Origin of the sequence: Pseudomonas sp. KU26590, assembly GCF_026153515.1 — a bacterium.
Taxonomy (GTDB): domain Bacteria; phylum Pseudomonadota; class Gammaproteobacteria; order Pseudomonadales; family Pseudomonadaceae; genus Aquipseudomonas.
This window is the reverse complement of the sequence record NZ_CP110644.1, coordinates 6,101,688-6,159,358: the sequence shown is the minus strand read 5'-3', so window position 1 is coordinate 6,159,358 and position 57,671 is coordinate 6,101,688. Positions and strand designations below refer to the sequence as shown.

Here is a 57,671-nt window from a genome sequence, read left to right as displayed (position 1 = left end):
AGGACGCCGTGGTGCAGCAGGTGTCCCGCTCGCTGCAGTTCTTCTTCGCAGCCGGTCAGTACAACCGCGTCGACTACATCATGCTGGCCGGGGGCACGGCCTCCATTTCGGGTCTTGATCGCTTGATTCAGGAACGCCTTGGCACGCCGACGCTGGTGGCGAACCCTTTCGCTGACATGGCCCTGAGCGCCAAGGTCAACGCCGGCGCTCTCGCCAGCGATGCTCCCGCACTGATGATCGCTTGCGGTCTGGCCCTGAGGAGCTTCGACTAATGGCACGGATCAACCTACTCCCCTGGCGTGAACAGCAGCGCGAGGAACGCAAGAAACGCTTCATCCTCGCGCTGGTCGGTGTGCTGGTGCTTGGCATCGGCGCCATTCTTTTGGCTGATCAGTATTTGAGCAGTGCCATCGCCCACCAGAATGCTCGCAGTCAGTTCATCAAGACAGAAATCGTGCAGCTCGACGCCCGCATCAAAGAGATCAGCGAGCTGAAGGCGCGGCGCAAACAATTGCTGGAACGGATGAAGATCATTCAGGACCTGCAGGGCAACCGGCCGATCATTGGCCGCATCTTCGACCAGTTGGCCCGCACTCTCCCGGATGGCGTCTATTTCAACGACGTAAAAATGACCGGGCAGATGATCAGCATTTCCGGCGCAGCCGAATCCAATAACCGGGTCTCGGATCTGCTGCGCAATCTGGATGCGTCCGACTGGCTGGAGTCGCCGAGTCTGACGGAGGTCAAGGCCAATACTGCGGGAGGCGTGGATCAGACCAACACCTTCCAGTTGACGGTACGCCAGACGCAGCCGGCCGTTGAGGGGGTCAAGCCATGAACATGAATGATTGGCTCGCTAGCCTGAAAAAGATCGACATCAACGACCTGGACATCAATAACCTGGGTTCATGGCCCGCCGCGGTCAAGACCATTGCCGGCGCGCTGTTGCTGGCGCTGGTGCTGGCCGGTGGGTACTTTTTCTATATCCAGGACATGCAGGCACAGCTCGATCAGGCCCGTGGTGAAGAGACTGCGCTGAAAGAGCAGTTCGCGAACAAGGCCTATCAGGCTGCCAACCTCGCGGCCTACAAAAGCCAGATGGTGGAGATGGAAAACACGTTCGGCGCCTTGCTGCGGCAGTTGCCGAGTGACACCGAAGTCCCCGGCCTGCTTGAAGACATCACCCGCACCGGTCTGGGCAGTGGCCTGGAGTTCGAGGAAATCAAGCTGCTCCCCGAAGAGGCCCAGCAGTTTTATATTGAATTGCCGATCCAGATCACCGTGACAGGTAGTTATCACGACCTCGCGACCTTCGCCAGCGGCGTCGCCAGCCTGCCGCGAATCGTGACCCTGCATGACTTCGAGATCAAACCGCTGGACGCCAAGTCCCCCGGAAAACTGCGCATGAGCATCCTTGCCAAGACCTATCGTTATAACGACAAAGGTCTTCAGAACGTCGACACGAAAGGGCCAGCGAAATGAGGGCGATGCGTTGGTTGTGCGTCGGCGTCACGCTGATGGGGCTCGCGGGTTGCGACAGCTCGAATGAATTTGACGATCTCAAGCAGTTCATGGCCGAGGTGCGTGCGCGGCCGGTTGGCACCATCGAGGCGATGCCCAAGTTCCGGCCGTATGAGGCTTTTACGTATGCGGCGGCCAGTTTGCGCAGTCCGTTTCAGCCGCCGATCAAGATCGATCTGGTCAACCGGCCGAAAGGTTCGCACCTGGTGCAGCCTGATCCGACGCGGGTGAAGCAGTTCCTCGAAGGCTTCAACATCGACTCCTTCGAAATGGTCGGCACGCTGAGCAATGAAACCGGCACCTTCGCACTGCTTCGCGGGGCGGGTGGCGTGCATCGGGTGAAAGTGGGCGATTATCTGGGGCGCAATGACGGCCGTATTACGGCGATCACCGACTCGGCGGTGCAAGTGATGGAAATCGTTCCGGATGGAGAGGGGGCGTGGCTTGAGCGTCCGCTCAGTATTTCCCTCAAGGAACGCTCATGAAGACGGCAAGCAAGCTAAGCACCTTCGGATCTGCACAGTGGTGGAATGTGAACATGAACAGGATTCTTTCGATTGTCGGCCTGTCGCTAGGGATGGCGATGCTTTCACCGGTTGTCCAGGCGGCTAACCTCAAGACGCTGGATGTTGCCGCATTACCGGGGGATCGAGTCGAATTGAAACTGTCCTTCGACGGTCCGGTGGCGGCGCCGCGCGGTTACACCACCGAGCAACCGGCGCGGATTGCGCTGGACCTGCCGGGTGTGACCAGCCAGTTGGCGATCAAGAGCCGTGACTTGGGGTCAGGCAACGCCCACAGCGTTGTGGTCGTTGAAGCCAAGGATCGTACGCGGGTGATCATCAACCTGACCACGCTCGCGCCGTACAGCTCGCGTGTCGACGGCAACAACCTGTTCGTGGTCGTGGGCCAGGGCGCTGCGGCGGCCCAGGGTTCACAGCCGAGCACCGCCATGGGCGCGGCGCGAGTGAGTGTGCCGGCCGCGCAATCGTCAAAACCTGTTGCGCGCTCCTATGCACCTGGCCCGCGGTCGGTAAAAAACGTCGACTTCCAGCGCGGCGAGTTGGGTGAAGGCAACGTCATCATCGAACTGAGCGACACCGGCATCGCGCCGGACATCCAGGAGCAGGGCGGCAAGATTCGTGTCGACTTCGCCAAAACCCAGTTGCCTGAACCCCTGCGCGTGCGTCTGGACGTCAAGGATTTCGCGACCCCGGTGCAGTTCGTCAATTCCAGCGCCACGGGTGACAAGGCCAGTATTTCCATCGAACCTTCCGGTGCGTTCGACTACTCGGCCTATCAAACTGATAACAAGCTGACCATCAGCGTGCGTCCCCTGACTAACGAAGATCAGGAGCGCCGTAACTCGGAAAAACTGGTCTACACCGGCGAGAAGCTTTCGCTGAATTTCCAGGACATCGACGTGCGTTCGGTGCTGCAACTGATCGCTGATTTCACCAACCTCAATCTGGTGGCGAGCGACACCGTTCAAGGCGGCATCACCTTGCGCCTGCAGAACGTGCCGTGGGATCAGGCGCTGGATCTGGTGCTCAAGACCAAGGGCCTGGACAAGCGCAAGATCGGTAACGTTTTGCTGGTCGGTCCGGCTGACGAGATCGCCGCGCGGGAGCGCCAGGAGCTGGAATCACTGAAGCAGATTGCCGAGCTGGCACCGTTGCGTCGTGAGTTGCTGCAAGTGAACTACGCCAAGGCCGCCGACATCGCCAAGCTGTTTCAGTCGGTGACCAGCGCTGAATCGAAAACCGACGAGCGCGGCTCGATCACCGTCGATGAGCGCACCAATAACATCATTGCCTACCAGACCCAGGATCGCCTGGACGAGCTGCGCCGCATCGTGTCGCAACTGGACATCCCGGTGCGCCAAGTGATGATCGAGGCGCGCATCGTCGAGGCCAACGTCGATTACGACAAGTCACTGGGCGTGCGCTGGGGCGGTTCGAGCAGCAAGGGCAATTTCACTACCGGCGGCAGTGGCACTGTGACAGGCGCCTCGGCGACCAACGGTCCCTACGTAGACATGGGCGTGACTGACGCCACCTCGTCCATCGGCCTGGGCTTCCTGACCAACAATACGATTCTCGATCTTGAGCTGACGGCCATGGAGAAGAGCGGCAACGGCGAAGTGGTCTCGCAGCCAAAGGTCGTCACGTCGGACAAGGAAACCGCGAAAATTCTGAAAGGTACGGAAGTGCCTTATCAGGAGGCGAGTTCCAGCGGCGCGACGTCGGTGTCGTTCAAAGAGGCGTCGCTGTCGCTGGAAGTCACCCCGCAGATCACGCCTGACAATCGCATCATCATGGAGGTCAAGGTCACGAAAGATGAGCCGGACTACGTGAACACCGTGCTGGGTGTACCGCCGATCAAGAAAAACGAAGTCAACGCCAAGGTGCTGGTGGCCGACGGCGAGACCATCGTAATCGGTGGCGTGTTCTCGAATACGCAGAGTAAAGTCGTCGACAAGGTGCCATTTTTGGGCGATGTGCCGTATGTTGGCCGCCTTTTCCGGCGCGATGTGGTTTCGGAGTCAAAATCCGAGCTGTTGGTGTTTCTCACTCCGCGTATCATGAATAACCAGGCGATTGCTGTGAGTCGTTGATTCTGTGCGAAATTTAATTCTTGTGGGGCCGATGGGGGCTGGTAAAAGCACCATCGGTCGCTTGCTGGCCAAAGAGCTTCGACTGCCGTTCAAGGATTCCGACAAGGAAATCGAGCTGCGAACGGGTGCCAATATTCCCTGGATCTTCGACAAGGAAGGAGAAGCGGGTTTTCGTGATCGTGAACAGGCGATGATCGCCGAACTCTCCGCACTGGATGGGGTGGTCGTGGCCACCGGCGGTGGCGCGGTCATGCGCGAAGAAAACCGTCGCGCCCTGCACGCAGGCGGTCGGGTGGTGTATCTGCATGCGTCGGTTGAGCAGCAAGTGGGTCGGACCTCGCGGGATCGTAATCGACCGTTGTTGCGCACCGCTGACCCGGCGCGCGTGCTGCGCGAACTGCTGGCGATCCGCGATCCGCTGTACCGCGAGATCGCCGATGTCATCATCGAAACCGATGAGCGGCCGCCACGAATGGTGGTTATCGACATCCTCGCCCTGCTGGCCGAGCTTCCTCCCCGTTAAAGCGCAGACGGAAATGCGCTATCCTCGGCGACCATAAAAAGTGGGGTCGCTACATGGCCTTGCGCCATAGCCGGTGTCGGCGTTTTTTCAGACGCACACAGGCAACTAATTGTTAACAGCGTGGGGACACATGCAGACACTTAAGGTCGAGCTTGGCGAACGCAGCTACCCGATCCATATCGGCGAAGGCTTGCTGGATCAGCCAGAGCTGCTCAAACCGTACATTGCGGGAAAACAGGTGGCGATCGTCTCCAACGCCACCGTTGCGCCGCTCTACATGGACCGCCTCACCCGATCCCTCGCCGGTTACAGCGTCTTGCCGATCGTGCTACCCGACGGTGAAGCCTTCAAGAACTGGGAAACCCTGCAAACCATCTTCGACGCGTTGCTCACCGCACGCCACGACCGCCGCACCACTGTGATTGCGCTGGGCGGCGGCGTTATCGGTGACATGGCTGGTTTTGCCGCTGCCTGTTACCAGCGCGGCGTCGAATTCATTCAAGTGCCGACCACACTGCTCTCCCAGGTCGATTCCTCGGTCGGTGGCAAAACCGGCATCAATCACCCGCTGGGCAAAAACATGGTGGGCGCTTTCTATCAGCCCAATGCAGTGCTGATCGACACGTTATCGCTCAACACCCTGCCTGAACGCGAACTGTCCGCCGGTCTTGCCGAGGTCATCAAATACGGCCTGATCTGTGACGAACCTTTCCTGACGTGGCTCGAAGAGAATGTGGACAAGCTCCGCGGGCTGGATCAGGTCGCGCTGACCACGGCAATCGAGCGCTCGTGCGCCGCCAAGGCGGCGGTCGTCGGTGCCGATGAGCGCGAGTCTGGTGTGCGTGCCACGCTGAACCTCGGCCACACCTTCGGCCACGCCATCGAAACCCACATGGGTTACGGCGTGTGGCTGCACGGCGAGGCGGTGTCGGCAGGCACGGTAATGGCGCTGGAAATGTCGGCGCGTCTGGGCTGGATCAGCGAGCAGGAACGTGACCGCGGCATTCGTATTTTCCAGCGCGCCGGCTTGCCGGTGGTTCCGCCGCAAGACATGACGCCCGAGCACTTCCTCGAGCACATGGCGGTGGACAAAAAGGTCATTGACGGTCGTTTGCGCCTGGTGCTGTTGCGTCGCATCGGTGAAGCAGTGGTAACTGACGAATATCCACAAGAAGTACTACAGGCCACACTGGTCGCGGACTACCGCGCCTTGGTGGATCAGCTTAGAGGTTAATGAGAAATCCATGACTAGTTTGCACGCCGATGAGGCCTTCCTCGGTCATTACCAGTTGAGTCATGACCCCTTTGCAACGCGGGTTCCCGGCTTCAAGTTTTTCCCGGCGCAGCGCAAGCCCGTGCTGGGTCAGCTGCATCATCTCGCGCGCTACAGCCAACTGCTGCTGGTCGTCACCGGGCCTCAGGGCAGCGGCAAGACGCTGCTGCGTCAGGCACTTGTGGCGAGCACCAACAAACAATCGGTGCAGAGCGTGGTGGTGTCGGCGCGCGGTGCAGGGGATGCCACGGGCGTATTGCGCCAGGTTGCCCAGGCGCTGAACGTCGCTCAGGCGGAAATGCGCCCGATCCTGGCGCAAGTCGTGCAGTTGGCGCTGACCGGTCAGGAAGTCTACATCCTGGTGGACGATGCCGAACAACTGGGCGAATCCGCACTCGAAGCGTTGTTGGGATTGGCAGCAGGCACCCCGGAAGGGCGTCCGCATGTCTTCCTGTTCGGCGAGGCTTCGATCATTGATCGCCTGGATCAGCTGTGCGCCGAGAGCGGTACCGAGGAAGAACGCTTCCACGTTATCGAGCTGGCGCCGTATACCGAAGAAGAAACCCGTGAGTATCTGGCTCAGCGTCTCGACGGCGCGGGGCAGGGTGTTGAGTTGTTCAGCGCCGCTCAGATCACTGATATCCACGAGCAGTCCGGTGGATGGCCAGGCGCGATCAATCAGGTCGCGCGCGATTCGATGATCGAAGCCATGATTGCCAGCCGCTCTGCGGTCAAGCGTCCAAGTATGGGGTTCAAGATGCCTAAGAAACACGTGTTGGCTTTGGGTGGGGTGGTTGTCGCAGCCGTTCTCGCGGCGTGGCTGATTCCAGGCCGCAGCAACGCTCCCGCCACTGCGCCAGCCAACTCTCAGGCTCAACTGCCTTTGGGTCAGGGCCAGGCGCCTGCGCAACAATCGAACAACGGTGGCCCGGCCATCGAGTTCGCCGGTAACTCGCAACCAATGCCGTTGCCGATGAACGGCTCACAACCCGCCACGCGCGCGCCACTGGCTGAAGCGGCGGGCTCGGGTGAAGGCGATGGCGAAGATGGCGGCCCTGCGGCCAATCAAGCACTGCAGCCACCGACCGTAACGACCACTGCGCCACCGGCGGGCGCGACGGCAAGTCCTGCTCCAACCATGGCTCAGCAGCCGGTTCCGGCACCGCGTCCGGCCCCGGCTGCCAAGCCAGCGCCTGCTCCGGCCCCTGCCGCAAAACCTGCGCCAGCGCCGACTCAGGTGGCCACCGCTAAACCTGCTCCGGCAGCGGCTGCCAAGCCGGCAGCCGCAGCGTCCGGGGCTGCGGGCAGTGGTTGGTACGCAGGCCAGGCACCGACGCACTACGTGGTGCAGATCCTCGGCACCAGCTCTGAAGCCACCGCTCAAAGCTACGTGAAAGAACAAGGCGGCGAATACCGTTACTTCAAGAAAACCCTGCAGGGCAAGCCTCTGTTCGTGGTGACGTACGGCAGCTTCGCTGACCGCACTGCGGCACTGACCGCTATCAAGGCCTTGCCAGAGAAGATTCAGGCTGGTAAACCTTGGCCTCGTACTGTCGGCAGTATCCAACAGGAACTCGCCGCCGCCCGCTAATGACGCAGGGACCTTATCCAGGTCCCTCGCTTGGCCTTCCCGATATCACGCTTGAGCGTGCTGCCAACGAGCAGCGCGCCTTGCGGTGTCTGCGTCTCAGGCACACATTGATCTTCGGGCTCTCATTGGTCAGACTCGCAAAAAGCTCTGACTAGCACGAGAATCGGTATAAAACCTTTCATTAATGCGACATAAATTTGCGACACTTCGTCGTCAAATTTGTGAGGACTTGTGTCGCTGTGTACAATGACCTCCCTTTTGCTCCCGCAAAGCCGGCATACGTTCGGCGTGGATGGTAACTGGTTGAATTGAAAAGAAATTTGTCTCGTTAAGAGGCAGCCTGGTGAGAATGTGTCTATGAAAGCAGGTCTGTACCATCCAGAAGAATTCAAGGATAACTGTGGTTTCGGCCTGATCGCCCACATGCAAGGCGAGCCTAGTCATCACTTGTTGCAGACGGCTATCGAAGCCCTGACCTGCATGACCCACCGTGGTGGGATCAACGCCGACGGCAAGACCGGTGACGGTTGCGGGCTGTTGATGCAAAAACCTGACACTTTCCTGCGTGCGGTGGCCACCGAGCATTTCGGCGTCGAGCTTCCGCGCCAGTACTGCGCAGGCATGGTCTTCCTCAATCAGGACGACACCAAGGCCGAAGCGGCCCGCGAAAACATGAACCGTGAAATCCTGGCGGCCGGCCTGACCCTGATCGGCTGGCGCCAGGTGCCGATCGACACCAGCGTGCTGGGCCGTCTGGCCCTAGAGCGTTTGCCCAAGATCGAACAGGTGTTCATCGGTGGCGAAGGCCTGAGCGATCAGGATTTCGCGATCAAGCTGTTCTGCGCACGTCGTCGCTCCTCGGTGGCCAACGCCGCCGACACCGACCACTACATCTGCAGCTTTTCGCACAAGACCATCATCTACAAAGGTCTGATGATGCCGCGTGACCTCACGGCATTCTTCCCGGACCTCAAAGACGAGCGCCTGCAAACCGCGATCTGCGTGTTCCACCAGCGTTTCTCTACCAACACCCTGCCGAAATGGCCGCTGGCTCAGCCGTTCCGCTTCCTCGCCCACAACGGCGAAATCAACACCATCACCGGTAACCGCAACTGGGCCCAGGCCCGTCGCACCAAGTTCACCAACGACCTGATGGACCTCGACGAGCTGGGCCCGCTGGTCAACCGCGTGGGCTCCGACTCTTCCAGCATGGACAACATGCTCGAGCTGATGGTGACCGGCGGCATCGACCTGTTCCGTGGCGTGCGCATGCTCGTGCCGCCGGCGTGGCAGAACGTCGAGACCATGGATCCGGACCTGCGCGCGTTCTACGAATTCAACTCCATGCACATGGAGCCGTGGGACGGCCCGGCCGGCATCGTCATGACCGAAGGTCGTCACGCCGTCTGTCTGCTCGACCGCAACGGCCTGCGCCCTGCGCGCTGGGTGACCACCAAGAACGGCTACATCACCCTCGCGTCGGAAATCGGCGTGTGGAACTACAAGCCGGAAGACGTCATCGCCAAGGGCCGTGTCGGTCCGGGCCAGATCTTCGCCGTGGACACCGAAACCGGGCAGATCCTCGACACCGACGCCATCGACAGCCGCTTGAAGTCGCGCCACCCATACAAGCAGTGGCTGCGCAAGAACGCCCTGCGTATTCAGGCGACGCTGGAGGACCACGACCACGGGTCTGCGTTCTACAACCCGGATCAGCTCAAGCAGTACATGAAGATGTTCCAGGTTACGTTCGAAGAGCGTGATCAGATCCTGCGCCCGCTGGGTGAGCAGGGCCAGGAAGCGGTTGGCTCCATGGGCGATGACACGCCGATGGCGGTGTTGTCGCGTCGCGTCCGCACGCCCTACGACTACTTCCGTCAGCAGTTCGCCCAGGTCACCAACCCGCCAATCGACCCGCTGCGCGAAGCCATCGTCATGTCGCTGGAAGTCTGCCTCGGTGCCGAGCGCAACATTTTCCAGGAGTCGCCAGAGCACGCTTCCCGCGTGATCCTCAGCTCGCCGGTCATTTCTCCGGCCAAGTGGCGCTCGCTGATGACCCTCGATCGCCCAGGCTTTGATCGTCAGATCATCGACCTGAACTATGACGAAGCCATGGGCCTTGAAGCGGCCGTGCGCAACATCGCCGATCAGGCTGAAGAAGCCGTGCGTTCGGGCAAGACCCAGATTGTCTTGAGCGACCGCCATATCGCCCCGGGCAAACTTCCGATTCACGCGTCGCTGGCCACCGGCGCGGTGCATCACCGCCTGACCGAAAAAGGCTTGCGCTGCGACAGCAACATCCTCGTCGAGACAGCGACGGCTCGCGACCCGCACCATTTTGCGGTGCTGATCGGGTTCGGCGCGTCGGCGGTCTATCCGTTCCTGGCGTACGAAGTGCTGGGCGATTTGATCCGTACCGGCGAAGTGCTGGGCGATCTGTATGAAGTTTTCAAGAACTACCGCAAGGGCATCACCAAAGGCCTGCTCAAGATCCTGTCGAAGATGGGCATTTCGACCGTTGCTTCGTACCGCGGCGCGCAGCTTTTCGAAGCCATTGGCCTGTCGGAAGAAGTCTGCGACCTGAGCTTCCGTGGTGTGCCAAGCCGCATCAAGGGCGCGCGTTTCGTCGACATCGAAGCCGAGCAGAAAGCCCTGGCCTTCGAAGCCTGGAGTCCGCGCAAACCGATCCAGCAGGGCGGGCTGCTGAAGTTCGTCTACGGCGGCGAATACCACGCGTACAACCCTGATGTGGTGGCGACGCTGCAAGCCGCCGTTCAGCAGGGTGATTACAGCAAATTCAAGGAATACACGGCGCTGGTGGACAACCGTCCGGTGTCGATGATCCGTGACCTGCTCAAGGTCAAGGAGCTCGACACTCCGCTGGGCATCGATGAAATCGAGCCGCTGGAAGGCATTCTCAAGCGCTTCGACTCGGCGGGTATCTCGCTGGGTGCGCTGTCGCCGGAAGCTCACGAAGCGCTGGCCGAGGCGATGAACCGTCTCGGTGCGCGCTCCAACTCCGGTGAGGGCGGCGAAGACCCGGCGCGTTACGGCACCATCCGCAGCTCCAAGATCAAGCAGATCGCGACCGGCCGTTTTGGCGTGACGCCTGAGTACCTGGTCAACGCCGACGTGCTGCAGATCAAAGTGGCGCAGGGCGCCAAACCGGGCGAGGGCGGGCAACTGCCGGGCGGCAAGGTCAACGGCCTGATCGCCAAGCTGCGTTATGCAGTGCCGGGCGTGACGCTGATTTCGCCGCCGCCGCACCATGACATCTACTCGATCGAAGACTTGTCGCAGTTGATCTTTGACCTCAAGCAGGTCAACCCGGCCGCGCTGGTCTCGGTCAAGCTGGTGGCCGAAGCGGGTGTGGGCACGATTGCGGCCGGTGTGGCCAAGGCCTACGCCGACCTGATCACCATTTCCGGCTATGACGGCGGCACCGGCGCGTCGCCGCTGTCGTCGATCAAATACGCGGGCTCGCCGTGGGAGATCGGCCTGGCTGAGACCCACCAGACCCTGCGCGGTAACGACCTGCGCGGCAAGGTTCGGGTGCAGACTGACGGGGGCCTGAAAACCGGGCTGGACGTGATCAAGGCGGCCATCCTCGGCGCCGAAAGCTTCGGCTTCGGCACCGCGCCGATGATCGCGCTGGGTTGCAAATACCTGCGCATCTGCCACCTGAACAACTGCGCCACCGGCGTCGCCACTCAGAACGAAAAGCTGCGCAAGGACCACTACATCGGCACCGTCGACATGGTGATCAACTTCTTCACCTACGTGGCTGAAGAGACCCGTGAGTGGCTGGCCAAGCTGGGCGTGCGTTCGCTGGAAGAACTGATCGGGCGTACCGACCTGCTGGAAATCCTGCCCGGTGAAACCGCCAAGCAGCAGCATCTGGACCTGACGCCGCTGCTGGGCAGCGACCACATCCCGGCCGACAAACCGCAGTTCAGCCAGGTCGAGCGCAACCCGCCGTTCGACAAAGGCCTGCTGGCCGAGAAGATGGTCGAGCTGGCGATTTCCGCCATTCAGTCCAAGAGCAGCGGCGACTACGAACTGGACATCTGCAACTGCGACCGCTCCATCGGCGCGCGGATTTCCGGCGAAATCGCCAAGCTGCACGGCAACCAGGGCATGAACGACGCTCCGGTGACCTTCCGCTTCAAGGGCACGGCAGGGCAGAGCTTTGGTGTATGGAACGCCGGCGGCCTGAACATGTACCTGGAAGGCGACGCCAACGACTACGTCGGCAAAGGCATGACCGCCGGCAAACTGGTGATCGTGCCGCCAAAAGGGAGCCCGTTCAAAACCCAGGACAGCGCCATCATCGGTAACACCTGCCTGTACGGCGCGACCGGCGGCAAGCTGTTCGCAGCGGGCACGGCGGGCGAGCGTTTCGCGGTGCGTAACTCCGGCGCCCACACCGTCGTGGAAGGCACGGGCGACCATTGCTGCGAATACATGACCGGCGGTTTCGTCTGCGTGCTGGGCAAGACCGGCTACAACTTCGGCTCAGGCATGACGGGCGGCTTTGCTTACGTGCTCGATCAGGACAACACCTTCGTTGACCGGGTCAACCACGAGCTGGTCGAGATTCAGCGCATCAGCGGTGAAGCGATGGAAGCCTATCGCAGCCACCTGGAACGCGTGCTGGCTGAATACGTGACTGAAACCGACAGCGAATGGGGCCGCAATCTCTGGGAAAACCTCGACGACTACCTGCGCCGCTTCTGGCTGGTGAAGCCGAAGGCCGCGAGCTTGAAGTCGCTGTTGTCCAGCACCCGCGCGAATCCGCAATAACAGCAGCTGCGAGCGGCAAGTTTCAAGCCGCAAGTTAACGGCAGCGCGCGAGTGCCTGCGAACATGATTTTCTTGCAGCTTCAAGCGTGGCGCTTGGGGCTGTAGTCAGGAGTTCTAACACCATGGCTGAACGTCTCAGTAACGACTTCCAGTTCATCGAAGTCGGGCGTAAAGATCCGAAGAAGAAACTGCTGCGTCAGCGCAAGAAAGAGTTCGTGGAAATCTACGAACCTTTCAAGCCGCAGCAGTCGGCCGATCAGGCGCACCGTTGCCTGGGTTGCGGCAACCCGTACTGTGAATGGAAATGCCCTGTGCATAACTTCATTCCCAACTGGCTGAAGCTGGTGGCCGAGGGCAACATCCTCGCGGCCGCCGAGCTGTCGCACCAGACCAACACCCTGCCGGAAGTCTGCGGCCGCGTGTGCCCGCAGGATCGTCTGTGTGAGGGCGCGTGCACCCTCAACGACGGCTTCGGCGCGGTAACCATTGGTTCGGTCGAGAAGTACATCACCGACACGGCCTTCGCCATGGGCTGGCGCCCGGACATGTCCCGCGTCGTACCAAACGGCAAACGCGTGGCAATCATCGGCGCAGGCCCGGCCGGCCTGGGCTGCGCTGACGTTCTGGTGCGCGGCGGCGTGAAGCCGGTGGTGTTCGACAAGAACCCGGAAATCGGCGGTCTGCTGACCTTCGGCATTCCCGAGTTCAAGCTTGAGAAGAGCGTGCTGAGCAATCGCCGCGAAGTGTTTACCGGCATGGGCATCGAGTTCCGCCTCAACACCGAGATCGGCAAGGACATTACCGTCGAGCAGTTACTGGAAGAGTACGACGCGGTGTTCATGGGCATGGGCACGTACACGTACATGAAGGGCGGCTTCCCTGGTGAAGACCTGCCGGGCGTGCACGATGCGCTGGACTTCCTGATCGCCAACGTCAACCGCAACATGGGCTTTGAAAAGTCGCCGGAAGATTTCGTCGACATGAAGGGCAAGAAGGTCGTGGTGCTCGGCGGCGGCGATACGGCGATGGACTGCAACCGCACGTCGATCCGCCAGGGCGCCAAGTCAGTGGCCTGCGCTTATCGTCGTGACGAAGAAAACATGCCGGGCTCGCGCAAGGAAGTGAAGAACGCCAAGGAAGAAGGCGTGAAGTTTCTCTACAACCGCCAGCCCATCGCCATCGTGGGCGAGGATCGGGTCGAAGGCGTGAAAGTCGTCGAAACGCGTCTGGGCGAGCCGGACGCGCGAGGCCGTCGCAGCCCGGAGCCGATCCCGGGTTCCGAAGAGATCATCCCGGCAGATGCCGTGGTCATCGCCTTCGGTTTCCGTCCAAGCCCGGCGTCGTGGTTCGATCCACAGAATATCCAGGTCGACAGCCAGGGCCGCGTTGTGGCGCCGGAGCAGGGCCAGTTCAAGCACCAGACCAGCAACCCGAAGATCTTCGCCGGTGGCGACATGGTGCGTGGGTCTGATCTGGTGGTGACGGCGATCTTTGAAGGCCGCAACGCGGCTGAAGGGATTCTGGATTATCTGGGCGTGTAAACACGCGAATTTGTAGGAGCGCGCTTGCCCGCGATGCGTTGGGTCAGTCACCGTTTTAGCGTCTGGAATGACGTGTTCGCGGGCAAGCGCGCTCCTACAGATTGCATCGATCTGCTGCGACAAATCGCCCCGATAAATAAAAGGCACGGCACCGACCGTGCCTTTTATGTTGGTGTCTGAGAAAATGCCCGCACTTTTTTTCCGGATGCCGACATGACTGCCCTGAAGAACGACCGTTTCCTTCGCGCCCTGCTCAAGCAGCCTGTTGACGTCACGCCTGTATGGATGATGCGCCAGGCCGGCCGCTATCTCCCGGAGTACCGCGCCAGTCGCGCCAAGGCCGGGGACTTCATGAGCTTGTGCATGAACCCGGCGTTCGCCTGTGAAGTCACCCTGCAGCCGCTTGAGCGCTATCCGCTCGACGCCGCCATTCTGTTCTCCGACATCCTCACCGTTCCCGACGCCATGGGCCTGGGTCTGTACTTCGAAACCGGCGAAGGCCCGCGCTTCCGCAAAACCGTCACCACCCTGGCTGACATCGAAGCGTTGCCGATCCCTGACGCGCAGAAAGACCTCGGCTATGTCATGGATGCCGTCAGCACCATTCGCCGCGAGCTCAACGGTCGCGTGCCGTTGATCGGCTTCGCCGGCAGCCCGTGGACTCTGGCGACTTATATGGTTGAAGGCGGCTCGTCCAAGGACTTCCGCAAATCCAAGGCCATGCTCTACGACAATCCGCAGGCCATGCACCTGTTGCTCGACAAGCTCGCGCAATCGGTCACCGCCTACCTGAACGGCCAGATTCTCGCAGGCGCGCAAGCGGTGCAGATCTTCGACAGCTGGGGCGGCAGCCTTTCGGCCGCGGCGTATCAGGAGTTTTCGCTGGCCTACATGCGCAAGATCGTCAACGGCCTGATCCGTGAGCACGACGGACGCAAAGTCCCGGTCATCCTGTTCACCAAGGGCGGCGGCATGTGGCTTGAAAGCATCGCCGACGCCGGCGCCGATGCGCTGGGCCTGGACTGGACCTGCGACATCGGCGAGGCCCGCCGCCGCGTCGGCAACAAAGTCGCGCTGCAAGGCAACATGGACCCGACCGTGCTCTACGCCAATCCTCAAGCCATCCGCCAGGAAGTCTCGAACATCCTCGCTAGCTACGGCAGCGGCACCGGGCACGTCTTCAACCTCGGCCACGGCATCACCCCGGAAGTCGACCCGGCCAACGCCGGCGCCTTCATCGAAGCCGTGCATGAAATGTCGGCGAAGTACCACCAGTAAGCTGTTCGCAGACATGAAAACGCCCGGCTAATGCCGGGCGTTTTTGTGTGGGGTCGCATTCCCGCAAAGAGCCCAGACCTCTCGAAACTGGGCTTTTGGGCGCATGATCGCTTCTGCCGAAGGCGTAGGAGCGCGCTTGCCCGCGATCTGGCGCGAAGCGGCAGTGAATGTACCTGTGTGGCTGTACCTCTGTGGTAGATCAGCAAGTCCGTGCTCGAAGGTCTTGCGGCCGGTTCCCGCCCGATCGCGGGCAAGCGCGCTCCTACAGTTGCATGTGTGGCTGTTGGTTTAAACCTGCACATTCACCGCCAGCGGTTTTACCTTCGCCAATTTCAGCGCCACGGCGAGGGCGATCAGCAGGAGGGTGCCAATGAAGGCGCCGATGCCGTTCCAGCCGGCGTAGTGCCAGAACACGCCGCCGCCGGTGCCGGCAACGCTGGAGCCTACGTAGTAACTGAACAAGTACAGCGACGACGCCTGGCCTTTGGCTTTGATGGCGCGGCGGCCGATCCAGCTGCTGGCCACGGAGTGGGCGCCGAAGAAGCCGAAGGTGAACATGAGCACGCCAACGATCACCACCACCAGCGGGGTGAACATGGTCAGCGCCACGCCGACGAGCATCAGCACGATTACGGCCCACAGCACGTTGCGTCGGCCCAGTTGATCGGCCAATGCGCCGATCTTCGCCGAGCTGTAGATGCCAGACAGGTACACCACCGAGAACAGGCCGACCACCGCCTGACTCAAGTTGTACGGGTCGGCCAGCAAGCGGTAGCCGATGTAGTTGAACAGCGTCACGAACGCGCCCATCAGCAGGAAGCCTTCGAGAAAAAGCCACGGGAGCCCAGCGTCACGGAACTGCAGGACAAAGCCTTCCAGCAGGCTGCGGCCACTGAGCGGTCGTGCGCGGAAATTGCGCGACGGCGGCAGGATTTTCCAGAACACGCCGGCCGCGCCCAGCGCGATGACGCCCATGATCAACAGTGCCGTGTGCCAGCTGACGTAATCGCTCAAGACCCCGGTGATCACCCGGCCGCTCATGCCGCCGATGGCGTTGCCGCCGATGTACAGGCCCATCGCCAGGCCGATGTGCTGCGGGTGGATTTCTTCACTGAGATAGGTCATCGCCACGGCGGCGAGTCCGCTCAGCGACAAGCCCACGAACGCCCGGGTGATGAGCACGCCCTCCCAGGTGGGCATCAGTGCGCTGGCGATGGTGAAAAGAGCGGCGGAGAACAGCGAGAAGACCATCACCGACTTGCGCCCGAGGCGGTCGGAAATGGGCCCGGTGATGAGCAACCCGATCGCGAGCATCGCGGTGGACACCGACAGAATCATGCTGCTCTGGGCGGCGTTGATGGAGAAGTCCCGCGACAGCACCGGCATCATCGGTTGTACGCAGTACAGCAGCGCAAACGTTGCGAATCCGCCGGAGAACAGCGCCAGTACGGTACGAATGAAAGCGGGCGTGTCCTTCTCGATGTAGGTATCGCCCAACGGGATGGCCGCAGTGGCGAACTCGGCAGGCGCGGCGGGGGATGCAGCAGTATTCACGGGTGACCTCAGACGGGGAGCGGGGAGCGGGGAGCAGTGGCAAAAGAATATAGCCGCCTAACGATTGCTTCCAATATATTGTTCGACCTGTTTGATAGGTTTGACGACCTAATGGAATGACCGTGGAATTACGACACCTGCGTTACTTCATCGCTGTCGCTGAGGAGCTGCACTTTGGACGCGCTGCTCAGGCGCTCGGCATCTCCCAACCGCCTCTTAGCCAGCAGATTCAGGCGCTGGAGCAAGAGCTCGGCGCGCGCCTGTTTGAACGCACCAATCGACGCGTGGAGCTGAGTGAAGCGGGCCGCTTGTTCCTCGACGAAGCGCGTCTGGTGCTGGCGCAGGTCGAGAAGGCTTCGGACGTTGCCCGGCGTGCGCAGCTGGGGGAACTGGGGGAGCTGAAGATCGGCTTTACGGCTTCCGCGCCCTTCACTTCAAGCATCCCGCAGGCCATCTTCGCGTTTCGCCAGCGTTATCCGGCGGTGCATCTGGCGCTTCAGGAAATGAGCAGCCGGGAAGTCGCCGAGCGGCTCGAGAACGAGTCGATGCAAGTGGGCATCATGCGGCCGTTGCCGCTGCCGGATTCACTGGTCGCCGTGGAGCTGCTGCATGAACCGTTGGTGGCGATTCTGCGCTCGGATCATCCACTGGCCGACGGCTCTGAACGCGGCATCCATTTGCGGGAACTGGCCAATGAGCCGTTTGTGTTCTTCCCGCGCAGCTACGGCAGCGGGCTCTACGCGCAGTTGCTGGATCTGGCGCGCGAGGCGGGCTTCAGCCCGTTGTTCACCCAAGAGGCGGGAGAGGCGATGACCATCATTGGTCTGGTGGCAGCGGGATTGGGCGTGACGGTGTTGCCGGCGTCGTACCAGCGCATGCGCATCGACGGGGTGGTGTACCGGACGCTGCTGGATGCCCAGGCCACCTCAGCGGTGTGGCTCGTGCAACGCAAGGATCAGAAGTCGCCGATGGCCAAGGCGTTTGTCGAACTGGTGACGCGCAAGGCGGGATAACGCAGAGCCACAGCGCAGAACTGCGGGAGTTGTTGCACGTGGCCCAATAGGCAGAGCAAGAAAGGTAGCTGAGCTATCCCGTCATTTGCTCGCCTTGCCCTGGAGTGGACCGACCACGTATTTCAGTTCGCCGCTTTCCATGCTGATACGGAAGATACCTTCGGAGGCGTAATCGACGAACCAGCGATCGTCCAGGCTGCGACCGTAGGGACGCAGCTCCACGCCAGGGTAGTCAAAGCGCACCTCCTTGAGGGACGTCAGGGCAAAAAGCACCGCGGCGAACAGCTCACGGGCCTCGTAGTTGGGCGGCAGCAGCTTGTCTGCCTTCCAGCGATCTTCGCTAAGCTGCTGACCCGCCACGGGAGTGCCGAGGGTGTCCATCAACGAGAAGCGCAGGCCGTGGCGCTCCTTCTGGATCGTCATCAGCCATTCTTCGCGCTGACCGGCTTGCTCACGTTGCACGTGCAGTTGCACCGGAAATTTGATGTGGGGCGTTTGCGCGGGTACGGGCGCATGGCTGGCGCAGCCACTCACTAACAGCACGCAAAACAGCAAAAAAGCGCGAATCATGAAGCGTTACCTTCCAGGTGTGCCGACAATTTTTATTCCCGGGCTTCGAGCTGCTGAAATGACGCCGGCTATGGCGCGGCGCCATCACCGAGTGACGGGCATTATCTCGATGCCAGCCCACTGAGGCAAACGTTGAAACAAATAGTGTGTTTACTGACGATCATTTTTACGGGTGCGGCAGCAGCCTCTATCACTGTGTTGCAGGCGCTATCGGTCTTTCGATGATGTAGCACTCATCCTTACAGCCAGATTACTCCGAGAGGCTCGCCCTACTCATCGCGATTGCCTAGACTCGGCAACATTCATCGGGTCGCAGGCGATCCTTCACGGCTAGACAGCAACAGGGAGTCTTACATGCGGCGTGTGGTGTTCAATCAGAAGGGCGGGGTTGGCAAGTCCAGCATCGCCTGCAATCTGGCGGCTGTCAGTGCTCATGAAGGTTATCGGACACTGTTGATCGATCTGGATGCCCAGGCCAACTCGACACAGTACCTCACCGGCCTGACCGGTGAAGAGATCCCGATGGGCATCGCCGACTTCTTCAAGCAGACTTTATCGTCCGGGCCTGGCGCTAAAAAGAATCAGGTCGACATCTATGAAACGCCCTTCGACAACCTTCATGTCGTGACCGCCACGGCGGAGCTGGCTGATCTGCAACCCAAGCTGGAAGCCAAGCACAAGATCAACAAGCTGCGGAAACTGCTGGATGAGCTGAGCGAAGATTACGAGCGCATCTATCTGGACACGCCCCCTGCGCTGAATTTCTACGCGGTATCGGCGTTGATCGCGGCGGATCGTGTGCTGATTCCGTTTGACTGCGACAGCTTTTCCCGTCAGGCGCTGTACGGGTTGCTCAAGGAAATCGAAGAGCTCAAGGAAGATCACAACGAAGATCTGGAGGTGGAAGGCATTATCGTCAACCAGTTCCAGGCGCGGGCGAGCCTGCCCCAGCAGATCCTTGATGAACTCATCGCGGAAGGGCTGCCGGTGCTGCCGGTCTACCTCACCAGTTCGATCAAGATGCGTGAATCGCACCAGGCCAACATGCCGCTGATCCATCTGGAACCGCGGCATAAGCTGACTCAGCAGTTTGTCGAGCTGCATCACTTGCTGGAAACGGGTGCGGGTCATCGGTAGCTGCTAGGCGAGCGGTTCGGGGCTCTCTCGACGGGATCGGGTCATCTGCTTGGCTCGCTTGCGCGCCTTTTCGGCCATGTCCTTGGGGATGTCGATGGTCGCATCCATGTCTGCCTGAAGCTCATTCTGGCTGGCGATCAGGCGATGGTTGCCTTCCGCACAACCGCAGCGCACCGCCTGGCCGTGCGTGGCCACGGCCACGAGTTCGTCTATGAAGGTCGGATTGCCTTGGGCAATGAAGCCGATCTGAGCGCATTGCTCGCACCAGACCGGATCGCCCATGCGCGCCAGGCGCCGGTCCTCCCAAGTGTGCGAGCCTGAAGTGCTCAAAACCACGCCGCCGGTTGTTGTTGAATCGCCCTCTCTGACCACGTATGTCATCGCTTCGCTACTCCAGGGTGTCGATAGGAATGGCGAAGCCTAGACGCAGAATTCGACGAATTCGGGACAAACGAGTGCTTTCAGAACCTGCCTACAGCGCTGGCTGTCAGGCACTTCAAACGCTGAAGAAACGCCTTTCATAGTCCCTGACTGGTCAGCCAGGCCATCAACTGTTGTAACGGCATCGCGCCACTCTGCCGGGCAATTTCACGGCCGTCCTTGAACAGGATCAGGCTCGGGATCGAGCGAATCCCCAACTGCGCGGAAAGCTGCTGATTGGCCTCACTGTCCAGCTTCGCCAAGCGAACGCGCCCGCTCAACTGAGTTGCCGCTTGCTCGAACGTCGGCGCGAAGGATTTGCACGGCCCGCACCACTCTGCCCAGACGTCCACCAGCAACGGCAGGTCGCCTTTGATCTGGCTGGCGTAATCGCCCTGCGTCAGGTTGAACGGCTTGCTCAGCAACACCGGCTGCTTGCAGCGCCCGCACTTCGGCTGGTCGCTCAGTCGCCCGGCAGGAATGCGATTGAGCCCGTTGCAATGCGGGCAGGGGATCAGCAGTGATTCGGACATGACAGAGGCCTGGGTGGGATTGATGACTATTAGGTGGAGTCGGAGGGGTGGGTTATCAAGCTTTGCGGCTGCACCTTCAGCGACGGGCTGTCATCAATGGCGGTCGGCATTCATTGATCACCTGAAATGCCAGGTGTGAACTAACCCAAATTTCACCGCTCGTTTAAGCACCCCACGCCTAAAAAGACTCAAACCTGAAGACGCGACGAATTCCCGCATCAGCCTTGGCCCAAGCCGCCAAATGCGCGCGTTAAGCCAAATTCTCAAGCGCTGATTATCCGAAAGTACCCCCCGTTTGCCCAACTGTTCGCCCTGCCTGCCTGTCGCTAGTGTCGATGCGAGGGGCTGACTGACGATGATGCGTGTTGGCTCCTGCCATCTCATAGCCAGGGAGTCGCCGATGATCAGCCAGATCCAGGCCGCCGTTGCAGCGGTTGTCGCGAACAAAAAGCCAGCCGTTGACGCCGTCCCAAACAGCGAACCCAAAACCGTCGATAAACCTGCAGCGACCGCGACCGACAAGGCGACGTTCTCGACACTGGCGGCTCAGTTGAACGAGAGCGCAGCGCGAGCCGAGAAGAGGGACGCAGGGATGACCCACGCCGAATTAGGGCAATACGGGCGTAATCGCATCAATGAGTTTTTGATCGAAGGCCGCGCAGTCAACAGCGGCACGCGGGCCATGGAAGTGCCCAAGACAAATGACCCCGAATTGCTGGACCGCGCGCGCGAGGCCAGTGCGTTCGTGACCCGGACGCTGGCCGGTGACAAGAACGCCAAGAGCCCGTTCGAGAACCTATCCCGTGCACAACTGAACCTGATTGCCTTTGACGACAGCGCAAGCTTCACCCTCAACGAGCGACGTGCGGCCTGGCAGGGCGTGCAGAAAATGGACGAGGACTGGCGCAAGGTTGCGATAAACGAGGGGGTGATCGAGCAACTCCGAACGGGCAAGGCCACCCGGTTCTACAACGACGCCCTGAGCTACCTCAAGTCGCTGCCAGCGATTGAGAAGGCTGTGAGCTATCCCAAGGGAGCAGAAGCCATCGTGGAAGCGCGGATCAAGAGCGACCTTACGCTGCCCAGCCTGCCGGGCGCTTTCGGACGCCAGGCGCCAGACCGCAAACTGACCCTCTACGACATCCTCGCCGGCATCGTCGACACCAGCAAAGACAAGAAAGCTGACCCAAACAACATCGCCTACACGAAGAAGTTCGCGCCTCGTACTTCACCTGAGCCAGCTACGGCGGCTACGCAGGGGGTTGAAAAGCTAGCGGCTGCGAATGCCGGTACGCAGGTTTCTGCTTTACCGAAGCCTGCAGCTGAAGCCTGATCATTGAGGGCGCCTGCCGCGCTCGCTCGATGCGCTCCAAAGTAGCTATCCGTTCGGGTAGTAGGAATCTAGCGCGATGCCTGATTAGCTTTTTTAGATCTAATAAAAAGGAGGATCTAAAAATGAAATCAAAAAATAAAGGTAACGCAGTTTTGCTGTTTTCTACTTTGGCCATGGTTGGGGTGGTGAGTGCAGGGACCTCAGGTGACCGTAAACTTTAAAAATGAAACCGATGAAAATGCAGTTTATGTGCGTGGAAGTAGCAGTAATGAACTGACCACATACTCGAACGCATCACCCAAACCTGACGCTGTGGCAGCGGGGGGCTCGACCAGTTTTAACGTTCGTCCAAGCGGTGCGTCTCCAATAGGCTACGCCACCGTGCGATATCAAGCGGGGTTCAAAACCTGCCAATTTACAACCAGCTATTTGATGAGCTCTACACCGGGAGGTGTCCGCACGCCCAAGTGGAACAGAAGTGCGGTGTCGGGCGGCGGTGCCAGATGCGACGTTACTGTCACCTCCGTCAATTACGCCAACCACAATTGGGTGGTGGACTTCATCATGCGCTGATGACGCAAACATGAACCGGAGCTGCGCATTAGTGGCAGCTTCGGCAGCGAGTGGTATCAGAAAAGGAATTTTCTATGCTTTCCACTATAAGTTCGCCCACACGACGTCTGTTGAATGCAGGCGAAGTTGAAAGAACGCCGTCTGCCGAGTTGCCAGTCGTAGACACTGAGCGGGCGCCGACTGCAGCGCTGATGTCTCGATCGGAGACTGCGAATGTGTCAGTTCTGGGGCGGCAGCTAAGCGGCAGTGCAGAGAGGGCGAGTCAGCGAGAACTGACGATGTCCCGCGATGAGCTGGCGGCCTATGCGGCCAAGCAAAAAAGCAGGTTTTTATTCGAAGGGTATCAAGCCGGAAAAGCCCGGCATGATCTGGAGACGCCTCAAACCGATGACCCTGAGCTTCTGAATCGCGCCCGGCAAGCTACTGAATATGTGAACCGTTCCAGTGCTGGTGACATAAACGCGAAAAGTCCCTTCGCGGGCCTTTCACGGGATCAATTGATCCTGATTGCCTATGACGACCGAGGCGGCTACACCATCAATGAGAGGCAAGCCGCTTGGCGCGGCAGTGCGCAAATGGAATATAAGTGGGCGCAAGGTGCCATTGCCCGAGCTCAACTCGAAAGCAGTGCGACTGGCAAGCAGCCTGTATTCATGAGGGAGGTCTTGAACTACTACAAAGCGCTGCCGATGATCGAAAAAGTCCAGGATCGTTATCCCTGGAATTACGAGGCCGAAATGGAAGCGAAAATCGCAGAGGAGCTAGCGCTGCCGGCGGGAGGCGAGCGCGAACCCCAAACGCACATACTCAACCTCTACGACATTCTCGCTGCCATGACTGATCCGGAAACAAAGCGTTTAGGCCGCGAGGATCCGGCATTGCCCGAAACGGTTGAGGTTTCACCTGATCTCAACTTGCCCCCACTCACGACGAACAACTGATCTCCAGATGCTTGCCCCAATCCGGCGGACGCTGTGCATAACTCTCCATTCCGGGCTGCTCCTCGAACGGGTTGCACAGCACCTGATGCAAACGGCGGACTTCGCTGTCGTCGCCTTGTTCGGCGGCTTCGATCGCGCGTTGGGCCAGGTAGTTGCGCAGGATGTACAGCGGGTTAACCGCGTGCATGCGCGTGCGGCGATCCTGCTGGCTGCACTCGGGTTCGCGGGCGATGCGGGCTTTGTAGGCGTCGGCCCAGGCGTCGAAGCCGAGCATGTCGACGAAGTCGTCGCGCAGCTTCCCTACCGCGACTTCGGCTGATTCCTCCCCCAAATGGCGGAAAAACAGCGTGTAGTCGACGCCGCTGTTCTGCATCAACTGGAGCAAGCGCGCGATCAGGTCAGCGTCGTCATCTTCAGCGGTTGTCACCCCCAGACGTCGACGCATCAGGTCCAGGTAATGCGCTTGATACAGCGGCAGAAACAGCTCCAGCGCCTCACGCAATGCCTCGACGCTGACGAAGGGTGTCAGCGCCTGCGCCAGCGCGCTGAGGTTCCACTGGCCAATCGGCACCTGGTTGCTGAAGGAATAGCGGCCTTCGTGATCGGAATGGTTGCAGACGAAATGCTGATCAAAGTCATCCAGAAACGCGAAGGGGCCGAAGTCGAAGGTGATGCCGAGAATCGACATGTTGTCGGTGTTCATCACGCCATGACAGAAACCGTAGGCCTGCCATTTGGCAATCAGCTCGGCCTGACGCTCGACGATCACGCGGAACATCGCCAGGTGCGGCTCGGGCTGTTCCAGGCATTCGGGGTAATGCAGGGACAGCACGTGATCGGCCAGTTGCTTCAGCTGTTCCGGCTGTTTGGTGTAGAAGAAATACTCCAGGCTGCCGAAGCGCACGTGGCTTTGCGCCAGGCGTAAAACCATCGCCGCGCGCTCTTGGGTTTCGCGCCACACTGGAGTGCTGGAGCCGATCACACAGGCCGCGCGACTGGTCGGGATGCCCAAGGCATGCAGGGCTTCTGAGGCCAGAAACTCGCGGATCGACGAACGCAACACGGCGCGACCATCACCCATGCGCGAATACGGCGTCTGCCCGGCGCCCTTCAGGTGCAGATCCCAGTGTTCGCCGGCGTCGTTGTAGACCTCGCCGAGCAGTAAACCGCGGCCATCACCCAGGCGAGGGTTGTACGAACCGAATTGATGACCCGAATAAACCATCGCCCGCGGATCGGCCTCGGCCCACAGTTTGTGGCCGCTGAAAATTTCAGCAAACAGAGGGTCTTGTGCCTGAGCGAGGTCCAGATCGAGCAGCGCGAGTGCCGCCTCGCTGGCAACCACCAGCCGCGGGTCGGCAATGGGCTCGGGCAGGACGGTGGTGGAAAACGCATCGCCCAGACGGGCAAAGCGGTTATCGAACGTCAGCTCGTCGAGGGCTTTCAAGGGATGCCTCCAGCAGAATGTCCGACCATTCTGCTGGGATTTTCCGGGTCAGTCGAGCCTGACTTCCGGTGGCTCCGGTGCATCTTTTGGCGCCGGGGGCACAGCAGCGGGCGGCGTGATGGTTTTCTGCTCGGGTTCAACGGGCACCATCTTGTACTCCTGTCCCTGCATGTTTTTGAGGTAAACCTCCATCTGCCGGAACGAGATATTGATGTGCTGCTTCTTGAATTCCTTATTGATAAACCGGTTGATCTCGTCGAGCACCGGGTTGCGGTCGCCCAGGTCACGTACGTGCATGCGCAGTTCGTGGTCGAGGGTGCTTTCGCCAAAATTGAGGAAGTAGACGATCGGCTCGGGCTCTTTCAACACCCGAGGATTTTCCCGAGCCGCCTGGAGCAGCAGGTTGCGCACCAGATCCAGATCCGAGCCGTAATCCACGCCCAGCTTGAGCGTGACGCGGGTGATGGTGTCCGTCAGCGACCAGTTGATCAACTGCCCGGTGATGAACGTCTTGTTCGGGACAATGATGTCCTTGCGGTCGAAGTCGGTGATGGTGGTCGCGCGAATGCGGATCTTGCTGACCGTACCTGACAGGGCGCCAATGGTGATGGTGTCGCCGATCCGCACCGGGCGCTCGAACAGGATCATGATCCCGGAGATGAAGTTGGCGAAGATCTCCTGCATGCCGAAACCCAGGCCCACCGACAGCGCCGCCACCAGCCATTGCAGCTTGTCCCAGCTGACGCCGAGGGCCGAGAGTGTCGAGACAAAACCCACGCCAGCGATGGTGTACGACAGCAACGTGGTGGTCGCGTATGAGCTGCCTTGCTTGAGATTGAGCTTCGACAGCACGAGCACTTCCAGCAGGCCCGGCAAGTTGCCGGCCAGCACGAAGGTAATGCCGATGATCACCAGCGCGCCGATAAGGTCGCCCAGGCTGATCGGCACCATGCTGATATTGGCGCCTGTGCCGCTGGTGTACTCGTACAGCGTGATGTTATCGAGGTACGAGAACACCGAAATCAGGTCGGCCCAGACGAAGTAGAGCGCGCCGATGAAGCCGGCGATCAGGGCCAGACGAATCAGGCGCAATGACTGCTGGTTGACCTGCTCGATGTCCAGCGTCGGCTCCTCGATCAGCGTCTCGCCTTCGCCGGCTTCTTTCGCGGCCTGACGCTTGCTCAGCGCACGCTGATACGCCAGACGGCGCGCGGCGACGCTTAGCCCGCGTACGAAAGCGGCTTCGATGACCAGCCACAGCATCAGCAGATACAGCGTGTCGATCAGGCGATCACTGAGTTTCAGCGCCGTGTAGTAATAGCCAAAGCACACGGCGATGAACAGCGCGACGGGCAGGGCGGTGAAGGCCAGCCCCACGGCGCGGCGAAACAGCGATGCACTGTGGTGGGTCGGGCTGGTGAGCAACAGGCGCGCGAGCAGCCAGGTCATCAGGGCGTAACACGTCAGCACCACGGCGATGCCGATAACATCGTCGGCCAGTGCCGAGGGCTCGTGCTCGGCCACAGCCACCACCGTCACCAGCGCCAGCACCACCAGACCCAGACGGCGGATCCAGCCGCGCAGGAATTCCACCTGCGGTTTTTCCCAGCGAAAGTGCAGTTGCGCCACGCCGCCCGGCGCAAGAATCCGGTATGCGGTGTAGAACACCAGCCAGGCCAGGGCCACTTGCAGCAGTGCAGAACCCAGATTGACGTTCTGCCCGCGGGCGTCGATCTGCAGCGCGAACGCACACACCGCGAGGGTCAGCGATAACGGCATCGCCAACAGCACGTTGATGAAAATCGCCAGCGGCGTCTGCCACTGCCGGTCCCGCTTGAAGTGGCCGATGTCGGCGTGCAGTCGATTGAGCTTGTCGTACAGCGCCTTTCGCTTCCACATCAGCGCGCCGATCACCAGAAACAGCGGCAGGAAGATCAGCGGACGCTGGGTCAGCCCGTCATACAGCTCGCTGACGCTGGACGTCCAGGGCAGGGTGGTGACCTGTTTGACGAGTCGCGGCTGGACGCGCTCGAACCACTCCAGGTCCAGCGGCTTGTTGCTGGGAATCCAGAACATCTGCTCATCAAGGGTGGCCCGCAGGCTGTTGGCCGTGCTGACCAGCTGTTTCTGATTGAGCTGCAGTGTGATGGATTCGTTGAGCAGCGCACTGAGCTCGCGATTCAGCCGTTCCAGCAGGTCGCTGCGAGTGGTGGCCAGATCAAGCAGTGTCTTGCGCAGCGCGGGTGTGACGTCTTCCGGCTTCTGTGTGGCCAGCAACGTGTCGACGTAAGCGCTTGGGCTGCTCATCTGCTCGCGCTGCTGATTGACCTCGAATTGGTACAGGCGGATGTCGGCGATTTCGTCGGCCAGACCGCTGTCGAGCTTGAGCTTGGGTAAGGATTGCTTCTGTTTGTAGAGGATTTTCGATAGCAGCAAACTGCCGCTCAACACGTTGATCTGCTCGTCGAGCGCTTGATCGGTTTGCGTGATGGCATCCAGCTGGGTTTTGGTCTTGAGGTTCTGCTGGGTCAGCTCGTTGAGGCGGTCGGTGCCACGCAGCAGATAGTCGGAAAGCTTGAGGTTGGCGGCGCTTTCGGTCGCCAGCAGGCTGCTGCCGCCGGCTTTCTGCGCTTCCAGGGACAACTGCGTCACGGTTTCCTGGGACTGGGCGCGACGCTTCTCGTTGATCAGCGTCTGCAGGTCCTGGATTTCCTGATCCTGACGACTGACCTTTTCCGTAAGCAGGTCGCGCTGGCTGCCGCCCAGGTCCTGCAACTGGCTGTTGCCGGCGAGCTCCTGACGACGCAGCGCAATCAACGCGTTCAATGAGGCCTGTTCAGCGTTCAACGCGTTGCGCTGGTCGGCGTTGATGGTTTTGCCGCCATCCTTGCCGGACTTGAGGATGCCGTTGATGGCCTGAATGCGAGTCTGGCTGCTGCTGATCTCGGCCTGGGCACGCTCGGGTCGGGTCTGCGCGGTGATGGTCAGGCTGTTGGCGTCATTAAGGGCTTTTTGCAGATCAGCCTGCTGGGCGCTGCGCTGACTCAGTAATTGCTCAAGCTGCGGCACATCCAGATTGGCGTAACGCTGCGCAATGGGAATGACTTTACTGGCCTTGAGCTTGGTCAGCTCGCGCTGGTTCTCGGTAGTCTGCCGAGGCGCGTCGGCCAGCTGCTTTTTCAGGTCTTCCAGCTTCTGCTGGTTATCCTTCTGGCTGGACAGGAACGTCAGCGTCTGTTCCAGCACCTGCTGCAGCGCTTTCTGGTCGTCAGCGGTAAGTTTGCGGTCGGCGATCTTGTCCAGACTGCGCTGGACGGCCTCGCTGGACAGGGGCGGCGTATCGGCGGCATGCGCCGGTACGGACGACAGGCAAAGCCCAAGCAGGGCCGAGGCAATAAGGTTACGCAGCGTGGACATAGACACCGGGTCGAGCGAGCAGAAATGAAGGGCAGTTTAAAGGAACAGCGCGGGGCCCGGGCTGCTTCCTTCGGGGAATCTGACGCCCACTTTGAGGATCTTGTTCCCGTCCATAACCGCGACGGTCCAGATGGTCCCATTCCATTCGATCTGGTCGCCCACGATCGGCGCGCCGCGATTCTTCTGAATGATGAACTGACTCAGCGGCATGCCAGGGTCCAGCCCGTCGAGTTTCAGACCGTAGAGTGCCGCGACAGCCCCCAGCTCAGCGTCTCCTTCCAGAACAAAGTCACCGAAGAAGCGCAGATCCAGACCGCGTTGCGGCGCCTGACTGAACAGCTTGCCGAGGGCGGGAAGGTCGTGTTCGTGGCCGATGACGCACAGCAAATCACCGACTTCCAGCACCGTACTACCCGACGGGTGGAGCAACTGCTGGCCGCGGAAAAGGGCTGCGATCCGCGTGCCTTCCGGCATTTTCAGCTCGCGCAGTGCGGCGCCGATGCACCACTTTTCGGCGCCGAGGCGATACACGAACAGCTCCCACTCGCTTGTGACGTGCACTTCAAGCGCCGCGCGGGAAATCGGCGCCGGATCAGGCGGCACCGTCACTTTCAGCCATTTCGCCACCCACGGCAGGCTCGTGCCCTGAACCAGCAGCGACACCAGCACAATAAAGAACGCGAGATTGAAATACAGCTGCGCATGGGGCAGACCGGCCATCAGCGGAAACACCGCCAGAATGATCGGTACCGCACCGCGCAAACCCACCCAGGCAATAAAGGCTTTTTCGCGACCGTGGAACACCCGGAAAGGCAGCAGGCCCGCCAGCACCGACAGCGGCCGCGCCACCAGAATCATCCACAGCGCCAGGCCCAGCGCCGGCAGCGCAATCGGCAGCAAATCGTGGGGAGTGACCAGCAGGCCCAGCACCAGGAACATGCCGATCTGCGCCAGCCAGGCCATGCCGTCGAGCATGTGCAGAATGCCGTGGCGGCTGCGAATAGGCTTGTTGCCCAGCACCAGGCCGCACAGGTAAACCGCGAGGAAGCCGCTGCCGTGAATGGCGTTGGTCAGTGCGAAGACGACGAGACCGCCTGCCACTACCAGAATCGGGTACAGGCCGTTGGCCAGATTAATCCGGTTGACCAGCTGCAGCATGATCCAGCCGCCGCCCAGCCCGATGATGCCGCCGATGCCGAACTCCTGAACCAGATGGCCCAACAGGCTCCAGTGCAGGCCGGTCTGGCCGCTGGACAGCATGTCGATCAGCGTGACGGTCAGGAACACCGCCATAGGGTCGTTGCTGCCGGATTCGATTTCAAGGCTGGCCGTTACCCGTTCGTTCAGGCCTTTGCCGCCCAGCAGGGAGAACACGGCGGCGGCGTCTGTGGAACCGACGATGGCGCCGATCAGCAGGCCCTGAATGATGTTCAGGTCAAACAACCAGGCGGCGACCATGCCGGTCAGCCCCGTGGTGATCAGCACCCCAACCGTCGCCAGCGACAAGGCGGGCCAGAGTGCGACCCGGAAACTCGCCACCCGCGTGCGCAGGCCGCCATCGAGCAGGATGACTGCCAATGCCAGGTTGCCGACCAGATAGGCCGTTGCGTAGTTATCGAAGATGATGCCGCCGCCATCGACGCCGGCCACCATGCCGACCGCCAGGATGATGACCAGAATGGGAATGCCGAGGCGTGAGGACAGCGAGCTGACCAGAATACTTGCACCCACCAGCAACGCGCCGATCAGGAACAGGCTGTTGATGGTCGTGGCATCCAAGGGCGGTACTCCAGAAACGAATTCAAACAGACGAGGGCGAGAACTGACCATGCAGTCCGCGTGCCAAGGGATTTAACCTGTTGAATTGCATGGCTGTCAAAGCGTAATTCTTGACGGCCGGGCACAGGGGACGGTGGGGTCGACTTATATCGGGAGGCCGTTGCGCCACAGTTGGCCGACGGGGCAGTACCGCCTTGCGGGCGTAACAGCGCCATGGCAACGATAAATATGTATGGCAGATAGCGCTTCGAATGCTGATCACGTCTGGCGTTCATTTCAGCAAGAAAGCGACATGCGCCATGCAGGCACCAAACACAGCAGCACCCGTCTCGGACGAACAGCAACTCAAGCAAATAGCCAAGCGTTACGTAGCCGATTATCCCGATCTCATTGCGCTGGCCAGGTCTGCCGCGCAGAACATTATCTTCAGGCACACGGGTAAGCACCTCGATCCCGGCCATGTGTACTGGCACCGTTTCTCAACGGCCAGCAGCAGCGAGTTGTCCTTCACGGGCTGGAAACACGCCGGCACACCGGTGCAGTCGATGACCATGATCGAGCTGTTGATCCATCGGTTCGAGGTAAGCGACCAATCATCTGCAGACGAGCTGGCTCTCTACGGCGGCTTTTACACGGACGGCCCCAGTCACGAGTTTTTCGACGAGCGCAATGAAGTTCGCCTGTTGCCCGAGGAGGTCCTTCGGGATTTCTGGGCGCTGGATTTCAGCGCGGGCTATCGCCGCAAAATGGACCGGTTCTGGGCGCGGCACAGTGATAACTGTTGCTTGCTCGCCAAGGCCAGCTACCTGGCGCGTGCCGGGGAAAGCGTTGCCAGGCGCCATCTTTCTCTTGCCGATTTCCAGGCGGTGCGAAGCATCATCAGCCAGGACCCGATGCCCCGATTGGAACAACTGCGTACCGCAGCGCCAGCGTCGCCGGGTGTATTGGTGTTTCCTTTAGAGCTCGGTGCATTCAAAGCTCGGGACATATTGCGCATTGTCGGGCCCGGGGAAAGGCAGATTCTGTACCTCGGCGGTGAGGCGAGGCCCTTTCGCAGCTTCGATACCCATCAGCACCTTTACCAATGGCTCAAGGGGCAGTTTCTTTCCTTGAGAACCCGAGCGTCCATCTGCGCCCGCTTTTTGCGTTCGTCGAACGACTGGCAAACACATCGCGATGCCTTTCAGCGCGATGTCGCGCAGCTTCTGAGCCGAGCTCAAGACCTTGAGGGCACGGATCGACTCGTCAATCGAACCGGCGAGCCGATTGCGGGTGATCCATTCGTTTATTTGCGCGAGGTCGCGCGCAGCGACATGACCAATGACGCAGACGCGTTGTTGACCAGCAACGCCGACCTGCGCAAACAGATCTGGCTGGGTTATCTGAACACTTTCCTTTCGGTGTTTGGCAACCTTGCGCCCCTGGGCTGGCCGATGGCGCTGGCGGTTGTGGGTGCCAGTGCCGCCAATGTCGGCCTGAGCATCGATCAGGCTGTGAACGCAAGAACCTCCGCGCAGCGTAGCCTCGGTGTTCAGAGCGCGATCAGCAGCGCGATCTACCTTTTTTTCAATTTACCTTTTCTGCTGCGCACGGGGGCGGGTGTCAACACGGCCTGGCCACGTGTGAGCCCGCCGCCGGGTGAGTTACCCGCCAACCCGCTGTCAGGCATGCCGGGCGACATCGTTCTTGAGTCTCAACTGCCTGCGGCCCAGGAAGGGCGTTTTCAAGGCACTTATCATTTAGGGGATGGCGAGACGTGGGTGACGGTCGGACGCGAGGCCCATCGCGTAAGTTTCGATGAGCACCTCGGAAGCTGGGTGATTGTCGATGCAGACAATCCTTTCGCTTTCAACGGTCGCTGTCCGGTGGTGCTCAGCGCTGATGGCTACTGGCAACGCCTGTCTGCGCCGGGATTGGCGGGCGGCATGCCGATGGACAGCGTCGCAACCGGCGCTTCAGGTCAGCCACGGTTTACTCCCGTTCAGTCTGCGTTCTGGGATCGTTTCATGCAGTTGAATCTGTTCGACGAAAAGCTCTATTCCGAAGCCGCGGTTGCACGGCAGGAATCGGTAGTCGAGGTTTACCGAATGGACCCGCAGGAGGTCGTCACTTCCGACTCGGACGGTGAGGACGTCCACTTCGATGAGTGGGGGGCCAGGCATCGGGTATATCGCACTGCGGAGGGAGAGTATTTCGCGTCGAACATTACGGCGTACACCCACGATGATGAAGCGTATAACCAGTTTTTGCGCACCGGTGTGCCGAAATATCCTGATCAGGTCGCAATGCTCAGTCGGCTTGTGGAGGACGTCATTACCGTGGGCAGCAATAATGACGTGGCGCTGTATCGAGGGGGCAGCGGCGCGAGAGGTACGTCGGGGGCGTTTTTTCGTACCGGCGACGTTCAGCCGGGGGATGTACTGGTGAATACCGATATCACCTCCTTCAGCGAGAACCCCTACATGGCCCGGACGTTCGCCAGTAACCAGGGAGGGCTGCACGCCAGCGCGATGCAGGAGCCCATCCGTTTCGATGACACCAGCGTAGTCTTCGTATTGCCCGAAAAAAGCTACCTGGGTGCCGCACCCATTGCTCCTTTTTCCGCCAGCCCGGAAGAGGCTGAAGCTGTTTTTCTGCCAGGCCATTACTTTCAGATCGACAGCATCGAGCACGTTCTCGGCACGTTTTATCAGTTCATGAAAGTGCAGTTGCGCGAGATAGGAGGCCCTCTGGAGGGGCGCAAACTGCTCGACCTGCGCACCGGGGAGGCCTTCAGTCGCGAACAGTATGCCGCCCGACTGGGCAGTGACGCGAAGGCCTTGACGGACTTCTTCTTTCCCCTCTCAACCTCGTAGTAAATCAGGGCTACGCTCGCTCAGAACCAGTCTTCCCGCATGGTCAGGCAAGCGTCATCGCGCCGCTCGAGAATGGCCAGTTCGTGATGGCAGCCCGGCACCTCCCACGTCAGGAAGAACCGGGCGGCTTGCAGCTTGCCTTGGTAAAAGTCGTGATCAGCGGGGGTGCCGTGATCCAGACCTTCCTGCGCCCGAATCGCCTGTTCCAGCCAGCGCCAGCCAATCACCGCGTGCCCGAACGCTTTCATGTACAGCGCGGAGTTGGCCAGCGTCGCGTTGACCTTGCCCTGGCTCAGGTCGGTCAGCAGACCGAGGGTGACCGTTTGCAGTCGGGCGGTCAGTTGCTCCAGCGGTTGCCGCAATGCCATCAGCGATTCATGGGCCTGCGCACGCTCACAGGTGTCAGCGATCAGGCGAATCAGTTGCTTGAGCCCGGCGCCGCCGTTCTGGGCCAGCTTGCGGCCTAGCAGATCCAGCGACTGAATCCCGTGGGTACCTTCGTGGATCGGGTTCAGGCGGTTGTCGCGGTAGTACTGCTCCACCGGGTAATCCCGGGTGTAGCCGTGGCCGCCAAGTATCTGGATCGCCAGTTCGTTGGCCTTCAGGCAAAACTCCGACGGCCAGGATTTGACGATAGGTGTCAGCAAATCGAGCAGCTCGTGGGCGTGTTTACGCACCTCCTCGCTCTCCCCCGTTTGCGTGTCGTCGAACAGCCGGGCGGCGTACAGGCCCAGGTCAAACGAGCCCTCGACGTAGGCTTTTTGCATCAAGAGCATGCGTTTGACGTCGGCGTGCTGAATGATAGACACCGGCGCGCCGTCCGGTGACTTGCTGTCGGGAAGCCGGCCTTGCGGCCGTCCGCGGGCGTATTCCAGCGAGTACAGGTAACCGGCATAACCCAACATGACCGCGCCCATGCCGACGCCGATGCGTGCCTCGTTCATCATCTGAAACATGCAGCTCAGGCCCTGATGCGGCTTGCCAACCAAATAGCCGACGCAGTTGCCGTTATCCCCAAAGTTCAGTGCCGTGGAGGTGGTGCCGCGCCAGCCCATTTTGTGAAACAGGCCGGCCAGAATGACGTCGTTGCGCTTACCGAGGCTCCCGTCGTCGTTGACCAGAAACTTCGGCACGATGAACAGAGAAATGCCTTTCACCCCCGCCGGTGCGTCGGGCAGTTTGGCGAGGACCAGATGGACGATGTTTTCGGAGAGTGGGTGATCGCCGCCCGAGATAAAAATCTTGTTGCCGCGCAGGCGATAGCTGCCGTCTTCCGCAGGCTCGGCGCGGGTGCGAATGTCCGACAGCGACGAGCCGGCGTGGGGTTCGGTCAAGGCCATGGTGCCGAAGAAACGACCCTCGATCATCGGTTGCAGAAAGCGTTGCTTTTGCTCGTCGGTGCCGAAGTTTTCAATGAGATTCGCCGCGCCCATGGTCAGAAATGGATAGGACGATGTCGCCGTGTTTGCTGACTGGAAATGGGCAAAACAGGCCTGGGACAGTAACGTCGGCAGCTGCATGCCGCCCGCTTCGAAGTCCCGGGCGGCGTTGAGAAAACCGGCTTCCAGAAAGGCATCCACGGCGGGTTTCACCTCCGGGATCAGTACCGCTGCGCCGTTCTCATAGCGAGGTTCGTTTTCGTCATTTTTACGGTTGTGGGGTGCGAAGTATTTCTCCGCAATGCTGCGCGCCGTACTGATCGCCGCATCGAAGGTTTCCCGGCTGTGCTCGGCAAAACGCTCGCGTTGAGTCAGCGCCTCGGCGTCCAGCACCTCATACAGCTCGAAAGCCAGATTGCGGGAACTGAGCAGCGTCTCGGACATGGCGGCATACCTTTCTTGGGAATGCCGTCGAGTCTAGGGGGGCGGGGAAGGGGTGAACAGGATGATTGATGCGGGTGATGGAGGTATCAAACGATCGAAGCAGGCTCGCCGAATTCAGTGTGGGAACGTGCTTGCCCGCGAACGCGTCGGGTCAAACACTGCTGTGGTGTCTGACCGAACGCATTCGCGGGCAAGCGCGCTCCTACAATAATGCTGCGTTACCCGATTGTCATGAGGCTCGCATTACCGCCCGCTGCTGCGGTGTTGACGCTCAGCGCACGCTCGATCACCAGACGCTCCAGCGCGATATTGGTCTCGCCTTTGGACAAACCATGAACGCCGACAATAGGGCCGCTGCGTTGAGCGACCTGTTGGCAGATGGCGCGCAACTGATCGGAATCACCATGGTGCAATACCGCGTCAATGGCGACCTCGTCTTTGTTCCAGTCGGCAACCAGCTTGATGCGCGACTGCACGTCCTTCGGCAGGCGATTACGCAGCGACTTGCCCGGCTCAACGTCCGGCACGATCGCTGTACTGCCCACCGCCATCACGGCGGCCAGTTGCGCCAGCAGATCCGTCTCGTCCTCGGCCAGGCACAGCACGTGCTCACGCGGCAAGATGCTGTAGCTGTTGCGCTCGCCGGTCGGGCCCATGAGCGTGCGGGTCACGCCGCTCTGGGACTCTTCGGCGAACTGGCTGCACAGCGCCTCCAGGTCACTGAGTTGCTGGCTACCTGCCCAGGCCTTGAGCGCATTCAGCGGCTTGAGCATGGCCTCTTGCATGCGGGTATCAGGCGCCTGTTGCGCATCGCGGGCGGCAAAGGATTTCTGCACGGCGTCGGCGGGGCGGGTCGACAGCAAACGGTACAGGTACAGCGGGCCACCGGCTTTCGGACCAGTGCCCGACAAGCCTTCGCCACCGAACGGCTGCACACCCACCACGGCGCCAACGATGTTGCGGTTGACGTACATGTTGCCGGCGTTGACGTTGTCGATCACCTTGGCGATGGTCTCGTCGATGCGCGTGTGTACACCTAATGTCAGGCCGTACCCGGATGCATTGATCTGGGTGATCAGTTGATCCAGTTCCCGACGCTTGTAGCGCACGACGTGCAATACCGGGCCGAAGATTTCCCGTTGCAACTCGTCGAAGCTGTCCAGCTCGATCAGCGTCGGCATCACGTAGGTGCCGCGTTTGATTTCGTCCCCGTCGGCAATGGCGACCTGATACACATTACGGCCTTTGTCGCGCATGGCCTGAATGTGTTTCTCGATGCCGGCTTTGGCTTCCTGATCGATCACCGGGCCGATGTCCACCGACAGGCGCTCCGGGTTACCGAGGCGGCTCTCAGCCATCGCACCTTTGAGCATCTCGATGACACGATCGGCGGAATCTTCCTGCAAGCACAGCACACGCAGTGCGGAGCAGCGTTGGCCGGCGCTGTCGAACGCCGAGGACACCACGTCGATGACCACTTGTTCGGTGAGCGCCGAAGAATCAACGATCATCGCGTTCTGGCCACCGGTTTCGGCGATCAGCGGAATCGGTCGGCCCTGGGCATCGAGACGGCCAGCGACGTTGCGTTGCAGCAACCGGGCGACTTCGGTGGAGCCGGTGAACATGACGCCCTTGACGCGATCATCGCCGACCAGCCGCGCGCCGACGGTTTCACCGCGGCCCGGCAGCAGTTGCACCACGCCTTCGGGAATCCCGGCTTCGAGCAGAATGCGGACGGCCTGTGCGGCGATCAGCGGTGTCTGCTCCGCAGGTTTGGCGAGTACCGGGTTGCCAGCCGCCAGGGCTGCAGCGACCTGACCGCTGAAAATTGCCAGCGGGAAGTTCCACGGGCTGATGCACACCACAGGACCCAATGGGCGGTGAGCGTCGTTGCTGAAATCGTTGCGTGCCTGCACCGCGTAGTAACGCAGGAAATCCACCGCCTCGCGCACTTCGGCGATGGCATTGGCGAACGTCTTGCCGGCTTCGCGGGCCAGCAGGCCCATCAGCGGTTGAATCTCGGCTTCCATCAGGTCTGCGGCACGCTCGAGGATTGCCGCACGTTCGGCCGGCGGCGTCGCTTGCCAGATCGGGCCCGCGCTCAGGGCGCTGAGCAAGGCGTTATCGACGTCCTCCAGACTCGCCTCCTGCACGTGGCCGACAACGTCACGCAGATCGGACGGGTTCAGGACAGGCACCTCAGTGCCGGCGCTGACCGGGCTGCCCAGCATCGGGCCGGCCTTCCAGTCGTTATGCGCCGTGGCGAGCAGGGCGGAAGAGAGCGATGCCAGACGATGTTCGTTGGCCAGATCGATGCCCGCGGAGTTGGCGCGTTCGCTGCCGTACAGGTCGCGTGGCAACGGAATGCGCGGGTGCGGCAGGCCGAAACCACCTTCCTGGGTCGCCATGCGCTCGATGCTGGACACTGGATCGGCGACCAATTCCTGTATCGATATCGACTGGTCGGCGATGCGGTTGACGAAGGAGGTGTTGGCGCCGTTTTCCAGCAACCGACGAACCAGATACGCCAGCAGGGTTTCATGGGTGCCGACCGGGGCGTACACGCGGCACGGTCGGTTCAGCTTACCGTCGGCGACTTTGCCCACGACCTGTTCATACAAAGGTTCACCCATGCCGTGCAGGCACTGGAATTCGTACTGACCCGGGTAATAGTTCTGACCGGCGATGTGGTAAATGGCCGACAAAGTGTGGGCGTTGTGGGTCGCGAACTGCGGGTAAATGACCTCCGGCACCGACAGCAGTTTGCGTGCGCAGGCGATGTAGGAAACGTCGGTGTACACCTTGCGCGTGTAGACCGGATAGCCTTCCAGGCCTTCGACCTGAGCGCGCTTGATTTCACTGTCCCAGTACGCGCCTTTCACCAGACGAATCATCAGGCGATGCCGGCTGCGGCGGGCGAGGTCAATGACGTAATCGATCACATAAGGGCAGCGCTTCTGATACGCCTGAATCACGAAGCCGATGCCGTTCCAGCCGGTCAGCTGCGGCTCGAAGCACAGGCGTTCGAGCAGGTCCAGCGACAGCTCCAGGCGATCGGCTTCTTCGGCATCGATGTTCAGGCCGATGTCGTATTGCTTGGCCAGCAGGGTCAGCGACAGCAGGCGCGGGTACAACTCGTCCATCACGCGCTCGTATTGCGCCCGGCTGTAACGCGGATGCAGGGCGGACAATTTGATGGAGATGCCCGGACCTTCATAGATGCCCCGGCCGTGTGAAGCTTTGCCGATCGAGTGGATGGCTTGCTCGTAGGACGCCAGATACTTCTGCGCGTCGTGCTCGGTCAGCGCAGCCTCGCCGAGCATGTCATAGGAATAACGGAAGCCTTTCGCCTCGAACTTGCTGGCGTTGGCCAGGGCTTCGGCGATGGTTTCGCCGGTGACGAACTGCTCGCCCATCAGGCGCATGGCCATGTCCACACCCTTGCGGATCATCGGCTCGCCGGACTTGCCGATGATGCGGCTGAGCGAGGAGGTCAGGCCGGCCTCGTTGTGGGTGCTGACCAGTTTGCCGGTCAGCAACAGGCCCCACGTGGCGGCGTTGACGAACAGCGAAGGGCTGTTACCCAAGTGCGGGTGCCAGTTGCCGGTGCTGATCTTGTCGCGGATCAATGCGTCGCGGGTACCTTTGTCAGGGATGCGCAACAGGGCTTCGGCCAGGCACATCAGGGCCACGCCTTCCTGGGATGACAGCGAGAATTCCTGCAGCAGGCCCTGGACGATACCGGCGCGGCCACCGGCGCTCTTCTGGTTGCGCAGTTTTTCGGCGATCGACGCCGCCAGTTTGTGGGTTGCATCGGCCATCGGGGCCGGCAGGCGAGCCTGCTCAATGAGCATGGGCACCACTTCAGGCTCGGGACGCCGGTAGGCGGAGGTGATCGCGGCACGCAGAACCGACTGGGGAAGGATGCTTTCGGCGAATTCGAGGAATGCCTGATGGCCGTTGTCGGCGGGCAGGTCACCCTGATCATCGGCGTCTTTGCCACCCTGACCACTGAGTTCATTCAGGGTCGCGCCGCCCTCGAGCTTCTCCAGATAATTGAAGATCGCCTGCTTGATCAGCCAATGGGGCGTCCGGTCGATGGACTGCGCCGCCGCTTTTAATCGCTCGCGGGTGGGGTCGTCGAGTTTGACACCGAGGGTGGTGGTGGCCATTTCTTATCCTCATGACAGCCACGGTCATGTGGCTAAGCTGCGGCAAGATTAGCTGCGGTATCGAAAGGGTGCAACCGGGTGCAACCGCTTTTTTAAAAGTGTTTCAGGGGTGCCCTTTATTGAGTCGAGCGAGGATCGGCTTGCTCGATTAGAGTGCCCCTCATGGCAGGCTCTATTTGGCAGCTCCCCTCGTAAAGCCGGTGGATGTGGCACTTTTATCTAAATTGTAAAAAAGCCCGGTAATGCCAGTTTTCGGGTTGCACCTGCTCCGGGATGTCCTCTAGGATGCGCCGCTTTGGTGCATTCAAGCGGTGTGCAGCGGCAAGCTTCTTTGCCAGCCCGCGACATACGCGAGCAGGCTTGCGCAAACCTGATGCCTCAGGAGAACTTCGATCTGCTCGCGCCTATAAAAACAACGCCGGAACCTAACCGATGAGTGTCAGCAACCCTACTTTGATCACCTTCGTGATCTACATCGCTGCAATGGTCCTTATAGGACTCATGGCCTACCGTTCCACCAATAATCTTTCGGACTACATTCTCGGCGGGCGCAGCCTCGGCAGTGTGGTCACGGCGCTTTCGGCCGGTGCATCGGACATGAGCGGCTGGCTGCTCATGGGTTTGCCGGGCGCAATCTACATGTCTGGTCTGTCGGAAAGCTGGATCGCCATCGGGCTCATCATCGGCGCCTACCTGAACTGGCTGTTCGTCGCCGGTCGCCTGCGGGTACAGACCGAGCACAACGGCGATGCGCTCACCTTGCCGGATTACTTTTCCAGCCGCTTTGAAGACAACAGCGGTTTGCTGCGGGTGATTTCGGCCATCGTGATTCTGGTGTTTTTCACGATCTACTGCGCTTCCGGCATTGTCGCCGGCGCGCGGTTGTTCGAGAGCACCTTCGGCATGTCCTACGAAACTGCCTTGTGGGCCGGCGCTGCGGCGACGATTGCCTACACCTTCATCGGCGGCTTCCTGGCCGTCAGCTGGACAGACACCGTACAAGCGACCCTGATGATCTTCGCGCTGATCCTCACGCCAATCATAGTGCTGTTGGCGACCGGTGGCATCGACACCACGTTCATGGCCATCGAAGCCCAAGACCCGAGCAACTTCGACATGCTCAAGAACACCACTTTCATCGGCGTTATTTCGCTGATGGGCTGGGGCCTGGGCTACTTCGGTCAGCCGCACATCCTGGCGCGCTTCATGGCCGCTGACTCGGTCAGGTCAATCGCCAAGGCGCGTCGCATTTCCATGACCTGGATGATCCTCTGCCTGGGTGGCACCGTTGCCGTGGGTTTTTTCGGCATCGCCTACTTTTCGGCGCACCCGGAGGTGGCAGGTCCCGTCACTGAAAACCACGAGCGCGTCTTCATCGAGCTGGCCAAGATCCTGTTCAACCCGTGGATTGCCGGCGTTCTGCTGTCGGCCATCCTTGCGGCGGTCATGAGCACGCTGAGCTGCCAGTTGCTGGTGTGTTCGAGTGCGCTGACCGAAGACTTCTACAAAGCCTTTCTGCGCAAAAGCGCGTCCCAGAGAGAGCTGGTGTGGGTCGGCCGGGCCATGGTTTTGCTGGTGGCGCTGATCGCGATCGTCCTGGCGGCGAATCCCGAAAACCGCGTGCTGGGTCTGGTCAGCTACGCGTGGGCCGGGTTCGGCGCGGCATTCGGGCCGGTGGTGCTGATCTCGGTGATCTGGAAAGGCATGACCCGCAACGGCGCACTGGCGGGGATTCTGGTCGGCGCGATCACGGTCGTGGTGTGGAAGCATTTCGAACTGCTGGGCCTGTACGAAATCATCCCCGGCTTCATCTTTGCCAGTCTCGCCATCGTCGTCTTCAGCACGGTCGGCAAAGGCCCGACGCCGGGCATGTTGACGCGCTTTGAAGCAGCGGAAAAAGAGTACAAGGCAGCGTAAGGGCTGCCTGCTCAAGAGCCCGGGCGACCTGAGCGCTCGGGCTCCCTCGCGAGCGCATCAGCTCTTATTGTGGTCGGCGTCCAGGTTGAAGAACATGGTCTTGCCGCCTTCGCTGGTATATCCCGTGTGGTCCTGGGTGTAGACCCCGGCCTTGAAGTAAAGCTGCTGTTTGCTCCAGGTGGCGCTGATCCGGTCGTTCCAGCCCATGCCGTGGGCGGTCACGCTGAGTAACCCGGCTTTATTGAGGTGGATGACGTAGTTGAACGTCTCGTTCAGGCTCACGTTTTCCGCAACCGTGATCACACGCGCCTTTTTGTCGTCGGGGTGATAGCGAACCTTGGCGACGATGTTGCCCATGTGCGTCGCTTCCAGGTACTGATATTCGAGCTTCAGCAGCGGCTGCGTGCTGTCGTAGACATGGATCTGACCGATGACGACTCTGCCGGAGGACGGCACCTGAAGGACCTTGAGCTTGGCATTCAGGTAATTGTCGGCGTCCTGGTAGTACCAGTTGTGCAGCGTGCCGTTGGACCAGGTCTCGCGCAATTCCGTACGTGGGTAGATCGCGTTGGCGGTCTTGCTTCCGGTGACCGGCGCCCAGAATGTGACGTTCGATGAGCCGGATTTGAAGTACTTGTCGTCGTAACCTTGAAGCAGTTGTTGTGTCTCGATAGTGGCGGGGGGCGAGCCCACTGGAATGCTCAGATTCCACGTTCCCAAATCAATCATGTCTAGTCGTCCGGTATGTCTCATTGCCAGCAAAGTCGCGGGCGCAAGGGGTTGTCGGGCACTTTTTATACGGTTCATCGCTGTGTTTGTTAACAGGAATTTGTCGAATGATTGGCGTCAAAGTGCCGCTACTTTCGCTACAGCGCAGGATGGCACTGACATTGAGCGCTCTTACCGTTAGTCGGTTGGATGGCACTTTTTGAAGGGCTGTCAAATGGCCGCCTTCTTTTTTTTCCAATCGAAGCTAGAGTAATGGCCTATCAGACCATCAGCGGGGGCGTTCCCCGGGCAGTAAAGTGAATGATGAGTAGCAGCATGGAATGCGTGCAGTCCCTGCCATTAAGTGGCAAATCAGTATTGTTGGTTGTTGATGATTACCCGGAAAATCTGGTGACCATGTGCGCAGTGCTACAGCGCCAGGACCGGGAGATCATTACCGCCGCCTCAGGCATGGAAGCGTTGGGCATTTTGCTGGACAGAGATGTCGATCTGGTGCTTCTCGATGTGCAGATGCCGGACATGGATGGCTTCGAAGTTGCCCGCCTCATGCGTGGCAGCCTGCGAACGCGATTGACGCCGATCATCTTCCTCACCGCCAATGAACAATCCCGCGACTCGGTGCACAAGGGCTACGCCAGCGGCGCAGTCGATTACCTGTTCAAACCGTTCGACCCCAATATTCTCAGGCCCAAGGTGCAGGCGCTTCTGGAGCAGCAGCACAATCGGCGTGCCCTGCAGAAGCTGAGCCGCGAGCTGGAGTCGGCGCGGGCATTCAACGCATCGGTGCTGGCGAACGTGGCCGAAGGCATCCTTGTCGTCACCGAAGAGGGCGTCATCAGTTTCGCCAATCCGGCGATCTGCCGTTTGCTGGGCATGACCGACGGCGAGCTGCGCGGCACCGGTTTGTGCGCCTACCTGCACGAGCCCATCGTTGGCGAATGGGCCGATTCCGGCTTTTATCATCACTATCGCCGTGCCGACACCTACCGCGTCCACGACGCCGTGCTTAGAACGCCCGAGGGGCGTCAGGTCCCGGTCGCGTTGTCGTGCGCGCCACTGCCTGCCGAACAGCGCGCTATGGTGCTCAGCGTGCTCGATATGTCGGTGGTGCGTGACCTCTATCGTCAGCTCGAACATCAGGCCGTGACGGACTCCCTCACCGGTCTGCTCAACCGCCGTGGTTTCTATCAGACGGTCGAAGGGATGCTGCTGCGCAACGAGCACGCGGGCAAGTATCTGGTTGTCTTGTACCTGGACCTCGACGGCTTCAAGGAAGTGAACGACTCCCTGGGTCATGACGCCGGCGATCAGGTGTTGCAGTGGGTCGGGGCGCAATTGAAAGACTGCCTGCGTCCTTACGATGTGCTCGCGCGCATGGGTGGCGACGAGTTCGTGGTGGTCATCGACGGGCTGGACTTCCCCGAACATGCTGCCAAGGTCGCCGAAAAGCTGATCGAGCGGGTTTCCGCGCGGCGTCTGGTTGACGGGGTTGAAGCCACCCTGGGGGCAAGTATCGGCATCGCGGTCTATCCGGACTGCGGCACCAATCTGGATGGCCTGCTGCGTGCGGCGGACATTGCGATGTACGAAGCCAAGCGGGCAGGGCGTCAGCAATACCGCTTCTTCGATCAGTACATGAATGGCCGCGCACGCTCCCGTTCGATGCTCGAAGAGAGCGTGCGCACGGCGATCGATGGCAAAGACTTTTCCATGGTCTACCAGCCGCAGGTCAACGTCGTCACCGGCAAGACGCGGGGTTTCGAGGCGCTGCTGCGCTGGCATCATCCGGACGCTGGCGACGTGCCGTCAGGGGTGTTCATTCCGCTGCTGGAAGAGACGCGGCTGATCAACAAGCTCGGCAGCTGGATTTTCGAACAGGGTGCGGCGCAGCGCCAGCGCTGGATTGACGTATTCCCGGACGATCTGGTCATGAGCGTCAGCGTGAGCCCAGCGCAATTCAGCCTGCCCAATCTGGCGGACGAGCTGCAGCGCGCGATGCAGCTACACGGTTTGAAACCCCGGCAGCTGGAAGTCGAGATCACCGAGCCCTCGCTGGTCCACAACCTGGTGCACAGCCGCAAGCAACTGCAAAATCTGCATGAAATCGGCGTGCGCGTGTCGCTGGACGATTTCGGTGCAGGCGACAGCTCGCTTGCCCATCTGCGCAACCTCGATCTGGACACCCTGAAGCTCGATCGGCATTTCATCGGCGGCATGCTCGGATCGTCCCGCGATCTGGCCGTCGCGCGCGCCATCATTGACCTGTGTCGCATGCTCGATATCGAGGTGATTGCCGAGGGTGTCGAAACCTACGAGCAGTATGAGTGGCTGGTCGCCAACGGCTGTCAGATCATTCAGGGCTTCCTTATTGCTCATCCGATGCCGCCACTGGAAGCGGAGCGTTTTGTCGAGCCGGTCGATCTGCCGGTCGCGTTACAGCTGCTCGGGCAGGACTGACGCGGTAGACTCGCGCTTTTCCCGCGACCCGATCCGACCATGACTGTCACCACGCCCATGCCGCTCAAATACCTGCAGGCCTATCCCGAAGGTCTGCAGGATCAGGTTCGGCAACTGATTTCGCAGAACCGGCTGACGGATTATCTGCAGCAGCGCTATCCCGATCGGCACGAAATCCAGAGCGACAAGGCGCTGTACGCCTACGCGCTGTCGCTCAAACAGGAATACCTGCGCAACGCGCCGAACATCGACAAAGTGCTGTTCGACAACCGCCTGGACCTGACCCACCGCGCGCTGGGCCTGCACACCACCGTGTCGCGGGTGCAGGGCGGCAAGCTCAAGTCCAAGAAGGAAATCCGCGTGGCGGCGTTGTTCAAGGATGCCGCGCCGCAGTTTCTGAAGATGATCGTTGTCCACGAGCTGGCGCATTTCAAAGAGTCGGACCACAACAAGGCGTTCTATCAGTTGTGCGAGCACATGCAACCGGGTTATCACCAGTTGGAGTTCGACCTGCGCATCTACCTGACCTGGCGAGACATGCAGACGGCCGTGCGCTGATCAGCCGCTAACGCTTTTCAAGGAAGTTTTGATGGAAGTCAGCAAGACCAAGAGCAGTTTCTACCGCCGCCTGTATGTGGCGTATCTGATCGACAGCGGCATCGCCAGCAGCGTACCGGCCCTGACCGACGTCACCGGCATGCCCCGTCGCACCGCCCAGGACACCGTCGCGGCGCTGGCTGATCTGGATATTGTCTGCGAGTTCGAACAACTCGATGGCGCCCGCAATCATGCCGGCGGTTACCGGATTCGTGACTGGGGCGCGATTGACCGCTGCTGGATCGAGGGCAATCTGCAGACCATCAAGACGGTGCTGGGGTATCCCTGACAGCGTGCCAGGGTGGGTTAATTTCACCCAGAAGCTTCCCGGCTGAAGCCGGTCCTACCAGGACCCATGAAGTTCCCAAGCAGGATCAGTCCAGATCGCGACGCATGCTGATGTGAGGAATGCCGTCCTCGACGTACACCTCGCCCACCGGGTTAAAACCGTAGCGACTGTAGTAACCCTGCAAATGCGCCTGGGCCGAGAGGAATATCGGCTGGTCCGGCCATTGGCGTTCCGCGTGCACCAGCGCCTGAACCATCAGTTCATGGCCCATACCCTTGTTGCGCATTGACGGTGCAGTCACCACCCGGCCGATGGTCACGTCGCCGTTCTGCTGAATCGGGTCCAGCAGGCGCAGGTAAGCGACCAACTGATCATCCTGCCAGGCCATCAGATGGCAGGTATCGCCCAGCAAATCCTGGCCATCGACGTCCAGATACCAGCATTTCTGCTCCACCACGAACACCTGCGCCCTGAGTTGCAGAATGGCGTACAGCTGCTCTTTTCCAAGGTCGGTATGGTGTTTGCAAATCCAGTTGATAGACATGACGCCGGCCTGCGAGAAGAAGTGGATGCCGGATACTAAACGCATATCGGCGCAAGCCCAAATTCGCGGCGAGCAGGGCTCGACACTGATTCAATCAACGGTCTGTCATTTTGTTGAACTGCGGCACAAACATCGCAGTGTTATGAGTTGTGCAAAGCGCAAAAGGCGTCTTCACTGAAGGCCAGTTGCCACAAGGAAGCTGAGCATGTCGCGTTTGCAGTGCGCCGCAGGGCTGTTGGGAATGATGGTGATAGCCCAAGGCGCGTTTGCGCAGACATTGCGTCTCGCCGGCGATGCATGGGCGCCTTACGCCGACGTGTCACTGCTCCACGACGGGCTTTCCACCGACCTTATTCGCACCGCGCTGGGCCGCGCCGGTTACGACACCGAATACGAACAAGTCCCGTGGGCGCGGGCGATTCATGGACTGAGCGAAGGTCGATACGACATCGTTATCAACGCCTGGTACAGCGAAGACCGCACGCGAATCGGGGTTTTCTCCGCGCCGTACCTGATCAACCGCCTGCGCTTGCTGAAGCACAAGGGCGCCACCACCGACTTTCAGAACCTCTCGCAGCTGCACGGCTATTCCATTGCCGTCGTGCGCGGCTACGCCTATTCGCCGGAATTCGACGCCGATGCCGAGTTGAAAAAGATCCCGGTGGCGGGTTTCTCGACCGCCGTCAGGATGCTTGCAGCAGGCAGGGTCGACTTGACGGTGGAAGACGAGTACGCGGCGCGGTTTGCCCTCAATCGCGAGCCTGCGGACGTGCAGGCCAACGTTGAATTCCTGCCCGGATCACTGAGCGAGAACAGTCTGCACATCCTGGTCAGCATCAAACGAGCGGATCATCAACAGATCGTTCTGGATTTCGACAAGGCCATCGCTGACATGAAAGCCGACGGCACCTACGACAAGCTCATCAAACTGCACGGTCTGTGATGTCGGCTTCTTTGACCGGTCCTTTGATCAAGTGCGCTGCCAGGGTGCGCAGTGGCCCTAACTGACGGCAGATCAGCGCCAGTTGGGTTTGCACCAACCGTTGGCCTTCGTCGATTTCTTCCGGCATCTGTTCCAGACTCGTCGCCAGCGCTTCCTCAGCGTCGCTTTGCACGGCGACTGGCTCACGCAACGCCAGGCTTTGGGCGATTTCATCGATGCTTGCGGCAAGGCTGGCAGCGGCGCCCTCGATCAATTGCTCGCGCACTTCCGCAGGGAGCGGCGTATCCCGATGGGCGCCAAGGCCCGACAGGTAACTGAGCAGGGTGTGTGACAGCACCAGAAAGCGGAACCCCACGTCGGCCTCTTTGCGGAAATGCCCGGGCTCCATGAGCATGTTGGCCAGTGTGGTGGACAACGCTGCGTCGGCGTTATGGGCGTTGCGCCGGGCCAGTCGATAGGCCAGATCGTCGCTTTTGCCGTTCGCGTATTGCTGCATGATCTGGCGCAGGTAAATGCTGTTGCACGACAGCGTGTTGGCCAGCACCTTGTTCAGCCGGCGACCTTGCCAGTCCGGCAGGAACAGGAACACCGCCAGGCCGGCGATCAGACTGCCCAGTAGCGTGTCCAGCAGGCGCGGCAGGAACACGCCGTAACCGTCGCCGACCTGATTGAAGCAGAACAGAATCATCACCGTGATCGCCGCCGTCGACAGCGTGTAGCGCGTGGTGCGGTTGACGAAGAACACCACGCCGGCCAGCACCGCGCACATCGATTGCAGGACCGGCGTGGTGATCAGGTCGAACAGAATCCAGCCCGCCGTCAGGCCAATGGCCGTACCGATGATGCGCTGCCCGAGTTTGCGTCGGGTGGCGCCATAACTTGGCTGGCAGACGAACACCGTGGTGAGGATGATCCAGTACCCCTGCGACGGGTGAATCAGGTGAACCATGATGTAGCCGATGACCAGCGCCAACGGCAGGCGCAGGGCGTGACGGAACAACAGCGAGGTCGGCGTCAGTTGCAGGCGCAGGCGCGTCCAGACGTCCTTGAGGTTGTGCGGCGAGCGGTCGAGCAGGCTGCTGTCTGTGGCGTCGGCCAGGGCATCCGGGTTGCTGGCATCGCTGAGCAACCGGTCGAGGGTGCCAAGGTTGTTGGCCAGCGCCCGCAGCGAACGCAGCAGCCCGCGCCACGCCGGATTGCTCTGAATGCGCAAGTGTTCGAGGGAGGCGCGCAGGTCATTCAGCGCATGGGCAAAGCTGTCGTCATAGATGAACGGCTGGCGCAGCTGGATCGACGCCGACAGGTCACGGCAGGCGCGACCTTGCTGGCGCAGCAGGCGCTGGCAGCGAAACAGCACATCACTGTGGAAGAACGCTTCGGCCAGCGAGTTGTAGGGATAGTGCGACGAACTGGCGCGCTCGTGGATGTCCTGGGCCAGAAAGTACAGCTTCAGGTAGCGACTGACCTTCGAGCCGGGGCGGCCACTGCCCACGCGGTTAAGGATGATCTCCTTGGTCACGTTGAGCGCGCCGACGACCTTGCCGTTCTGCTTGGCAAGCTCCAGTCGCTTGGCTTCGATATCGAGGGTGCGAATCGGCTCGAACAGCTCTGATTTGAGCTTTAGGTATAGGCCCAGCTCGCGAAACAGTCGGGCCAGCGCCTGCTGCACCGGCTGATTGGAAAACAGCATTTGCCAGAGCACCGACAGCAGGCCGTACCACGCCGCGCCCGCGACCAGCAGCATGGGTTCGTGCCAGAAGTCGGTGACTTCGCCGCCGCGCTGATCGACGCCGATCATGGTGTAGACCGAGAGAATCAGCGTCGCGTAGGCAATGGCGCCATAGCGCTCGCCCAGAGCGCCGAGCATCGTCAGGCAGAACGCCGCGAAGGCAAAGGCGCAGATGAATATCACGGGGTAGGGGAACAGCAGTTCCACCGACAACGCCGCAATGCTGAAACACACCAGGGTCACGGCCAGCGCATTGAGGCGGCCTTGCCAGCTGTCATCGGTTTCCGACAGGGCGCTGGCGATAATCCCGAGGAACAGCGGGATGAGCTGGGACATCTCGTTCTGGTACCAGCACAGCGCCATGCTGCCGGTTAGCGCGATGAAAACCCGCACGCTGTAGGAAAACTTGTCCAGCGCCCAGAGACGGCGGAATGTATTGCGCAACGATGTCGATGCCATGAACGCTGACGGCCTTGTTCGCGATTGATTTTGCTGAGGGATATGTACAGCGCCGGATGCGCGCTGTACATCCGGTTAGCAAAATTTATTCCGGGGCGGATGCTAATACCTCAAGAAGCAAAATAACCCCAACGGTGCCCCTCTCATTTGCGACGCGCACTTGTAGGAGCAATCGGAGGTAACGACGGTCGCGAAGGCGGAAGGTCAGGCACTGAATGTGTATGGCCCGGCCCGGCCTCTTCGCGACCGTCGTAAACTCCGATTGCTCCTATAGAGATCGCGTGCGTCCGTGCCGTTTTGAGCTTGCTCGCAATGACTGCTCAGACGAACTGCGCCGCCGCGTACGCCGAGGCCCAGGCCCACTGGAAGTTGAAGCCGCCCAGATGCCCGCTGACATCCAGGACCTCGCCGACGAAATACAGGCCCGGCGATTTCAGTGATTCCATGGTCTTCGACGACACTTCACGCGTGTCGATGCCGCCCAGTGTGACCTCGGCCGTGCGATACCCTTCGGTGCCCGCCGGTACCACTTGCCAGCTCGCCAATTTGGCGGCGATGTCGGCCAGTTCGGCGTGGGTGTACTGCTTCATAGGCTTGGACACAAACCACTGCTCGGCAATCAGGTTGGCCATTTTCTTGGTGAAAATCTCGCCGAGCAGCGTCTTCAATTCGCTGTTCGGGCGTTCGGCCTGTTGCTCGTTCAGCCAGCTATGGGCGTCGTGGTCAGGCATCAGGTTAATTTCCACCGTGTCGCCCGGCTGCCAGAAGGAGGAGATCTGCAGAATCGCCGGCCCGCTCAAGCCGCGATGGGTGAACAGAATGTTCTCGCGAAAGCTGACGTCGTTGCAGCTCACCAGGCAATCGACCGATGTGCCGGTCAGCTCGGTGCACAGCTCTTTCAGCTGGTCTGTGATGGTGAACGGCACCAGGCCCGCTCGGGTAGGCAACAGCGTGTGGCCGAACTGCTTGCCGACCTGATAACCGAAGCCGGTGGCGCCCAGCGTCGGGATCGACAGGCCGCCCGTGGCAATCACCAGCGACTCGCAACGGAGTTCGCCGAGGGTTGTTTTCAGCAGGTAACCGGTGTCGGCTTTCTCGATGCTCTGCACCGAGGTGTCCATGTGCAGGCTCACGCCAGCGGTGTCGCATTCGGCGAGCAGCAGGTCGAGGATGTCGATGGACTTGTTGTCGCAGAACAGCTGGCCGAGTTTCTTCTCGTGGTACGGCACGCCGTGCTTGCCCACCAGCTCGATGAAATCCCACTGGGTGTAACGGGCCAGCGCCGATTTGCAGAAATGCGGGTTCTGCGAGAGGAAGTTGGCGGGCTCGGTGTACATATTCGTGAAGTTGCAGCGACCGCCGCCCGACATGAGGATTTTCTTGCCCGGCTTGTTGGCGTGATCGATCAACATGACCTTGCGCCCGCGTTGGGCGGCCGTGAATGCACACATCAAACCTGCGGCGCCGGCGCCGATGATCACAACGTCAGGAACGGGCAAAGCGGTGTCCTCGGGTGTAAATAATCCAGGGGATGGCGGTGAACCTGTAGGAGCGCGCTTGCCCGCGATTGCGGTGGTTCAGTGAGACATTTATGCCCTGACACACCGCAATCGCGGGCAAGCGCGCTCCTACAAAGAGGAGCTGCTGACCTTACAAAATCCGTACGCGCAACGATTTGCCCTTGATCTTGCCGTTGTTCAAACGCTCCAGCGCCTGCTTGGCCATGCTGCGTTCCACGGCAACGTAGGCCTGGAAATCAAAGATCGCGATCTTGCCCACCTGAGTGCCGGGAATGCCTGCTTCGCCAGTCAGCGCGCCCAGAATGTCGCCAGGGCGCAGCTTGTCTTTGCGGCCCGAGCCGATGCACAGCGTGGTCATCGGTGGCAGCAGCTTGCCGCCTTCCTTGCGCTCCAGCTGGTCGTACTGCTGCCAGTTGAGCGGCGCTTTCTGCAGTTCTTCAACGGCGCGGGCGCGCTGGCTTTCGCCGGGGGCGACGAGGCTGACGGCGATGCCGGTCTCACCCGCACGACCGGTACGGCCGACGCGGTGGATGTGGATTTCCGAATCCCGCGCCAGCTCGACGTTGAGCACCATGTCCAGACCATCGATGTCCAGACCGCGCGCGGCAACGTCGGTGGCCACCAGCACCGAGGTGCTGCGGTTGGCGAACATCGCCAGCACCTGATCGCGGTCGCGCTGTTCCAGATCGCCATGCAGGCCGACGGCAGACATGCCCTTGGCGGTCAGGTGATCGACCACTTCCTGAACCTGCTGCTTGGTGAAACAGAACGCCACGCAGGACTGCGGGCGGAAATGATCAAGCACGCGGACCACCGCTTCGAGGCGTTGCTCTGGCGCGATTTCGTAGAAGATCTGTTCGATCTGGCTGTCGGCGTGGAGCGCTTCGACCTTGACGGTCTGCGGGTCACGCATGAATTTCGAGGACAGCTGCTTGATGCCGACCGGGTACGTGGCCGAGAACAGCAGGGTCTGGCGGCGCTTGGGCGTCTGCTCGATGATGTCGGCGATGGCGTCGTAGAAACCCATGTCGAGCATGCGGTCGGCTTCGTCCAGCACCAGCGTGTTCAAGCCATCCAGCACCAGCGAACCCTTGCGCAGATGCTGCTGGATGCGACCCGGTGTGCCGACGATGATGTGGGCGCCGTGCTCCAGCGAACCGATCTGCGGGCCGAAAGACACGCCGCCGCAGAGGGTCAGCACTTTGATGTTGTCTTCGGAACGCGCCAGACGGCGGATTTCCTTGGCCACCTGGTCGGCCAGCTCACGGGTGGGGCAAAGCACCAACGCCTGGCAGCCGAAATAGCGCGGATTGATCGGATTGAGCAGGCCGATGCCGAATGCAGCGGTCTTGCCAGAGCCCGTCTTGGCCTGGGCGATCAGGTCCATCCCCTTGACGATCACCGGCAGGCTCTGCGCCTGAATCGGCGTCATCTCGGCATAACCAAGGGACTCCAGGTTAGCCAGCATGGCGGCGGAAAGGGGCAGTGAGTTAAAAGCGGTGTTAGTCACGGGACGGGCCTGCAAAACAAAATGTCGCGCAGTGTATCAGGTCGCGACCCCTGCCTTGGGGCCGCGCGCGATAAATGGTGATTGCATCACGCCTCGATCTCGGGCTCTGGTTGCGGTTTGCGCGGCGGCGCTTCGGGGGCCATGCGCGGCGAAAGCTGCAGAAAGATCGACGCCGCGAACATCGCCAGCACGCCGACACACAGGAAGGTCAGCTGGAACGCGCCGAGCACGTCGCTGACGTCACCCGTCGCCACGTCGTCGCTGAATCCGCCCAGCAACGCGGCCCCGCAGGCGACGCCGAGACTCAGGGACAGCTGCGCGACCACCGACAGCAAACTGTTGCCGCTGGCGGCGCTGGCATCGTCAAGATCGATCAGCGTCACTGCGTTCATCGCCGAGAACTGCAGCGAGTTGACCCCGCCCAGAAACGCCAGATGAATTAACAAAAGCCAGTACGGCGTGTCAGCACTGATCAGGGCCATGCTCGCCAGCAGGATGCCCAGCAGCAGCGTATTACCGGTCAACACGATGCGATAACCCAGTCGCTCGATGGCTTTGGTCGCCAGCGGTTTGGCGAACATCGCTGCGAGGGCCAGGGGAATCATGCTCATGCCGGCGTGTGACGGTGAGTAACCCAGCGCGACTTGCAGCATCAGCGGCAGCAGAAAAGGCAGGGCGCCGCTGCCCAGGCGGGCGAACAGGTTGCCCATGATGCCCACCGCGAAACTGCGGGTCTTGAACAACTGCGCGGAGAACAGCGGCGCTTCCACGTGACTGGCGCGCAACCAGTACGCCGCCAGACAGGCCATGCCGCCGAACAACAGCATCACCACGCGCAAGTGCGGCAAGTGGAGTTCGCCCAAGCCTTCCAGCGCAATGGTGATGAGCACCATCGACGCACCGAACAGCCCGAATCCCACCAGATCAAAACGCGTGCGTCCGCCGCCCTGCAGATCGGGGATGAATTTGCGCACCGCAAAGCAACCGAGAATCCCCACCGGGAGGTTGATCAGGAAGATCCAGTGCCAGCTCAGGTATTCCACCAGCCAGCCGCCGACCGTCGGGCCCATCAGCGGGCCAAGCAGGGCGGGCATGGTGATGAAGCTCAGCGTGCGCACCAGCTCGGTCCTCGGATAGGCGCGCAGCACGATGAGCCGGCCGACCGGCATCATCAACGCACCGCCCAGGCCCTGAATCACCCGCGCCCCGACCAGCATGCCGACGGAGTTGGACACCGCGCACAGCAAGGATCCGAAGCTGAACAGCAGGATGGCGCTGAAAAAGATGCGCTTGATGCCAAAACGGTCGGAAATCCAGCCGGACGCCGGAATCAGCAGGGCGATGGTCAGCATGTAGGCGATGATCACCGACTGCATGCGCAAGGGGTCTTCCGCCAGCGAGCGGGCCATGGATGGCAGCGCGGTGTTGAGGATCGTGCCGTCCAGGCTTTGCATGAAAAAGGCGATGGCGATGACCCATGGCATCCAGCGCAGGGTGCGGGCGTCCAGCTGCGGTGTTGAGGTTGGCATGTGGATCGAGGGTCCTTATGGGTTTTGTATAACGTTTAGGGGAGTCTCGCCGTTCCTGTAGGAGCGACCGGGGTGGCGCTCCACCTTGCCCGCGATTGCGTTATGTCTGTGTCCTGTTTATTGCCTGACACACTGCATTCGCGGGCAAGCGCGCTCCTACGCCCTTCGGGCAGAATCAACAGCAGCCTCAGGCGGCGCAGAGGGCATGTTTCGACGTCGGCGTTAAAGCGTCAGCGTCAACCCACTCAGCAGCGCGCCGGGCAGCAGGTTCGAGGCGGTCTGACGCTGACTGTAGGTGCTCGTCGACAGCAAGAGTTCCCTTTCTGTGGTCAGTTGTTCCAGCGCCGTGCCCAGCAGCGCGAAGATACTGTCGTCGAAGCGCATGGTGTTGACCGGTGCCTTGATCTGCCCATCTTCGACCCAGAACGTGGCGAAGCGCGTCATGCCGGTGATGCGCCCGGCGGTGCGGTCCGAGAAATTCAGGTACCACAAGTTGCTGATGTACAGACCCGTGCCCAGCGCTTTCAAGACTTCATCCAGCGCCAGTGAACCGCCCTCCATGCTCAGCGCGCTCGGCGACTCGCCCCAGCCCGCGCCGTTGGCGACAAGGCCGTATTCGGCGGCGCTGCGCGAGTCGATCATCCGATCCCGGGCGACGCCTTCGGCGACGAGCGACAGGTCCCTGCGCGGATAACCCTCGCCGGAAAACGCAGGGGACAACGAACCGCTGACCTGCTCGTTCAAACTCACCAGCGGACTCAACCTGGCCTGGCCGTCATACAGCCGTTGCAAGGGACTGGTCTTGTCGGCCAGCGACTGCGCAGAGAAACCACCCCAGCACAGCATGCCCATGACTTCTTCCAGTGCGGCAGGCGCCAGATAGGCGCGGTATTGCCCGGGCGCGAGGGCATGTGCCGGGCGTCCAAGAAACGCCAATTGCTCACGGGCCAGGGCGAATCGCCGTGCAAAGCCTTCATCCGTCCATGTGTGCCCGGCGTAGTTGGCTTTCACCGCCTGTCCGTTCTCGTGGAACAGGCTCCAGTCGAAATTGAGACTATTGGCCTGATGCCAGCCCAGCGCACCGCTTGAACTGGCGAAGCCGCGATAGATCGGACCGGCCGCGTAGATGCCGACCAGATCCAGCCCCTCGCCCAGTTGCGCGATCTGCTCGACCACATGGGCGCTGTCCGGCAGTGGCGTCTCCTGCACGTTGCTGCTCTGCCAGGCCTCTTCATTCAGTTGCAGGTAAGGATCTTCCGGCAACAGCGTCAGGGTTTCGCGCAGCTGAAGCAGGGCGTCGCTCAGGCGTTGTTGATCCACCTCGCCATCGCCCGACAGCGTGAGGTTCAGGTTAGCGTGGCGGCCTGCGGCGATCAGCTTGAAGGTCACGCTGGCTTGCTGCACGTGCCCGGCCTGGCGCACCTTGGCGTGATTGAAGCGAATGAAGTCCGAGGCTTCGGCGTCATAGCTTAGGGTGTAACGCTCGTCCGCCGTGATCGCGCCGTGTAGCCACTCGGCCAGGGCTTTGAATTGCGCTTGATGGGACATCATGCGTCACCTCCGAAAACATCAACGCTCGCGAACACGCAAGCGGGCGAGGCATGCCCCACGCGGATCACTTGATTGGGTTCGCCTTTGCCGCAGTTGGGCGTGCCGAGGACCTTGAAGGTGCTGCCGTCGCCGACCGCGCTGAGGTTGCGCCAGAACTGGGCGGAGATCGCACGGTAGTTCGGGTTTTTCACCACGCCCTTGAGTTCGCCGTTCTCGATGAGTTGACCCCACTCACAGCCGAACTGGAATTTGTTGCGAGCATCGTCGATCGACCACGAGCGGTTGGTGCTCATCAAGATGCCGTGTTCGATGCCGCCAATGAGCTGCGCCATCGACTGGTCGCCCGGCTCGATGTTGAGGTTGGCCATGCGGTCGATGGGTGCGCGGTTCCAGCTGGATGCGCGGCTGTTTGCGACGCCTTCCATGCCGCTGCGGTATTGCGACAGCGCGCCGCCCAGCGGCCTCACCAGTACGCCGTCCTTGATCAGAAATTGCTTGCTCGCCGGCGTGCCGTCGTCATCAAAGCCGTAGCTCGCCAGTTGCTCGGGGATTTCAGGATCGAACGTCACGTTGAGCAGGCTTGAGCCGTATTGCAGGCTGCCGAAGTCGCTGGCTTTGACGAAGCTGGTCCCGGCGTAATTGCGCTCATCGCCGAGGATGCGGTCCAGCTCCAGCGGGTGGCCGATGGATTCGTGGATTTGCAGGGTCATCTGGTCGGGTGTGAGCAACAGATCGCGCGGGCCGGAGGGCGTGTTCGGCGCCATGACCAGTTGCAGCGCCTGATCGGCAACGTTGACCGCCGCGCCAATGATCCCGCACGACGCGATGACTTCCGCGCCGCCTTGCTGGCCGAAGTTCTCGCGACCGAGGCTGCGGGTTTGGCTGTCTTGGCCGTCGTAAGCCGTGACGGTTAAGCCAGGGAAGACGAAGCGCTGGGCCTGACGGATCTCGGCGCCGGCGTTGTTCAGGTAGATCTGTTCGACGTTCTCGAGGCCCAGGCTGACCTGCCAGTTGACCAGGCGCTCGTCCTTGGGCACCGATGCCGATTCGGCGTTGAGCAGGGCGTAGCAATCGCTGAGTGACGGAAACGCTCTTTGCAGGTTGGGCGAAAGGTAATCGGCTCGGGCAGTGGCGACAGCGTGGTCGCGCAGGTCGAGGAGGGAATGCGGGGCCAGCTGCCGCGCTTGACTCTCCGCCTGCTCCAGCGCCGTCTGAAGCCCGCGCTGGGAGATGTCATTGGTGGCCGCGTAGGCTTCGACGCCATTGATACGCACGGTCAGCATCGCGCCTTCGTCGATGCTCAGATGCGGCGGCTCGGCGACGTTCTTGCGCACCGACAGGTGCTGGCTGGTCTGTTTGACGTAGCGAAGGGAGAAAAACGGGGCGCTGCTCTGCAGGGCGGCGAACCGCTGCTTGAGCTGAGCGGAGAAGTCGAACATGCAGGAAGGCTCCTTGGCGATTCGGACAGGCAACGGCCCGAATCATAGCGCGGATGATCACTGCAGCGGGGGAGGGAAGGACAACGCGCACGCAGCGCGCCATTGTGGGACCGGCTTTAGCCGGGAATGCGTCAGGTGTGACACCGCAAAAACGAGGGTGTATCCACTGGACTCTTCCCGGCTAAAGCCGGTCCTACTGACACAGCGCTTGACCATTGTGGGACCGGCTTTAGCCGGGAATGCGCCATGTGTCACACCGCAAAATCGAGGGTGTACCCACCGGCCTCTTCCCGGCTGAAGCCGGTCCCACTGACACAGCGCACGACCATTGTGGGACCGGCTTTAGCCGGGAATGCGTCAGGTGTCACACCGCAAAACCGAGGGTGTATCCACCGGCCTCTTCCCGGCTGAAGCCGGTCCCACTGACACAGCGCACGACCATTGTGGGACCGGCTTTAGCCGGGAAAGCGTCAGGTGTCACACCGCAAAACCCAGGGTGTAGCCACCGGCCTCTTCCCGGCAGAAGCCGGTCCCACTGACACAGCGCACGACCATTGTGGAACCGGCTTTAGCCGGGAATGCGCCAGGTGTCACACCGCAAAATCGAGGGTGTACCCACCGGCCTCTTACCGGCTGAAGCCGGTCCCACTGACACAGCGCACGACCATTGTGGGACCGGTTTTAGCCGTGAATGCGCCATGTGTCACACCGCAAAATCGAGGGTGTATCCACCGGCCTCTTCCCGGCTAAAGCCGGTCCCACTGACACAGCGCACGACCATTGTGGGACCGGCTTTAGCCGGGAAAGCGTCAGGTGTCACACCGAAAAATCGAGGGTGTACCCACTTGCCCCTTCCCGGCTGAAGCCGGTCCCACTGACACAGCGCTTGACCATTGTGGGACCGGCTTTAGCCGGGAATGCGTCAGGTGTGACACCGCAAAATTGAGGGTGTACCCACTGGCCTCTCCCCGGCTAAAGCCGGTCCTACTGACAAATGTGCGCCGATAGCGGGACCGGGTTTATCCGATCCCAGTGATTGGCGTTTATTACTGCGCCAACGGGCCCACTTCACGCATCGGCTTGCCACGTACTGGCGCGTCGCCTGCGACATAGTAATCGGCGGTGCTGCGCGGCAGCGGGGCGCGGCCACGGATCTTGTCGGCGATTTTCTCGGCCATCATGATCGTCGGCGCGTTGAGGTTGCCGGTGGTGATCAGCGGCATGATCGACGCATCCACCACACGCAGCCCTTCCATCCCGTGGACGCGGCCCTGGCCATCGACGACAGCCATTTCATCGGTGCCCATCTTGCACGAGCAGGACGGGTGATAAGCAGTCTCTGCATGCTCACGGATAAACGTGTCCAGCTGCTCGTCGCTCTGCACGTCGATGCCCGGGCTGATTTCGCGGCCACGGTATTTGTCCAGTGCTGGCTGCTGCATGATCTCGCGGGTCAGGCGAATGCCGTCGCGGAATTCCTGCCAGTCCTGCTCGGACGCCATGTAGTTGAAAAGAATGCTCGGGTACTCGCGGGGATTCTTCGACTTCAACTGCACGCGACCACGGCTTGGCGAACGCATCGAACCCACGTGCGCCTGGAAACCATGCTCTTGTACGCCCTTGCTGCCGTTGTAGTTAATCGCGACCGGCAGGAAGTGGTACTGAATGTTCGGCCACTCGAATTCCTTGCGCGAACGAATGAAACCGCCCGCCTCGAACTGGTTGCTGGCGCCGATGCCTTTGC

The 57,671-nt window shown here is 60.8% G+C and carries 40 protein-coding genes (2 of these 40 cut by a window edge); 22 read left to right on the top strand and 18 right to left on the bottom strand.

The window, feature by feature from the left end; genetic code table 11:
• From OKW98_RS27215 to hemE, 11 genes are all read left to right on the top strand, one after another.
• On the top strand, positions 1-272 hold the 3' portion of the coding sequence (locus OKW98_RS27215) for a pilus assembly protein PilM (RefSeq protein WP_265387451.1). The gene continues 793 nt to the left of window position 1, outside the view; the window shows 272 of its 1,065 coding nt (coding positions 794-1,065); its start codon lies beyond the left edge, outside the window; the stop codon is at positions 270-272.
• A complete protein-coding gene (locus OKW98_RS27210; protein ID WP_265387450.1) occupies positions 272-838 on the top strand; it encodes a PilN domain-containing protein in 567 nt (188 codons plus the stop codon). Before OKW98_RS27215 ends, OKW98_RS27210 begins: the two co-directional genes overlap by 1 nt.
• Positions 835-1,482: a type 4a pilus biogenesis protein PilO gene (pilO, locus tag OKW98_RS27205; RefSeq protein WP_265387449.1), complete on the top strand. Its 648-nt coding sequence runs from the start codon at positions 835-837 to the stop codon at positions 1,480-1,482. The genes OKW98_RS27210 and pilO overlap by 4 nt, the downstream gene beginning before the upstream one ends.
• A complete protein-coding gene (locus tag OKW98_RS27200) occupies positions 1,479-2,006 on the top strand; it encodes a pilus assembly protein PilP (protein WP_265387448.1) in 528 nt (175 codons plus the stop codon). The genes pilO and OKW98_RS27200 overlap by 4 nt, the downstream gene beginning before the upstream one ends.
• Positions 2,007-2,059: 53 nt before the next feature.
• Positions 2,060-4,138: a type IV pilus secretin PilQ gene (gene pilQ / locus OKW98_RS27195; protein WP_265387447.1), complete on the top strand. Its 2,079-nt coding sequence runs from the start codon at positions 2,060-2,062 to the stop codon at positions 4,136-4,138.
• A 4-nt stretch (positions 4,139-4,142) separates the two neighbouring features.
• Positions 4,143-4,661 carry a shikimate kinase AroK gene (aroK, locus tag OKW98_RS27190; RefSeq protein WP_065986620.1) on the top strand — a complete coding sequence of 173 codons (519 nt, stop codon included), beginning with the start codon at positions 4,143-4,145 and terminating at the stop codon, positions 4,659-4,661.
• Positions 4,662-4,791: 130 nt separating this feature from the next.
• Positions 4,792-5,895, top strand: coding sequence for a 3-dehydroquinate synthase (gene aroB / locus OKW98_RS27185; RefSeq protein WP_265387446.1), 1,104 nt, complete (start codon positions 4,792-4,794; stop codon positions 5,893-5,895).
• Between the two features lie 10 nt (positions 5,896-5,905).
• Entirely contained in the window at positions 5,906-7,525 is a 1,620-nt protein-coding gene (locus tag OKW98_RS27180; protein WP_265387445.1) for an SPOR domain-containing protein, read from the top strand.
• A 357-nt stretch (positions 7,526-7,882) separates the two neighbouring features.
• Positions 7,883-12,328 carry a glutamate synthase large subunit gene (gene gltB / locus OKW98_RS27175; RefSeq protein ID WP_265387444.1) on the top strand — a complete coding sequence of 1,482 codons (4,446 nt, stop codon included), beginning with the start codon at positions 7,883-7,885 and terminating at the stop codon, positions 12,326-12,328.
• 122 nt (positions 12,329-12,450) lie between these two features.
• The gene (locus OKW98_RS27170; protein ID WP_265387443.1) at positions 12,451-13,869 is read left to right on the top strand and encodes an FAD-dependent oxidoreductase; all 1,419 of its coding nucleotides are present in this window, start codon (positions 12,451-12,453) and stop codon (positions 13,867-13,869) included.
• Between the two features lie 213 nt (positions 13,870-14,082).
• Positions 14,083-15,147: a uroporphyrinogen decarboxylase gene (gene hemE, locus OKW98_RS27165; RefSeq protein ID WP_265387442.1), complete on the top strand. Its 1,065-nt coding sequence runs from the start codon at positions 14,083-14,085 to the stop codon at positions 15,145-15,147.
• Between the two features lie 288 nt (positions 15,148-15,435).
• Here hemE and OKW98_RS27160 read toward each other — a convergent pair whose 3' ends face one another.
• On the bottom strand, positions 15,436-16,701 hold the full coding sequence (locus OKW98_RS27160; RefSeq protein WP_416147774.1) for an MFS transporter: 1,266 nt from the start codon (positions 16,699-16,701) through the stop codon (positions 15,436-15,438).
• A 122-nt stretch (positions 16,702-16,823) separates the two neighbouring features.
• On the opposite strand from OKW98_RS27160, the gene OKW98_RS27155 reads away from it, so the two are divergent.
• Positions 16,824-17,714 (top strand): LysR family transcriptional regulator, encoded by an 891-nt coding sequence (locus OKW98_RS27155; protein WP_265387441.1) that lies wholly within the window; start codon positions 16,824-16,826, stop codon positions 17,712-17,714.
• An 81-nt stretch (positions 17,715-17,795) separates the two neighbouring features.
• On the opposite strand, the gene OKW98_RS27150 is transcribed toward OKW98_RS27155, so the two are convergent.
• Entirely contained in the window at positions 17,796-18,284 is a 489-nt protein-coding gene (locus OKW98_RS27150) for a hypothetical protein (protein WP_265387440.1), read from the bottom strand.
• Between the two features lie 354 nt (positions 18,285-18,638).
• On the opposite strand from OKW98_RS27150, the gene OKW98_RS27145 reads away from it, so the two are divergent.
• On the top strand, positions 18,639-19,421 hold the full coding sequence (locus OKW98_RS27145; protein ID WP_265387439.1) for a ParA family protein: 783 nt from the start codon (positions 18,639-18,641) through the stop codon (positions 19,419-19,421).
• Between the two features lie 3 nt (positions 19,422-19,424).
• On the opposite strand, the gene OKW98_RS27140 is transcribed toward OKW98_RS27145, so the two are convergent.
• Both OKW98_RS27140 and trxC read right to left on the bottom strand, forming a co-directional pair.
• A complete protein-coding gene (locus OKW98_RS27140) occupies positions 19,425-19,802 on the bottom strand; it encodes a PAAR domain-containing protein (RefSeq protein WP_265387438.1) in 378 nt (125 codons plus the stop codon).
• A 137-nt stretch (positions 19,803-19,939) separates the two neighbouring features.
• Complete coding sequence (trxC, locus tag OKW98_RS27135) at positions 19,940-20,374, bottom strand: thioredoxin TrxC (RefSeq protein ID WP_265387437.1); 435 nt, start codon at positions 20,372-20,374, stop codon at positions 19,940-19,942.
• 400 nt (positions 20,375-20,774) lie between these two features.
• Between trxC and OKW98_RS27130 the strand changes: the two genes are divergently transcribed.
• From OKW98_RS27130 to OKW98_RS27120, 3 genes are all read left to right on the top strand, one after another.
• Positions 20,775-21,707 carry a hypothetical protein gene (locus OKW98_RS27130; RefSeq protein WP_265387436.1) on the top strand — a complete coding sequence of 311 codons (933 nt, stop codon included), beginning with the start codon at positions 20,775-20,777 and terminating at the stop codon, positions 21,705-21,707.
• Between the two features lie 204 nt (positions 21,708-21,911).
• Positions 21,912-22,280, top strand: a complete 369-nt coding sequence (locus OKW98_RS27125; RefSeq protein ID WP_265387435.1) for a hypothetical protein — start codon at positions 21,912-21,914, stop codon at positions 22,278-22,280.
• Between the two features lie 278 nt (positions 22,281-22,558).
• The gene (locus tag OKW98_RS27120; RefSeq protein ID WP_265387434.1) at positions 22,559-23,221 is read left to right on the top strand and encodes a hypothetical protein; all 663 of its coding nucleotides are present in this window, start codon (positions 22,559-22,561) and stop codon (positions 23,219-23,221) included.
• On the opposite strand, the gene selO is transcribed toward OKW98_RS27120, so the two are convergent.
• From selO to OKW98_RS27105, 3 genes are read right to left on the bottom strand one after another with little or no spacing between them, the layout of a single operon-like run.
• Positions 23,205-24,668, bottom strand: coding sequence for a protein adenylyltransferase SelO (selO, locus tag OKW98_RS27115; protein ID WP_265387433.1), 1,464 nt, complete (start codon positions 24,666-24,668; stop codon positions 23,205-23,207). The genes OKW98_RS27120 and selO overlap by 17 nt on opposite strands.
• A 48-nt stretch (positions 24,669-24,716) precedes the next feature.
• Positions 24,717-28,085: a mechanosensitive channel MscK gene (mscK, locus tag OKW98_RS27110; RefSeq protein WP_265387432.1), complete on the bottom strand. Its 3,369-nt coding sequence runs from the start codon at positions 28,083-28,085 to the stop codon at positions 24,717-24,719.
• A 36-nt stretch (positions 28,086-28,121) separates the two neighbouring features.
• On the bottom strand, positions 28,122-29,864 hold the full coding sequence (locus OKW98_RS27105; protein WP_265387431.1) for a potassium/proton antiporter: 1,743 nt from the start codon (positions 29,862-29,864) through the stop codon (positions 28,122-28,124).
• A gap of 299 nt (positions 29,865-30,163) precedes the next feature.
• Between OKW98_RS27105 and OKW98_RS27100 the strand changes: the two genes are divergently transcribed.
• Positions 30,164-32,719 (top strand): dermonecrotic toxin domain-containing protein, encoded by a 2,556-nt coding sequence (locus tag OKW98_RS27100; RefSeq protein ID WP_265387430.1) that lies wholly within the window; start codon positions 30,164-30,166, stop codon positions 32,717-32,719.
• A 20-nt stretch (positions 32,720-32,739) separates the two neighbouring features.
• Here the strand turns inward: OKW98_RS27100 and OKW98_RS27095 are convergent, their stop codons facing one another.
• Together OKW98_RS27095 and putA are read right to left on the bottom strand one after the other, a co-directional pair.
• On the bottom strand, positions 32,740-34,542 hold the full coding sequence (locus OKW98_RS27095) for an acyl-CoA dehydrogenase (protein ID WP_265387428.1): 1,803 nt from the start codon (positions 34,540-34,542) through the stop codon (positions 32,740-32,742).
• Between the two features lie 218 nt (positions 34,543-34,760).
• Positions 34,761-38,714 carry a trifunctional transcriptional regulator/proline dehydrogenase/L-glutamate gamma-semialdehyde dehydrogenase gene (gene putA / locus OKW98_RS27090; protein WP_265387427.1) on the bottom strand — a complete coding sequence of 1,318 codons (3,954 nt, stop codon included), beginning with the start codon at positions 38,712-38,714 and terminating at the stop codon, positions 34,761-34,763.
• Positions 38,715-39,146: 432 nt separating this feature from the next.
• On the opposite strand from putA, the gene putP reads away from it, so the two are divergent.
• A complete protein-coding gene (gene putP, locus OKW98_RS27085; protein WP_265387426.1) occupies positions 39,147-40,631 on the top strand; it encodes a sodium/proline symporter PutP in 1,485 nt (494 codons plus the stop codon).
• Positions 40,632-40,688: 57 nt separating this feature from the next.
• On the opposite strand, the gene OKW98_RS27080 is transcribed toward putP, so the two are convergent.
• Positions 40,689-41,360 (bottom strand): polysaccharide lyase family 7 protein, encoded by a 672-nt coding sequence (locus tag OKW98_RS27080; protein WP_074890738.1) that lies wholly within the window; start codon positions 41,358-41,360, stop codon positions 40,689-40,691.
• Positions 41,361-41,663: 303 nt separating this feature from the next.
• Here OKW98_RS27080 and OKW98_RS27075 point away from each other — a divergent pair, with 303 nt between their 5' ends.
• Genes OKW98_RS27075 through OKW98_RS27065 form a run of 3 tightly spaced genes read left to right on the top strand, consistent with a single transcriptional unit; the run spans position 41,664 to position 44,703 of the window.
• A complete protein-coding gene (locus tag OKW98_RS27075) occupies positions 41,664-43,817 on the top strand; it encodes a putative bifunctional diguanylate cyclase/phosphodiesterase (RefSeq protein WP_265387425.1) in 2,154 nt (717 codons plus the stop codon).
• A gap of 57 nt (positions 43,818-43,874) precedes the next feature.
• Complete coding sequence (locus OKW98_RS27070) at positions 43,875-44,375, top strand: YgjP-like metallopeptidase domain-containing protein (protein WP_416148555.1); 501 nt, start codon at positions 43,875-43,877, stop codon at positions 44,373-44,375.
• Positions 44,376-44,406: 31 nt separating this feature from the next.
• Entirely contained in the window at positions 44,407-44,703 is a 297-nt protein-coding gene (locus tag OKW98_RS27065; RefSeq protein WP_265387423.1) for a winged helix-turn-helix domain-containing protein, read from the top strand.
• Between the two features lie 85 nt (positions 44,704-44,788).
• Here the strand turns inward: OKW98_RS27065 and OKW98_RS27060 are convergent, their stop codons facing one another.
• On the bottom strand, positions 44,789-45,247 hold the full coding sequence (locus tag OKW98_RS27060; RefSeq protein WP_133774853.1) for a GNAT family N-acetyltransferase: 459 nt from the start codon (positions 45,245-45,247) through the stop codon (positions 44,789-44,791).
• Positions 45,248-45,452: 205 nt separating this feature from the next.
• Here OKW98_RS27060 and OKW98_RS27055 point away from each other — a divergent pair, with 205 nt between their 5' ends.
• A complete protein-coding gene (locus OKW98_RS27055) occupies positions 45,453-46,190 on the top strand; it encodes a substrate-binding periplasmic protein (protein ID WP_265387422.1) in 738 nt (245 codons plus the stop codon).
• On the opposite strand, the gene yccS is transcribed toward OKW98_RS27055, so the two are convergent.
• From yccS to betA, 7 genes are all read right to left on the bottom strand, one after another.
• The gene (yccS, locus tag OKW98_RS27050; protein WP_265387421.1) at positions 46,171-48,378 is read right to left on the bottom strand and encodes a YccS family putative transporter; all 2,208 of its coding nucleotides are present in this window, start codon (positions 48,376-48,378) and stop codon (positions 46,171-46,173) included. The two genes, OKW98_RS27055 and yccS, sit on opposite strands and share 20 nt — an antisense overlap.
• 320 nt (positions 48,379-48,698) lie before the next feature.
• Positions 48,699-49,829, bottom strand: coding sequence for an NAD(P)/FAD-dependent oxidoreductase (locus tag OKW98_RS27045; protein ID WP_416148553.1), 1,131 nt, complete (start codon positions 49,827-49,829; stop codon positions 48,699-48,701).
• Positions 49,830-50,028: 199 nt separating this feature from the next.
• Positions 50,029-51,408 (bottom strand): ATP-dependent RNA helicase DbpA, encoded by a 1,380-nt coding sequence (gene dbpA / locus OKW98_RS27040; RefSeq protein WP_074893676.1) that lies wholly within the window; start codon positions 51,406-51,408, stop codon positions 50,029-50,031.
• An 86-nt stretch (positions 51,409-51,494) separates the two neighbouring features.
• A complete protein-coding gene (mdtD, locus tag OKW98_RS27035; RefSeq protein WP_265387419.1) occupies positions 51,495-52,937 on the bottom strand; it encodes a multidrug transporter subunit MdtD in 1,443 nt (480 codons plus the stop codon).
• A 222-nt stretch (positions 52,938-53,159) separates the two neighbouring features.
• Positions 53,160-54,485, bottom strand: a complete 1,326-nt coding sequence (locus OKW98_RS27030) for a TldD/PmbA family protein (protein WP_265389849.1) — start codon at positions 54,483-54,485, stop codon at positions 53,160-53,162.
• Positions 54,485-55,927: a TldD/PmbA family protein gene (locus OKW98_RS27025; protein ID WP_265387418.1), complete on the bottom strand. Its 1,443-nt coding sequence runs from the start codon at positions 55,925-55,927 to the stop codon at positions 54,485-54,487. Before OKW98_RS27025 ends, OKW98_RS27030 begins: the two co-directional genes overlap by 1 nt.
• Positions 55,928-56,973: 1,046 nt before the next feature.
• A protein-coding gene (gene betA / locus OKW98_RS27020) for a choline dehydrogenase (RefSeq protein WP_265387417.1) crosses the window boundary here: on the bottom strand, positions 56,974-57,671 show its end. Its footprint extends 1,006 nt past the window's final position; only the last 698 of its 1,704 coding nucleotides appear in the window; the start codon falls outside the window, past its right edge — the gene reads right to left on this strand; it ends in the stop codon at positions 56,974-56,976.

Bases quoted from the DNA above. Each gene is read 5' to 3' on its own strand.
- OKW98_RS27210 (WP_265387450.1), top strand. From the start codon at position 272: ATGGCACGGATCAACCTACTCCCCTGGCGTGAACAGCAGCGCGAGGAA.
- pilO (WP_265387449.1), top strand. From the start codon at position 835: ATGAACATGAATGATTGGCTCGCTAGCCTGAAAAAGATCGACATCAAC.
- OKW98_RS27200 (WP_265387448.1), top strand. From the start codon at position 1,479: ATGAGGGCGATGCGTTGGTTGTGCGTCGGCGTCACGCTGATGGGGCTC.
- pilQ (WP_265387447.1), top strand. From the start codon at position 2,060: ATGAACAGGATTCTTTCGATTGTCGGCCTGTCGCTAGGGATGGCGATG.
- aroB (WP_265387446.1), top strand. From the start codon at position 4,792: ATGCAGACACTTAAGGTCGAGCTTGGCGAACGCAGCTACCCGATCCAT.
- OKW98_RS27180 (WP_265387445.1), top strand. From the start codon at position 5,906: ATGACTAGTTTGCACGCCGATGAGGCCTTCCTCGGTCATTACCAGTTG.
- gltB (WP_265387444.1), top strand. From the start codon at position 7,883: ATGAAAGCAGGTCTGTACCATCCAGAAGAATTCAAGGATAACTGTGGT.
- OKW98_RS27170 (WP_265387443.1), top strand. From the start codon at position 12,451: ATGGCTGAACGTCTCAGTAACGACTTCCAGTTCATCGAAGTCGGGCGT.
- hemE (WP_265387442.1), top strand. From the start codon at position 14,083: ATGACTGCCCTGAAGAACGACCGTTTCCTTCGCGCCCTGCTCAAGCAG.
- OKW98_RS27150 (WP_265387440.1), bottom strand. From the start codon at position 18,284: ATGATTCGCGCTTTTTTGCTGTTTTGCGTGCTGTTAGTGAGTGGCTGC.
- OKW98_RS27145 (WP_265387439.1), top strand. From the start codon at position 18,639: ATGCGGCGTGTGGTGTTCAATCAGAAGGGCGGGGTTGGCAAGTCCAGC.
- OKW98_RS27140 (WP_265387438.1), bottom strand. From the start codon at position 19,802: ATGACATACGTGGTCAGAGAGGGCGATTCAACAACAACCGGCGGCGTG.
- trxC (WP_265387437.1), bottom strand. From the start codon at position 20,374: ATGTCCGAATCACTGCTGATCCCCTGCCCGCATTGCAACGGGCTCAAT.
- OKW98_RS27130 (WP_265387436.1), top strand. From the start codon at position 20,775: ATGATCAGCCAGATCCAGGCCGCCGTTGCAGCGGTTGTCGCGAACAAA.
- OKW98_RS27120 (WP_265387434.1), top strand. From the start codon at position 22,559: ATGTCCCGCGATGAGCTGGCGGCCTATGCGGCCAAGCAAAAAAGCAGG.
- mscK (WP_265387432.1), bottom strand. From the start codon at position 28,085: ATGTCCACGCTGCGTAACCTTATTGCCTCGGCCCTGCTTGGGCTTTGC.
- OKW98_RS27100 (WP_265387430.1), top strand. From the start codon at position 30,164: ATGCAGGCACCAAACACAGCAGCACCCGTCTCGGACGAACAGCAACTC.
- OKW98_RS27095 (WP_265387428.1), bottom strand. From the start codon at position 34,542: ATGTCCGAGACGCTGCTCAGTTCCCGCAATCTGGCTTTCGAGCTGTAT.
- putA (WP_265387427.1), bottom strand. From the start codon at position 38,714: ATGGCCACCACCACCCTCGGTGTCAAACTCGACGACCCCACCCGCGAG.
- putP (WP_265387426.1), top strand. From the start codon at position 39,147: ATGAGTGTCAGCAACCCTACTTTGATCACCTTCGTGATCTACATCGCT.
- OKW98_RS27080 (WP_074890738.1), bottom strand. From the start codon at position 41,360: ATGATTGATTTGGGAACGTGGAATCTGAGCATTCCAGTGGGCTCGCCC.
- OKW98_RS27075 (WP_265387425.1), top strand. From the start codon at position 41,664: ATGAGTAGCAGCATGGAATGCGTGCAGTCCCTGCCATTAAGTGGCAAA.
- OKW98_RS27070 (WP_416148555.1), top strand. From the start codon at position 43,875: ATGCCGCTCAAATACCTGCAGGCCTATCCCGAAGGTCTGCAGGATCAG.
- OKW98_RS27065 (WP_265387423.1), top strand. From the start codon at position 44,407: ATGGAAGTCAGCAAGACCAAGAGCAGTTTCTACCGCCGCCTGTATGTG.
- OKW98_RS27060 (WP_133774853.1), bottom strand. From the start codon at position 45,247: ATGTCTATCAACTGGATTTGCAAACACCATACCGACCTTGGAAAAGAG.
- OKW98_RS27055 (WP_265387422.1), top strand. From the start codon at position 45,453: ATGTCGCGTTTGCAGTGCGCCGCAGGGCTGTTGGGAATGATGGTGATA.
- yccS (WP_265387421.1), bottom strand. From the start codon at position 48,378: ATGGCATCGACATCGTTGCGCAATACATTCCGCCGTCTCTGGGCGCTG.
- OKW98_RS27045 (WP_416148553.1), bottom strand. From the start codon at position 49,829: ATGTGTGCATTCACGGCCGCCCAACGCGGGCGCAAGGTCATGTTGATC.
- mdtD (WP_265387419.1), bottom strand. From the start codon at position 52,937: ATGCCAACCTCAACACCGCAGCTGGACGCCCGCACCCTGCGCTGGATG.
- OKW98_RS27030 (WP_265389849.1), bottom strand. From the start codon at position 54,485: ATGTCCCATCAAGCGCAATTCAAAGCCCTGGCCGAGTGGCTACACGGC.
- OKW98_RS27025 (WP_265387418.1), bottom strand. From the start codon at position 55,927: ATGTTCGACTTCTCCGCTCAGCTCAAGCAGCGGTTCGCCGCCCTGCAG.